Annotated in this window: 48 protein-coding genes and 1 pseudogene (1 of these 49 only partly in view); 20 read left to right on the top strand and 29 right to left on the bottom strand. The window is 64.8% G+C overall.

The annotated features are described in order from the left end of the window. The 3 genes from ada to ACCQ08_RS17020 all read left to right on the top strand — a co-directional run. A protein-coding gene (ada, locus tag ACCQ08_RS17030) for a bifunctional DNA-binding transcriptional regulator/O6-methylguanine-DNA methyltransferase Ada (RefSeq protein ID WP_373450470.1) crosses the window boundary here: on the top strand, positions 1-663 show its 3' portion. It extends 504 nt beyond the left edge of the window; 663 of the gene's 1167 nt are visible here — the last part of the coding sequence; its start codon lies beyond the left edge, outside the window; the stop codon is at positions 661-663. Beyond that, positions 656-1477: a 2OG-Fe(II) oxygenase gene (locus ACCQ08_RS17025; protein WP_373450469.1), complete on the top strand. Its 822-nt coding sequence runs from the start codon at positions 656-658 to the stop codon at positions 1475-1477. The genes ada and ACCQ08_RS17025 overlap by 8 nt, the downstream gene beginning before the upstream one ends. Positions 1478-1571: 94 nt before the next feature. Next, the gene (locus ACCQ08_RS17020; RefSeq protein ID WP_239809053.1) at positions 1572-2501 is read left to right on the top strand and encodes a 3-methyladenine DNA glycosylase 2; all 930 of its coding nucleotides are present in this window, start codon (positions 1572-1574) and stop codon (positions 2499-2501) included. Here ACCQ08_RS17020 and ACCQ08_RS17015 read toward each other — a convergent pair. Further along, on the bottom strand, positions 2495-4033 hold the full coding sequence (locus ACCQ08_RS17015; protein ID WP_373450468.1) for an MFS transporter: 1539 nt from the start codon (positions 4031-4033) through the stop codon (positions 2495-2497). The genes ACCQ08_RS17020 and ACCQ08_RS17015 overlap by 7 nt on opposite strands. Before the next feature lie 106 nt (positions 4034-4139). Between ACCQ08_RS17015 and ACCQ08_RS17010 the strand changes: the two genes are divergently transcribed. Then, complete coding sequence (locus ACCQ08_RS17010; protein ID WP_373450467.1) at positions 4140-5045, top strand: LysR substrate-binding domain-containing protein; 906 nt, start codon at positions 4140-4142, stop codon at positions 5043-5045. A gap of 21 nt (positions 5046-5066) precedes the next feature. On the opposite strand, the gene ACCQ08_RS17005 is transcribed toward ACCQ08_RS17010, so the two are convergent. Next, entirely contained in the window at positions 5067-5648 is a 582-nt protein-coding gene (locus ACCQ08_RS17005; protein ID WP_373450466.1) for a helix-turn-helix domain-containing protein, read from the bottom strand. Between the two features lie 78 nt (positions 5649-5726). Here ACCQ08_RS17005 and ACCQ08_RS17000 point away from each other — a divergent pair, with 78 nt between their 5' ends. Beyond that, a complete protein-coding gene (locus ACCQ08_RS17000; RefSeq protein WP_373450465.1) occupies positions 5727-7148 on the top strand; it encodes an L-lactate permease in 1422 nt (473 codons plus the stop codon). Here the strand turns inward: ACCQ08_RS17000 and ACCQ08_RS16995 are convergent. The 5 genes from ACCQ08_RS16995 to rtcR all read right to left on the bottom strand — a co-directional run bounded on the left by ACCQ08_RS16995 (position 7123) and on the right by rtcR (position 14101). Next, the gene (locus tag ACCQ08_RS16995; RefSeq protein ID WP_373450464.1) at positions 7123-7824 is read right to left on the bottom strand and encodes a PolC-type DNA polymerase III; all 702 of its coding nucleotides are present in this window, start codon (positions 7822-7824) and stop codon (positions 7123-7125) included. The genes ACCQ08_RS17000 and ACCQ08_RS16995 overlap by 26 nt on opposite strands. A gap of 30 nt (positions 7825-7854) precedes the next feature. Then, positions 7855-9171: a kynureninase gene (gene kynU / locus ACCQ08_RS16990; protein WP_373450463.1), complete on the bottom strand. Its 1317-nt coding sequence runs from the start codon at positions 9169-9171 to the stop codon at positions 7855-7857. A 73-nt stretch (positions 9172-9244) separates the two neighbouring features. Then, entirely contained in the window at positions 9245-9922 is a 678-nt protein-coding gene (gene kynB, locus ACCQ08_RS16985) for an arylformamidase (RefSeq protein ID WP_239809046.1), read from the bottom strand. Positions 9923-9936: 14 nt separating this feature from the next. Beyond that, entirely contained in the window at positions 9937-11304 is a 1368-nt protein-coding gene (locus ACCQ08_RS16980) for an amino acid permease (RefSeq protein WP_312835437.1), read from the bottom strand. Between the two features lie 1180 nt (positions 11305-12484). Next, positions 12485-14101 (bottom strand): RNA repair transcriptional activator RtcR, encoded by a 1617-nt coding sequence (gene rtcR, locus ACCQ08_RS16975; protein ID WP_373450462.1) that lies wholly within the window; start codon positions 14099-14101, stop codon positions 12485-12487. 297 nt (positions 14102-14398) lie between these two features. Between rtcR and ACCQ08_RS16970 the strand changes: the two genes are divergently transcribed. Further along, complete coding sequence (locus tag ACCQ08_RS16970; protein ID WP_313332322.1) at positions 14399-15616, top strand: RtcB family protein; 1218 nt, start codon at positions 14399-14401, stop codon at positions 15614-15616. 91 nt (positions 15617-15707) lie between these two features. Continuing rightward, positions 15708-16778, top strand: coding sequence for an RNA 3'-terminal phosphate cyclase (gene rtcA / locus ACCQ08_RS16965; protein ID WP_373450461.1), 1071 nt, complete (start codon positions 15708-15710; stop codon positions 16776-16778). 29 nt (positions 16779-16807) lie between these two features. On the opposite strand, the gene ACCQ08_RS16960 is transcribed toward rtcA, so the two are convergent. The 6 genes from ACCQ08_RS16960 to ACCQ08_RS16935 form a co-directional block, all read right to left on the bottom strand. Beyond that, on the bottom strand, positions 16808-17128 hold the full coding sequence (locus ACCQ08_RS16960) for a YkgJ family cysteine cluster protein (protein ID WP_373450460.1): 321 nt from the start codon (positions 17126-17128) through the stop codon (positions 16808-16810). Between the two features lie 110 nt (positions 17129-17238). Continuing rightward, entirely contained in the window at positions 17239-18252 is a 1014-nt protein-coding gene (gene proX / locus ACCQ08_RS16955; RefSeq protein WP_239809039.1) for a glycine betaine/L-proline ABC transporter substrate-binding protein ProX, read from the bottom strand. Between the two features lie 233 nt (positions 18253-18485). After that, positions 18486-19508, bottom strand: a complete 1023-nt coding sequence (gene proX, locus ACCQ08_RS16950) for a glycine betaine/L-proline ABC transporter substrate-binding protein ProX (protein ID WP_373450507.1) — start codon at positions 19506-19508, stop codon at positions 18486-18488. Positions 19509-19670: 162 nt separating this feature from the next. Continuing rightward, positions 19671-20945 (bottom strand): glycine betaine/L-proline ABC transporter permease ProW, encoded by a 1275-nt coding sequence (gene proW, locus ACCQ08_RS16945; RefSeq protein WP_373450459.1) that lies wholly within the window; start codon positions 20943-20945, stop codon positions 19671-19673. After that, positions 20942-22246 (bottom strand): glycine betaine/L-proline ABC transporter ATP-binding protein ProV, encoded by a 1305-nt coding sequence (proV, locus tag ACCQ08_RS16940; RefSeq protein ID WP_312413482.1) that lies wholly within the window; start codon positions 22244-22246, stop codon positions 20942-20944. The genes proW and proV overlap by 4 nt, the downstream gene beginning before the upstream one ends. Positions 22247-23091: 845 nt before the next feature. Further along, positions 23092-23694: a TIGR00645 family protein gene (locus ACCQ08_RS16935; protein WP_312413485.1), complete on the bottom strand. Its 603-nt coding sequence runs from the start codon at positions 23692-23694 to the stop codon at positions 23092-23094. Between the two features lie 339 nt (positions 23695-24033). On the opposite strand from ACCQ08_RS16935, the gene acs reads away from it, so the two are divergent. Both acs and ACCQ08_RS16925 read left to right on the top strand, forming a co-directional pair. Further along, positions 24034-26034, top strand: a complete 2001-nt coding sequence (gene acs / locus ACCQ08_RS16930; protein WP_373450458.1) for an acetate--CoA ligase — start codon at positions 24034-24036, stop codon at positions 26032-26034. 141 nt (positions 26035-26175) lie between these two features. Next, on the top strand, positions 26176-26658 hold the full coding sequence (locus tag ACCQ08_RS16925) for a LapA family protein (RefSeq protein WP_312835447.1): 483 nt from the start codon (positions 26176-26178) through the stop codon (positions 26656-26658). 88 nt (positions 26659-26746) lie between these two features. On the opposite strand, the gene ACCQ08_RS16920 is transcribed toward ACCQ08_RS16925, so the two are convergent. Beyond that, positions 26747-27052 (bottom strand): c-type cytochrome, encoded by a 306-nt coding sequence (locus ACCQ08_RS16920; protein ID WP_373450457.1) that lies wholly within the window; start codon positions 27050-27052, stop codon positions 26747-26749. Between the two features lie 144 nt (positions 27053-27196). Here ACCQ08_RS16920 and ACCQ08_RS16915 point away from each other — a divergent pair, with 144 nt between their 5' ends. Continuing rightward, on the top strand, positions 27197-27439 hold the full coding sequence (locus tag ACCQ08_RS16915) for a TIGR04438 family Trp-rich protein (RefSeq protein ID WP_239809032.1): 243 nt from the start codon (positions 27197-27199) through the stop codon (positions 27437-27439). A gap of 245 nt (positions 27440-27684) precedes the next feature. Continuing rightward, the gene (ilvD, locus tag ACCQ08_RS16910; RefSeq protein ID WP_373450456.1) at positions 27685-29550 is read left to right on the top strand and encodes a dihydroxy-acid dehydratase; all 1866 of its coding nucleotides are present in this window, start codon (positions 27685-27687) and stop codon (positions 29548-29550) included. A gap of 100 nt (positions 29551-29650) precedes the next feature. Here ilvD and ACCQ08_RS16905 read toward each other — a convergent pair whose 3' ends face one another. Then, on the bottom strand, positions 29651-30658 hold the full coding sequence (locus tag ACCQ08_RS16905) for an NAD(P)-dependent alcohol dehydrogenase (RefSeq protein WP_373450455.1): 1008 nt from the start codon (positions 30656-30658) through the stop codon (positions 29651-29653). Positions 30659-30846: 188 nt separating this feature from the next. Between ACCQ08_RS16905 and ACCQ08_RS16900 the strand changes: the two genes are divergently transcribed. The 4 genes from ACCQ08_RS16900 to ACCQ08_RS16885 all read left to right on the top strand — a co-directional run bounded on the left by ACCQ08_RS16900 (position 30847) and on the right by ACCQ08_RS16885 (position 36453). Next, complete coding sequence (locus ACCQ08_RS16900) at positions 30847-31215, top strand: helix-turn-helix domain-containing protein (RefSeq protein ID WP_239809029.1); 369 nt, start codon at positions 30847-30849, stop codon at positions 31213-31215. Between the two features lie 58 nt (positions 31216-31273). Continuing rightward, positions 31274-32287, top strand: a complete 1014-nt coding sequence (locus ACCQ08_RS16895; protein ID WP_373450454.1) for a Bug family tripartite tricarboxylate transporter substrate binding protein — start codon at positions 31274-31276, stop codon at positions 32285-32287. 661 nt (positions 32288-32948) lie between these two features. Beyond that, positions 32949-35696, top strand: a complete 2748-nt coding sequence (gene mgtA, locus ACCQ08_RS16890; RefSeq protein ID WP_373450453.1) for a magnesium-translocating P-type ATPase — start codon at positions 32949-32951, stop codon at positions 35694-35696. 37 nt (positions 35697-35733) lie between these two features. Next, on the top strand, positions 35734-36453 hold the full coding sequence (locus ACCQ08_RS16885) for an MgtC/SapB family protein (RefSeq protein WP_239809026.1): 720 nt from the start codon (positions 35734-35736) through the stop codon (positions 36451-36453). 9 nt (positions 36454-36462) lie between these two features. On the opposite strand, the gene ACCQ08_RS16880 is transcribed toward ACCQ08_RS16885, so the two are convergent. The 6 genes from ACCQ08_RS16880 to ACCQ08_RS16855 all read right to left on the bottom strand — a co-directional run bounded on the left by ACCQ08_RS16880 (position 36463) and on the right by ACCQ08_RS16855 (position 41376). Continuing rightward, the gene (locus ACCQ08_RS16880) at positions 36463-37158 is read right to left on the bottom strand and encodes a response regulator (protein WP_312461838.1); all 696 of its coding nucleotides are present in this window, start codon (positions 37156-37158) and stop codon (positions 36463-36465) included. Then, positions 37155-38693 carry an ATP-binding protein gene (locus tag ACCQ08_RS16875; protein ID WP_373450452.1) on the bottom strand — a complete coding sequence of 513 codons (1539 nt, stop codon included), beginning with the start codon at positions 38691-38693 and terminating at the stop codon, positions 37155-37157. Before ACCQ08_RS16875 ends, ACCQ08_RS16880 begins: the two co-directional genes overlap by 4 nt. A 134-nt stretch (positions 38694-38827) precedes the next feature. Then, complete coding sequence (locus ACCQ08_RS16870; protein WP_239809023.1) at positions 38828-39085, bottom strand: hypothetical protein; 258 nt, start codon at positions 39083-39085, stop codon at positions 38828-38830. Positions 39086-39343: 258 nt separating this feature from the next. Further along, the gene (locus ACCQ08_RS16865; protein WP_373450506.1) at positions 39344-39907 is read right to left on the bottom strand and encodes a class I SAM-dependent methyltransferase; all 564 of its coding nucleotides are present in this window, start codon (positions 39905-39907) and stop codon (positions 39344-39346) included. A 58-nt stretch (positions 39908-39965) separates the two neighbouring features. Continuing rightward, the gene (locus ACCQ08_RS16860; protein WP_373450451.1) at positions 39966-40139 is read right to left on the bottom strand and encodes a hypothetical protein; all 174 of its coding nucleotides are present in this window, start codon (positions 40137-40139) and stop codon (positions 39966-39968) included. Positions 40140-40152: 13 nt separating this feature from the next. Further along, positions 40153-41376, bottom strand: coding sequence for an MFS transporter (locus tag ACCQ08_RS16855; RefSeq protein WP_373450450.1), 1224 nt, complete (start codon positions 41374-41376; stop codon positions 40153-40155). A 187-nt stretch (positions 41377-41563) separates the two neighbouring features. Here ACCQ08_RS16855 and ACCQ08_RS16850 point away from each other — a divergent pair, with 187 nt between their 5' ends. Next, positions 41564-43540: a DNA topoisomerase IV subunit B gene (locus ACCQ08_RS16850; protein ID WP_312413521.1), complete on the top strand. Its 1977-nt coding sequence runs from the start codon at positions 41564-41566 to the stop codon at positions 43538-43540. Between the two features lie 183 nt (positions 43541-43723). Further along, complete coding sequence (gene parC / locus ACCQ08_RS16845) at positions 43724-46084, top strand: DNA topoisomerase IV subunit A (RefSeq protein ID WP_373450449.1); 2361 nt, start codon at positions 43724-43726, stop codon at positions 46082-46084. A gap of 89 nt (positions 46085-46173) precedes the next feature. Here the strand turns inward: parC and ACCQ08_RS16840 are convergent, their stop codons facing one another. Continuing rightward, the gene (locus ACCQ08_RS16840) at positions 46174-47088 is read right to left on the bottom strand and encodes a LysR family transcriptional regulator (RefSeq protein ID WP_373450448.1); all 915 of its coding nucleotides are present in this window, start codon (positions 47086-47088) and stop codon (positions 46174-46176) included. Positions 47089-47195: 107 nt separating this feature from the next. Between ACCQ08_RS16840 and ACCQ08_RS16835 the strand changes: the two genes are divergently transcribed. Further along, positions 47196-48656, top strand: a complete 1461-nt coding sequence (locus tag ACCQ08_RS16835) for an amidase (protein ID WP_373450447.1) — start codon at positions 47196-47198, stop codon at positions 48654-48656. Positions 48657-48790: 134 nt separating this feature from the next. Then, on the top strand, positions 48791-49771 hold the full coding sequence (locus tag ACCQ08_RS16830) for a Bug family tripartite tricarboxylate transporter substrate binding protein (protein ID WP_373450446.1): 981 nt from the start codon (positions 48791-48793) through the stop codon (positions 49769-49771). A 37-nt stretch (positions 49772-49808) separates the two neighbouring features. On the opposite strand, the gene ACCQ08_RS16825 is transcribed toward ACCQ08_RS16830, so the two are convergent. From ACCQ08_RS16825 to ACCQ08_RS16815, 3 genes are all read right to left on the bottom strand, one after another. After that, positions 49809-50957 (bottom strand): MBL fold metallo-hydrolase, encoded by a 1149-nt coding sequence (locus ACCQ08_RS16825; protein ID WP_312413531.1) that lies wholly within the window; start codon positions 50955-50957, stop codon positions 49809-49811. Positions 50958-51081: 124 nt separating this feature from the next. Further along, complete coding sequence (locus ACCQ08_RS16820; protein ID WP_312461828.1) at positions 51082-51543, bottom strand: RidA family protein; 462 nt, start codon at positions 51541-51543, stop codon at positions 51082-51084. Between the two features lie 127 nt (positions 51544-51670). Further along, positions 51671-52132: a RidA family protein gene (locus tag ACCQ08_RS16815; RefSeq protein WP_313332279.1), complete on the bottom strand. Its 462-nt coding sequence runs from the start codon at positions 52130-52132 to the stop codon at positions 51671-51673. A gap of 156 nt (positions 52133-52288) precedes the next feature. Here ACCQ08_RS16815 and ACCQ08_RS16810 point away from each other — a divergent pair, with 156 nt between their 5' ends. Further along, positions 52289-54661 carry a DNA internalization-related competence protein ComEC/Rec2 gene (locus tag ACCQ08_RS16810; RefSeq protein ID WP_373450445.1) on the top strand — a complete coding sequence of 791 codons (2373 nt, stop codon included), beginning with the start codon at positions 52289-52291 and terminating at the stop codon, positions 54659-54661. On the opposite strand, the gene ACCQ08_RS16805 is transcribed toward ACCQ08_RS16810, so the two are convergent. The 4 genes and pseudogenes from ACCQ08_RS16805 to ACCQ08_RS16790 all read right to left on the bottom strand — a co-directional run. Further along, positions 54656-54865, bottom strand: coding sequence for a hypothetical protein (locus ACCQ08_RS16805; protein WP_373450444.1), 210 nt, complete (start codon positions 54863-54865; stop codon positions 54656-54658). The two genes, ACCQ08_RS16810 and ACCQ08_RS16805, sit on opposite strands and share 6 nt — an antisense overlap. A 109-nt stretch (positions 54866-54974) precedes the next feature. Further along, complete coding sequence (locus tag ACCQ08_RS16800) at positions 54975-55499, bottom strand: HD domain-containing protein (RefSeq protein ID WP_373450443.1); 525 nt, start codon at positions 55497-55499, stop codon at positions 54975-54977. Next, positions 55496-55834: a hypothetical protein gene (locus ACCQ08_RS16795; protein ID WP_373450442.1), complete on the bottom strand. Its 339-nt coding sequence runs from the start codon at positions 55832-55834 to the stop codon at positions 55496-55498. Before ACCQ08_RS16795 ends, ACCQ08_RS16800 begins: the two co-directional genes overlap by 4 nt. Next, positions 55821-56448, bottom strand: a pseudogene (locus ACCQ08_RS16790) (hypothetical protein); the annotation flags it as partial. The pseudogene ACCQ08_RS16790 and the gene ACCQ08_RS16795, both read right to left, overlap by 14 nt.

Here is a 56448-nt window from a genome sequence, read left to right as displayed (position 1 = left end):
GATGCGCAGGAGGCGCCCCGCGTCATCGATGCAATCTTTGATGCCGGCTTTGCCAGCACCGCGCAGCTGTACCGCGACAGCCAGGCGGTGCTGGGCATGACGCCGCGCCAGTACCGCACCGGCGGCGTGGCGCAGCAGATTCGTTTTGGCGTCGCCGAATGCAGCCTGGGCCCGATTCTGGTGGCTGCCACCGCACAGGGCATTTGCGCCATCTTGCTGGGCGACGATGCCGATGCGCTGGTGCAGGACCTGCAGCAGCGTTTTCCCAAGGCCCAGCTGGCTGGTGGCGATGCCGACTTTGAGCGCTGGATGGCGCAGGTCATCGGCTTTGTCGATGAGCCCACGCGCGGCCTGGCACTGCCGCTGGATGTGCGCGGCACTGCCTTCCAGCAGCAGGTCTGGCAGGCGCTGCGGCTGATTCCGGTGGGCAGCACCGTCAGCTACAGCGAGCTGGCGCGCAAGCTGGGCATGCCCCAGGCCAGCCGCGCCGTCGCTGGCGCCTGCGCGGCCAATGCGCTGGCCGTTGCCATCCCCTGCCACCGGGTGGTGCGCAACGATGGCGGCATCTCCGGCTACCGCTGGGGCGTGGAGCGCAAGCGCGCGCTGCTGCAGCACGAGGCCGAGCTGGCGCCCCAGGCCCCCCGGGTGTCCCGCCATGGTTAAGCGCCTGGCTTGTGCCGCGCAGGCCGCGTTGCCGCTGGAGGAAGCGGAGCCTGCGCCGCTGTTGCAGGCCGGCTCGGCACCAGCCGGTGCCGGTGGCGCAGATGTGCAGGCCGAGGCAGCCCTGCAGCGCTATGACTGGACTGCGGTGGGCCGCCAGCTGGACCGCCAAGGCTGGGGCCTGCTGCCGGGTTTGCTGGATGCGGCGCAGTGCCAGCAGATGGCCGCGATGTACGACGAGGCGGCGCATTTTCGCAGCCGCATCCAGATGCAGCGCCATGCCTTTGGCAGAGGTGAGTACCAGTACTTTGCCTACCCGCTGCCAGCGCTGCTGCAGGCCTTGCGCACGGCGCTCTACGCGCGGCTGCAGCCCGTGGCGGAGCACTGGCGCCAGCAGCTCGCATCGGCCACACCGCCCTGGCCTGCGCAGCATGCGGCCTTGCTCGCCCAGTGCCATGCAGCAGGCCAATGTCGGCCCACACCGCTGCTGCTGCGTTATGGCGCCGAGGATTACAACTGCCTGCACCAGGACCTGTATGGCGCGCTGGTGTTTCCGCTGCAGGTGATCGTGCTGCTGTCGCAGCCGGGCGAGGATTTTGACGGGGGCGAGCTGGTGCTGACCGAGCAACGCCCGCGCATGCAGTCGCGCGCGCAGGTGCTGCCGCTGCAGCGTGGCGATGCGGCCATCATCGCGGTGCGCGAGCGGCCGGTGCAGGGCACGCGCGGCAGCTACCGGGTGCAGCACCGGCACGGGGTGTCCACAGTGCTGCGCGGGCAGCGCCACACGCTGGGCATCGTGTTCCACGACGCGGAATAGCCGTAGCGCATGGAAACAGCTGTGACTGCATCGCCCGCCCTCCATCCCCTATAGTGGGGAACCGCGCCCGCCGCCGCCTTCCGCACGCCCTCCCATGCCCCTGGTCCTGAGCACCCAAGTCGCCCTGCCTGCCAACTACCGCCCGCAGGACATGCTGGCCCTGCATGCCCGGGATGCCCTGCAAGCTTCCGAGAAGGTCGAGGGGCTGCGGGTCAGCAAGGGCTTGACCTGGCAAGGCCGGCCTGCGCTGCTGGAGCTGGAGCTGGTGGAGGGCGCCACCCAGGCCGTTGCCAGCTTGGCGGTCGATGGGCCGGCCGACACCGGCGCTACCGGAGACGGCCCAGCCGCACTGGATGCGATGGTGGCGCGCATGCTGGGCCTGGGCGAGGGGGCGGACCAGCTGGCGCTGCAGCATGGCAAGCACCCGGTGCTGGGCCCGTTGCTGCTGAGCCAGATGGGTCTGCGTGTGCCCGCCAGCAGCAGCCCGTTCGAGGCCCTGGTATGGGCGATCACCGGCCAGCAGATCAGCGTGGCGGCGGCCATTGCACTGCGCCGGCGGCTGATTGCGGCTACGGCGCTGCAGCACAGCAGCGGCATGCTCTGCCACCCTGATGCCGCTGCGTTGGCGGCATTGACGCCCGAGCAACTGCGCGCCGCAGGCTTTTCGGTCAGCAAGATCGCCACGCTGGAGCGCGTTTGCGCTGCCGTGCTCGACGGCAGCCTGCCGCTCGATGCCTGGGCCACGCAGCCCTTGCAGGCGCAAGACGCCCAGGCGATTGAGGATGCGCTGCTGGCCATCAAGGGCATTGGCCCCTGGACGGTGCACTACGCACTGCTGCGCGGCTTTGGCTGGCTGGACGGCAGCCTGCATGGCGATGTGGCGGTGCGCAATGCGCTGGCCCGCTTGCTGGATGTGCCCAGCGTCTCGCAGCGCGAGGCCGAGCAGTGGCTGGGTGCGTTCGCGCCCTGGCGGGCGCTGGTGGCGGCCCACCTCTGGGCCAGCCTGTCGGCCAAAAGCTATTGAGGGCTAGCCGCAGGGGCCTGCAGCGCATCGCCACTGGCCGGGCGCAGCAGGCCCAGCACCACAAGCGCAGAGACGGTCGCAATCGCCGCCAGTACATACAGCAGCTGTGCAAAGGCCTGGCCATAGGCTTTTTGCAAATCAAGGGCAGCTGCCGCATCGGGCTGGGCAGGCAGCAAGGCCAGCGCCTGGCGCAGCTCGCCCATCGCCAGTTGCTGGGCCGCAGTCTGCAGGCTGGCCACCTCCAGGGATGCCGGCAGGTGCGGGGTGATAAAGCCGGCCAGCAGCGCGGTCACCATTGCCAGCGCAATGCCTTCACCGGCCACCCGCACGGTGCTGAAAATACCGGTGGCCATGCCCGCGCGTTCCTTGGGCACCATGCTGACCGACAGCCCATCCATCAGGCCCCAGGGCAGGCCCGCGCCGCTGCCGATCAGCAACAGCGGCAGCACACGCGCCATGCCACCGGCCTCCACGGGGATCTGCGCCAGCCACAGCAGGCCGGCGGCCGCGAGCAGCAGGCCCGCTGCCGAAATGGGACCGGGGCCGAACCAGCGCGTCAGCCAGGCTGCGGCCAGTGGTACCACCAGCATCGGGGCGGACAGCGCCAGCATCCACCAGCCGGCCGCCACCTCGCTGTAGCCGCCAATGCCGATCAGCTGCAGCGGCAGCAGCACCAGCAGCACCACGTAGCAGTAGCAGGTGGCGATCGGCAGCACCTGTACGCCGACGAAGCGCGGGTAGCGGAACAGACTCAGGTCCAGCATCGGGCGGGCCACCCGCCGCTCCACGGCGACGAAGAGCAGCAGCGCGGCAGCGGATGCCAGCAGCAATGCGATGACAAGCGGGCTGTGCCAGCCCCGTGCAGCCGCCTCCACCATCGTCAAGGTCAGCAAGGCCAGCGCGCAGGTGAACAGCAGCGCACCGGGCCAGTCCAGGCCCTGGGCCTGCGGATCGCGCGACTCGCGCATCGCGGCGATGCCCACCAGCAAGGCCAGCAGCCCCAGGCCGGTGCAGAGTGCAAAACCGGCCTGCCAGCCGGCGCGCTCCATCAACCAGCCGGTCAGCAGCGGGCCAAAGGCCAGGCCGGTGCCAAAGGTGGTGCCCAGCAGGCTGAAGGCCTGGGCGCGCTGCGCCGCTACAAACTCCTGCGCCAGCGCGGCTGTGCCGCCTGCCAACGTGGCCGCAGCCGCCACGCCTTGCAGCGCGCGCAGCAGGTCAATCTGCCACACGCTGCGCGCCAGCACCAGCCCCAGGCCCGCGAGGCAGAAGCTGGACAGACCCAGCAAAAACAGCCGCTTGCGCCCCCACTGGTCGGCCAGCGCGCCAGCGGCCATCAGGCAGCTGCCAAAGCCCAGCATGAAGGCATTGGTGATCCAGCCCAAGCTGGTGGCGCTGCCGCCCAGTGCGCGGCCAATCGCAGGCGTGGCCACGGCCCCGCCAGAAAAACTCAGCGGCAGCACCAGCGCTGCCAGACAAACGGATGCCAGAACCATCCAGGGCCCGCGCCAGGCGGCGGGTAAAACTTGACGCATAGCCAACTCCTGCAAAAACACGCTGTGGAGCTTAATGAGGAATGGATGGCTAATAAACGGGCAAGTCGTTGTTTGATTAACAACCAAATTTCCGTAATATGCGCGCATGGACAACCTGAACCACATCGCCGCCTTTGTGCAGGCGGCCGAGCGCCGCAGTTTTGTGGCCGCTGCCCGCGCCTTGGGCATCTCGGCATCGGCCGTCGGCAAAAGCGTGGCCAAGCTGGAGGCACAACTGGGCACGCAGCTGCTGGTGCGCACCACGCGGCGGGTGTCGCTGTCGCACGAGGGCGAGCTGATGTACACGCACTGGCGCCGCATTCTGGATGACCTGCAGGATGCGCAGGCGCTGCTGTCAAGCACGCAGAGCAGTCCCCGGGGCTTGCTGCGCATTGGCCTGCCCACCATTGGCTACCGCTTCTTGCTGCCGGTGATTCCGGCCTTCCGCGCGCGCTACCCGGATATTGAGCTGGACCTGGACTTCAACGACCGGCTGGTCGATGTGGTCGAGGCGCGCCTGGATGCAGTGATCCGCAGCGGCGTGCTGGCCGACTCCAGCCTCAGCGCCCGGCGCCTGGGCCTGTTCCGCTTTGTGCTCTGCGCATCCCCGGCCTATCTGGCGCAGCGCGGCCGGCCCCTGCGGCCCGGGGATCTGGCGGCGCATGACTGCCTGCGTTTTCGCTTTCCCACTTCGGGCAAGCTGCAGCCCTGGCAGATGGGCGGCGATAGCGCCGACGCCGCGCAGGATGCCGCCGCCCACCCGCCAGCGCTGACCTGCAACAACATGGAGGCCTTGCGCGGTGCGGCGATCGGGGGCCTGGGCATTGCCTATATGCCCGATTTTCTGGCCCGCGACGCGCTGGCCGATGGCAGCTTGCAGACGGTGCTGGACGACTGTCTGACCTATGCCGGCCAGTTCAGCATCCTCTGGCCCTCGGGCCGGCTGATGTCGCCGCGCCTGCGTGTGTTTGTGGACTTTGTGGCCGAGCGGCTGTTCCAGCCATCTTCGTGATGACGGCACTGCAAGGGGCCATCAGCCCCGATGCGTGGGCGCGGCCACCAGCAGGATGAAATGCGCCACGCCACGGCCCTCGTTGGCAAAGTGGTGCTCGGTGTCCATCGCCAGCTGGGCGCTATCGCCGGCTTGCAGCAGCACGGAATCGGCCCCGGTGAAGACGCGCAGACTGCCGCTTTCGACATAGAACACCTCGCGCGTGCCCGGCCGGTGCGGCGCGAAGTGGCTGGAGGCCTGGCCCGGCGGCACGGTGTAGTGCAGCAACTCCAGCCCCGGCAGCGGGCGGGCCAAGGCGAGGCGCACGATGCCGGTGTCCTCATGGACAAAGCGCGCATGCGCGCCGGCCCGCGTGATCTGTGCGGGCGCAGGGCTTTGCACCAGGTCGCTCAGCTCGCAGCCCAGGCCGCGGGCAATCGCCATGGCATTGCGCAGACTCACGCTGAGCAGGCCCCGTTCCACCCTGGACAGCGCCCCGGACGTGACGCCGCTGGCCTGGGCCAATTGGTCCAGGGTGATGGCCAGCTGCGCGCGGCGGGCGCGCACGGCCAGGCCGAACTGCAGGTCGGAATCGGTGCTGGGTGGGGAATTTTCAGTCGACATGGATTGACTATATTTCGTGTAGGAAATATTATTTGCCTATATGCAATTTCAACAAGCGCTCTCCCAATGTACCTGTTCTTGAGTGCGTCCCCGGTCCTGGCCGTCATCGCGGGGCTGTTGCTGGGGCTGCGTTCGCTGTATGCGGCGCTGACCGGTGTGGTGCTGGCACTGGCCGGCTGCCTGCTGGCTTTTCCGCTCAGCGCAGCTGCGGCGCAGCAGGCGCTGGCCAGCTGGATGCCGGTCCTCGTGGAGGTGCTGCTGATCGTGGGCGGCGGCCTGCTGCTGTCCGAAGTGCTGCGCGCTGCCGGAGCGCAAAAGGCGCTGGCGCAGTGGGTAATGGGCCGCACCGGCGAAGGCGTGGGCGCTGTGCTGCTGGTGGTGCACGGGGTCACGCCCTTTGCCGAATCACTGACCGGCTTTGGCATTGGCATCACCATCGGCATTCCGCTGCTGGCGCACAGCGGTTTGCCGGCGCGCAAGATGGCGCTGATTGGCTTGCTGGGCCTCTGCGCCGTGCCCTGGGGCTCCATGGGCCCGGGCACCTTGATTGCGGCCACGATGGCCGGGATCGGCTTTGATGCGCTGGGTGTGGCGTCAGCAGCGGTGAGTGTGATTCCGATGGTGGTGGCCGGTGTGGCCGCAGCGGGGCTGGCCAGTGCGCCGGGCCGGCGTGCAGTAGCCATGCTGCAGGGTGCGTTGTCGGGCCTGATGCTGGCGCTGGCCATTGGGCTGAGCAATGCGGTGGCCGGCACCTCGGCCGCCGGCGCGCTGGGCGCCTTGCTGATGACGGTGCTCTGGCTGTGGCTGGGCCGGCGGGGCACAGGCGCTGTAGCGGGCCAGGCCGCTGCGCCACTGGGCCTTTTGGGCTGGCGCGCGCTGGCCGCCTATGGCTTGCTGCTGCTGGGTGTGCTGGTGGCGGGCGCCGTGCTGCGCGCCTTGCAGGGCGCGGGTGCCTGGCATTTGCTGGCATCACCTGCGCTGTGGCTGTTTGTGGCGGCGGCCTGGTTTGCGCGCGGCCTGCCCGCAGCCAGCAGCCTGCAGCGGGTGTGGCAGTCCTGGCGCCAGGTGGCGCCGGTCACGGGGCTGTTCATCGTGCTGGGCGTGGTGATGGCCGTGTCGGGCATGGCTGCGCAGCTGGCCCATGCGTTGGCACAGGGCGGCAGCGCCTATGTGTTTGCTGCGCCTTTTGTCGGCGCGCTGGGAGGTTTTGTGACCGGCTCCAACACGGGCGCCAATGCGATGTTTGCGGCCACCCAGGCCGAGATTGCGCAGGCCCTGGGCGTGGCGGTGCTGCCGTTTATGGCAGTCCACAATGTCAGCGCGGCACTGCTGCTGATGGCCTCCCCCGGCAAGGTGGAGATGGCCTGCCAGCTGGTGCCCGGTGCTGCGCAGGCCGAGCGCGCCTGGGTACAGTCCAGGGTGCTGCTGGTGACCGGGCTGGCCGTGCTGCTGATGGCGGCGCTGAATGTGCTGCTCAGCGTGTTGCTGGCCCAGCCGTAGGCATCACCGTGTTGGCCAGCTCAGGCAGCTGCGGCTGGGTCTGGCGCGCGGAGGTGCTGCTGAGCCAGCGGCCCAGGTGCTTGCGCTGGCAGACCTGCAATTCGCTCAGCAGCGCATGGCTGGGCTCGGGAATGTGCCAGCGGCTGCGCAGATCGGCCTGCATGCGCAGCAGCAGGTGGGCGGTCATCTCGGCATCGGCCAGTGCCCGGTGGGCCTTGTCGGCCGGCGGCAGTTGCAGGTGGCGCACGATCTTGCCCAGCGAGTGGCTGGGTGCCTCGGGGTAGAGGCGGCGCGACAGCAACACGGTGCAGGCAAACAGCTTGCCGGCAGGCGCTGCGGCCGGGCTGGCCGCACAGCCTGCGCGTTCCAGCTCATCCAGCCAGAACTTGCTGTCAAACGATGCGTTGTGTGCCACCAGCGGCGCCGTGCCGACAAATGCTGCCGCCTCGCGCATCACCTGCTCTGCAGGCGCCGCCGCCTGCAGCATCGCGGTGGTGATGCCGGTGAGCTGGGTGATGAAGCCGGGCATGCGCTGGCCGGCATTCATCAGGTTCTGGTAGCGGTCCACGATGCGGCCGTTCTCGACCATGACGATGCCCACCTCCGCCGCGCGCGCGCCATGCGCCGGGCTCATGCCGGTGGTTTCAAAGTCGAGAATGGCGATGCGTTCGGACATGGCGTAGCGGGTGCTGGACGGGCTGTGCAATCAGGTCACCGCGTTGATGCGGTTGAACTCGGGCTTCTGCCATTCGCCCGATTCCAGTACCTGGCGCAGGTGCTCGACCGCGTTCCACACGTCTTCAAAACGGGTGTAGAGGGGGGTGAAGCCAAAACGCAGAATATCCTTGTGCGGGCCCTTGCCGCCATCGCCCTTGCGGAAGTCGCCAATCACGCCCCGGGCGATCAGCGCCTGCACGATGGCATAGGCGCCGCTGCCCTGGCCATCCACGCCCGCGCCGTCGTCGCGGGTCAGGCAGACCTGGGAGCCGCGCGCAAAGATATCGCGCGGCGTGGCCAGGCCCAGGCCGTAGCCGGCGCAGCGGGTCTCGACCAGCTCGATGAACAGGTCGGTCAGTGCGATGGACTTGCGGCGCAGTGCCGCCATGCCGCCGTACTTTTCGGCTTCGCTGAAGATGTCCAGCCCGCACTGCAGCGCCGACAGCGCAATCATCGGCTGGGTGCCGCACATGTAGCGGCGGATGCCGGGCGCAGGCTGGTAGTCGCTGTTGAAGGCAAACTGCTCGGCATGGCCGAACCAGCCCGACAGCGGCTGCCAGAACTTGTCGGTATGGCGCGCATGCACCCAGACAAAGGCCGGGGCGCCAGGGCCGCCGTTGAGGTACTTGTAGCTGCAGCCCACGGCGTAGTCGGCGTTGGCTGCATTCAGGTCCACCGGCACGGCGCCGGCGGCATGGGCCAGGTCCCACACGGTCAGCACGCCCTGTGCATGCGCGTCGCGCGTGACCTGGGTCATGTCGTGCATATGGCCGGTGCGGTAGTTCACGTGGCTGAGCAGCAGCACGGCCACATCGGTGGTCAGGCAGGCGGGCAGTTCTTCGGGCTCGATCAGCACCAGCTCCAGGTTGTGCTGCTTGCACAGCGATTCGGCGATGTACAGATCGGTAGGGAAATTGCTGCGCTCGCTGATGACCTTGGTGCGCGGTGCCGGGTTGGAGAACTCTTGCTGCGACAGGCGGATGGCTGCGCTCAGCACCTTGTAGAGGTTGACCGAGGTGGTGTCGGTGAACACGACCTCGCCGGGCTTGGCGCCGATCCAGGGCGCAAACTGGTCGCCCAGGCGCTGGGGCAGGTCGATCCAGCCGGCATCGTTCCAGCTGCGGATGAGGCCCTGGCCCCATTCACGCTGCACCACATCGGCGACGCGCGCCGCCGTGGCCTTGGGCAGCGGGCCCAGCGAGTTGCCGTCCAGGTAGATCACGCCTTCGGGCAGGTCGAACAGGTGGCGCAGCGGTGCCAGCGGCTCATGCTGGTCAACGTCGCGGCAGGCTTCCAAGGTGGTCATGGCTAGGTCTCTTTGTCAATGGTGGCGGGCAGGCGCTGGTGGGCCAGGCGCCTGCCGCAAGGGAGGTGGGGGTTCAGGCCGTGGCCTGATTGTAGGTGCCGGGCAGCGCGCGCAGCACGGCACGCACCGGCGATGCATCGGCCTGCACAAGCTTGAGCGGCAGCGCGATCAGCTCGTAGTCGCCCTCGGGCACGGCGTCCAGCACCAGGTTCTCCAGCACGCGCATGTCGTGGCGGCGAATGGTCTGGTGGCTGGGCAGGGCCTTGCTGTCAGCCGGGTCGATGCTGGCGGTATCGATGCCTATCAGGCGCACGCCCAGCGCGGCCAGGCGCTCGACGGTCTCGGCCGCGTAGCCGGTCAGGCCGGCATCCCACTGGGTCTGCGGCATCTGCTGGTAGGTGCGCACCAGCACGCGCTCGGGCAGGTCGTCGCTGATCGCATGTTCGATGTGCTGCCATTCGATCAGCGGGCCGCAGCCGATGGCATGGACCACGCGGCAGCGGCCCAGGTAGGGCGCCAGATCCACCTGGCCGATGGTAGCGCCATCGGGCGCATAGTGCAGCGGCGCATCGGCATGGGCGCCGGCATGCGGTGTGCTGGTGATGCTGGCCACATTGACCGGGCAACCCGGCCCGATGCTGGCCACCCATTGCTGCTGGTAGGGCGTGTCGCCGGGGAACACCGGCATGCCCACATAGACGGGCGGCGAGATGTCCCAGAGGCTTGGCGCAGAGTGAGGCGTGTTTGGCATAGCTGTGCAATGTATCAGCGCTTGCGGTACCAGATCAGGTAGACGGCGGTCATCACCAGCAGCATGGGCACGCCAATCAAGGTGGTCATGTGGAACACGTCGGTGAAATAGGTGGTGATGATGACGGCCAGCATCAGCACGGCGCCCAGCAGGGTCAGCACCGGAAAACCCCACATGCGGAACTGCAGGCGTTCGCCCGGATGCTCGCGCTGCCAGCGGCGGCGGAAGAACAAATGGGTGACAAACACCATGAACCAGGCAAACATGGCGCCGAACATCGAGATCGACATCATCAGTGTGAGCGATTCCTCGGGCTTGAGCACGTTGAGCACCATGGCCACGGCCATGCCCAGGCAGGAGATGGCAATCGCACCCATCGGCACGCCCCGGCTGTTGACCTTGCCCAGCGCTGCCGGCGCATAGCCGCCACGCGAGAGGCTGAACATCATGCGCGAGGTGACATAGAGCTGCGCATTCATCGCCGAGAGGCTGGCGACCAGCACCACAAAATTGAGCACACTGGCCGCGCCGGGAATGCCGACGATCTCCATCACCTTGACGAAGGGGCTCTTGTCGGTGCTGGCATGGCTCCAGGGCACGATGGCCAGCATCAAGGCCAGCGACAGCAGGTAGAACAGCACCAGGCGCAACACCGTGGTCTTGAACGCCGAGGTGACCGCCTGGCGCGGGTTCTGCGCCTCACCGGCGGCAATCGCGATCGACTCCAGGCTGAGGTAGCTGAAGATGGCCACGATCACCCCCACCCAGGTGCCCCACCAGCCGTTGGGGAAAAAGCCCCGGTCGGCGGTGTAGTTGGAAAAACCCACCCCCTCGGGCCGCGAGCCGAACACCACATAGGCGCCAATCAGGATAAAGGCGACGATGGCCACGACCTTGACCATGGAGAACACATACTCCATCTGCCCAAAGGCCTTGACGCTGGTGGCATTGACGGCAGCCAGCACGACCGAGAACAGCGCCACCCAGACCCACTGCTCCACCTCGGGGAACCAGTACTTCATGTACTTGCCCACCGCGGTGACTTCCATCCCCACCGCCAGCACCACGGCCGCCCAGTAGGCGTAGCGCACCACAAAGCCGGCGAGCGGGCTGAGGTAGTGCTCGGCATAGGCGCCAAACGATCCGCTGGTAGGGTGCGCGACCGTCATCTCGGCCAGGCAGCCCATCAGCAGCAAACCAATGAGCGCGCCGATGGCGTAGCTGATGAGCACGCTGGGCCCGGCAAAGCCGATGGCAAATGCGCTGCCCATGAAGAGGCCGGTGCCGATGGCGCCGCCAATGGCGATCATCGTCATTTGGGCTGCAGTGAGTTGCTGCAGCAGCCCGCGTTCGCGGCGGGCAATCGATTCAAAAGGGGACACGGGTTTTTTGCCTGTTATGCCTGGGGTGGCGCTGGGGTGGCTTTGGTTGCTGCCTCTGCGCGCTGGAAGGTGGGGATTTTAGGATTTGTGGGAAATCCATGTTGTTTGTTTTTTCTTGTTTTGCTTTTATCTTCTTGCTTGTTTGCTTGGCTAGCAGCTGCTGGCCGGGTCTCGCCCCGGCGGGCGAGGTACTTTTCTTGGCGATCAAGAAAAGTACCCAAAAGAAGGTCGTCCCTGTTGCTTGCGACCCTTCGCTTTGCGAAGGGCAACCTGTGTCGTGGCATTTGCGGGGTGTGCCGCGAAACTCACTACGCGCCAGAGGCGCTCCGTTCGAACAGACGCGGTAAGCTAGTGGACGATGCACTGGCACTCTGCGGTGGGGCTAGGCCTTTGGGAGGCTGGTTGGCTGCACGTTGTGCCTATTTTTTTGGTTTTGTTTACTACTGCGTAGGGCAGTTGGCCGGGTCTCGCCCCGGCGGGCGAGGTACTTTTCTTGCGCGGCCAAGAAAAGTACCCAAAAGAAGGCCGCCCCTGCTGCTTGCGACCCTTCGCGTTGCGAAGGGCAACCTGTGTCGTGGAGTTTGCGGGGTGTGCCGCGAAACTCACTACGCGCCAGAGGCGCTCCGTTCGGACAGACGCGGCAAGCTCGTTGACGAAGCGCTGGCACTCTGCGGTGCCAGCGCCACCCCACAAACGCCACGCCCCAGGCGCATGCAAAAGGGGGGATGCAAACAACCCCCAAACAGCCAAATACCAATAGGCCATCGCTGCGCTCGGCCTGCAGGGTGGCCGAGCGCAGCGATGGCCCATGTCTGTTCAACCCCCTTCTGAATGCGCCGAGGAGCACAGGGTATGGGCTGGGCAGTTGCACCGCAGAGTGCAACTGCATCGTGAACTGACTCACCGCGTCTGTTTGAACGGAGCGCCTCTGGCGCGTAGTGAGTTTCGCGGTGCAGCCCATGCCCGAGCACCACAGGTTGCCCGCAGCGAAGCGGAGGGACGCAGTCAGCAGGGCGACCTTCTTTTGGGTACTTTTCTTGGTCGCCAAGAAAAGTACCTCGCCCGCCGGGCGAACTCCGGCCAGCAAAAGACAAAAGCGCCGCAGGCATACGAATAAGCAAGAGGCGAGCAGCATACAACGAGCAGCAGAAACTAAAAACAGCATCAGACCTTAGCGGGCTCAACGAGCAGAACAAACCACATCCCAACTCAATCCAAACTTCTGCAAATACTTGCGCAACCGATCCGCATCATTCACCACCGCCCGCTGTGCCCGCGAAGCCTGAAACAACTGCCTCCCCGCCTCCGACAAACTGCTAGACGCACGACACACCCGCACCACCGACGCCAACTGCATCCGGTCAAACAAATCCATCCCCTCAATGGCATCACCAGGCAACAAGGCCTCCAACGCCACGTCAGCAGAACCATCGACACACGAAGCCACAGCCTCCGGCCGCTGCCACAGCCATTGCAGCCGACCAATCTCCGCCTCCACCTGGTCCTCGGTGATGCGGCCACTGGTAGACAAGGTAGCCAGCCGCGTCACGCTCGCATGCAGATCGCGGAAGTTGCCGCTCCACAGCGCCTGTGGGCTCTGGGCGAACTGCAGGTAGCGCTTGCGCGCCTCGGCGTTGAAGCGCTCGGTGCGGTGGGTTTGCTGGGCGTGCTGCACCAGCAGGTGGTCGATGTTGGGCTCGATGTCTTCGCTGCGCTGGGCCAGGCCGGGGAGGTTGTAGGTCCAGAGGTTGATGCGGGCGAACAGGTCTTCGCGAAAGCGGCCGGCTGCTACCTCCAGGCGCAGGTCGCGGTTGGTGCCGGCTATCAGCTGGAAGTCGCTGCTCACCTCCTTGTCCGAGCCCATCGGGTAGAAGCGCTTTTCCTCGATCGCCATCAGCAGCATGGCCTGCTCGTCGGCCCCCAGTTCGCCGATTTCGTCGAGGAAGAGCAGGCCCTGGTCTGCGGTGCGCAGCAGGCCGGCGCGCTCGGTGGCGGCGCCGGTGAACGCCCCTTTCTTGTGGCCGAACAAGGTGCTGGCGGCGCTGTCGCCGCGCAGGGTGGCGCAGTTGACTTCGACAAAGGCACCGCTGATCTGGTGGCGGGCCTTTTTCAGCTCGTACATGCGGCGCGCCAGAAAGGACTTGCCCGCGCCCGTCGGGCCCACCAGCAGCATGGGGGCCTGCGAGCGGCCTGCCACCTGCTCGATCTCCGCAATCAGCTGGTTGAAGCGCGGGTTGCGGGTGGGAATATGGCTTTTGAGAAAGGCGACCGCATCCTGCTGTGCCTGGGCATGGCGCGTGGCCAGCGCGTCGTAGCGCGACAGGTCCAGATCGATCAGCGCATAGTTGCCCGCCGCGCCATCGATCTGCCGCTTGGGTGGTGAGGCCTGCAGGATCACGCCGGGTATCGCGCGCGATTCCGCCAGCAGGAACAGGCAGATCTGCGCCACATGGGTGCCCGTGGTGATGTTGAGCCAGTACTGGGCCTGGTCGCTGTCGAAGGGGTAGCTGCTGGTCCAGTCGTAGAGCGCGCCGTAGACCTCTTCAAAGTCCCAGGGGTCGCGGATCGGCAGCTCCACCAGGTTCACTACGGTCTCGGGGCTGACGGCTGCAATGTCCTTTTGCACCAGCCGGGCCAGGTCGACATGCGAGCGCGTGTAGAGCAGCTCCATGCGGGCCACCACCATGTCTTCATGCTGGGTAATCGCGACCGAGGGCCGCCATTTGCTCCAGCGGCCTGCGCCGCGCCCGCTGTCGAGCTGGGTGCCGAGAAAACCGATGACGGTGATGGGTTTCATAGGATCGAATGGAATGAATTAGCTTTAATTCTAATGTCGCTAGCTATATGGATATTTTTTCTACTAAGGTTGCTGTGGATTGAGAACGCATATTTTAAAAAATTTCATTTAATTCAATGGCTTGATAAAAAGTTCTAGAGATGACGCAGAGTTGGCACGCTTCTGGCAAATAAGATGGCAAGCGCCACGTGGCGTGAGTCGGGGAAAGCAGGGCGAGGATCCTGCTTTCCCACCGGACGGGGCCAGGACGCAACTGCGCAAGCCCACACAGACACAGAAGAAAGAACAGGGAACAACATGACCTACGAACAACGACAAGTACCCAATGGCGTGCCGATCAAGATGTGGACCAATGGCGTGCCGGTCGAGGCCGAAGCGCAGAACCAGCTGGCCAATATCTCGCGCCTGCCGGTGGTGTTCAAGCATGTGGCGGTGATGCCTGATGTGCACTTGGGGATTGGTGCCACCATCGGCTCGGTGGTGCCTACGCTCAAGGCCATCATCCCGGCCGCGGTGGGGGTGGACCTGGGTTGCGGAATGATGGCCTGCAAGACCACATTGACGGCCAGCGATCTGCCCGACAACCTGGCGCCGATCCGCGCTGCGATCGAGCGGGCTGTGCCGGTGGGCATGACGCCCAAGCGCTATGGCCGCGACAAGGGAAGCTGGGAGACCCCGCCTGAGGAAACCGATGCCGCCTGGTCAGGGCTGGTGAAGGAGTTCGAGGAGATCTGCGAAGCGCACCCACGCATCAAGAACACCAACAACTACAAGCACCTGGGAACCCTGGGAACCGGTAACCACTTCATCGAAGTCTGCCTGGACGAAAACCAGGCGGTGTGGATCATGCTGCACTCGGGCTCGCGCGGGGTGGGGAACGCCATTGGCACCCACTTCATCGAGCTGGCCAAGAAGGATGCCGAGTTGCACCAACGCAACCTGCCCGATAAGGACCTGGCCTATTTTGAAGAAGGCGCTGCCTACTTCGGGGACTATGTCAAAGCGGTGGGTTGGGCGCAGAAGTTTGCGCGTGCCAACCGCGAGGTGATGATGGTCCGCGTGATCCATGCGCTGAAAAAGGTGATCACCAAACCGTTCGAGACGCACCTGGAGGCGGTCAACTGCCACCACAACTATGTGCAACGCGAAACGCACTTTGGCCAGGAGGTGTTTGTGACCCGCAAGGGCGCGGTGAGCGCACGCCAGGGCGAGCTGGGGATCATCCCGGGAAGCATGGGGGCCAAGAGCTTTATCGTGCGCGGTAAGGGCAACCCCGAGAGCTTCAACAGCTGCAGCCACGGTGCCGGTCGCACGATGAGCCGCACCAAGGCCAAGAAGCTGTTCACCGTCGAGGACCAAATGCGCGCCACCGAAGGGGTGGAATGCCGAAAGGACGCCGAGGTGATTGATGAGATCCCCATGGCCTACAAGGACATCGACGCGGTGATGGCGGCGCAGAGCGACCTGGTGGAGGTGGTGTACACGCTCAAGCAGGTGGTGTGTGTGAAGGGGTAGAGTGCGACCCGGGAGCCGCAGCATTGGTTGGATGCTGGGCTTCCCGGGCCTTGAGCCGCGCTATAAGAACAAGAGAGAGGGACTTATTCCAATGCAATTTTCAACCCATTTAATAGAAAAGGGCCTGGTCGAGATCGACGGCTCGCAAGGCGAGGGGGGCGGCCAGATTCTGCGCACGGCGCTGGCGCTGTCGGTCATCACGCAAAGGCCGCTGGCGATGCACAGTATCCGGGCCAAGCGCTCCAAGCCAGGGCTGATGCGCCAGCATCTGGCCTGTGTGCAGGCGGCGCAGACCATCAGCGATGCCCAGCTGTCGCCCATCGGCGCAGGCGTGACGGCGCTGCAGTTCGCGCCGGCGGCGCTCAAGGCTGGGGACTACCGCTTCCCGATCTCGGGCGCGGGCAGTGCGATGCTGGTGTTGCAGACGGTGCTGCCAGCGTTGCTGATGGCCGATGCTGCCAGCACAGTGCAGTTGTCGGGTGGCACGCACAACCCGCTGGCGCCCAACTTCCACTTCATCGATCGCGCCTATGCGCCCTTGGTGGCACGGATGGGTGCGGGGCTGGACCTGCGGCTGCGCCGCTATGGCTTTTACCCGGCGGGCGGTGGCGAGGCGCTCGCCTGCATCAGCCCGGCAGCGCAAGGGCTGCAGCCTTTTGATCTGCTGGCGCGCGGCATGCTGCAGCATGTGTCGGTGGAAGCGGTCTGCGCGGCCGTCCCCCGGGGTGTTGCCATGCGCGAGTTCGACGAGCTGGCGCGGCTGACGGGCTGGGACCGGCGTGCGATGGAACTGCTGCCGGTGAGCCAGGAAGAGGGCCCGGGCAATCTGCTGCAGGCCACGTTGCGCTATGACCATGTCACCGAGCTGTTCTGGGGCCTGGGCGCGCACGGGGTGTCGTCCGAAGCGGTGGCGCGCAAGCTCTGCCAGGACCTGCGCGATTACCAGAAGAAGCCCGATGCCGCTGTCTGCGCCTACCTGGCCGACCAGCTGTTGCTGCTGCAGGCGCTGGCCGTATGGCAAAGCGGCCAGCCGGCATCCTTCAGCTGCAGCGAGGCCACCGAGCACCTGCACAGCAATATGGCGGTGATTGCGCAGTTCTTGCCGCTGCGCATGTCGATCGAAACGGCCAGTGCGCCGGTGGTGCGCATCGCGCCGCTGTAGCGCCGTGCATGGGGGCGTTGGCGGGTGGGCTAGTACAGCCCGCCTTCCAGCGCCTGCATGCCATGGCGTGCGCGCGCCTTGTTGCAGGCCTCGCTGCCTGCTGCAAACTCCCGGCAGGGGGAGGGGCGCCATTCATAAATGCCGCAGGCGGCTTGCTGGCCAATGGTGCCGGTCAAGGCCGCACAGCGCGGGCGCGCATAGTCGGTGCCGCGCATGCGGCAGGTGCTGTCGTTCACCTCTTCAGCCAGCCCCGATGGCACGCGGCCGCCGTTGCTGTCGCATTCATGGACTGAAAAATCAACGCGAAAGCTGGCGCAGCAGGCGCCGCAACTGAGGCAGGGGTGGGTCATCGGGCGTGGGCGCTGGGCGTTGTTTGGACGGTATTGTAGTTTTGCGCCGCCGAGCGCCACAAAAAAGCCCGCTGGTCAGCGGGCTCGGGGCGGTGCGGCAGGCGCCAGGCTTACTTGGCGGCCAGCGCTTCCTTGATCCAGCCGTCAAACTTGGCCTGGTGGTTCTTGATCCAGGCGTCGGCATGGCGCTGGATGTCGGCAGTCTTGTTTTCGCCGTTGCGCATCAGCAGGTTCTGCGCGGTGATGTCCTCAATGGGCACCTGCATCAGCGCAAACAGCTTGGCGGCGGCCGGGTTGGCATCCGTCCATTTCTTGTTGGCCAGGATGTACTGGTTGTTCACCTTGAAGCCATAGTTCTTGCCATTGGGCAGGCGGGTGTCTTCATCGCCCTTGGCATTGGGAACATTGGGCACCTGCAGCCAGACAACATCCTGGCCGGGCTTGAGCACGCCGTTGACCCAGTAGGGGGTCCAGACATAGTAGAGCACCGGCTTGCCGGATTGGTAGCGCGCGATGGTGTCGGCAATCAGCGCCGCATAGTTGCCCTGGCGGTGGGTCACGCTGCCTTCCAGACCCAGGCCCTTGAGGTGCTTGTTGATCGCCAGCTCGCAGCCCCAGCCAGGGTTGCAACCGGTCAGATCCGCCTTGCCGTCGCCATCGGTGTCAAACAGCTTGGCGATCTTGGGATCCTTGAGCTGCATGATGTCGGTGATCTTGTACTTCTCGGCCGTTTTCTTGTCGATCAGGTAGCCCTGGGCGGCATTGGTCGAGAACATGCCTTCGCGGTAGAAAACCTTGGCGCCGCCATTGCGCTCATAAAACTCCTGGTGCAGCGGAATCCAGTGGTTGGCCATGAAGGTGGCATCGCCCTGGCCGACGACAACGTGCTCGGTGCCATTCTCCAGTCCCTTGGGGTCCTTCACGGTGTAGCCGAGCTTTTCCAGCGCGCGCGACACGATCAGGGTCTGGAACAGCTCTTCATCGACGGTGCCCAGCAGGGGCAGCACATCCTTGCCCTTGCCGGGCAGGTCTTGCGCCTGGGCTGCGGGGCCCCAGGCCATCAACGCGATGGCGGCGGCGCAGGCCAGGTGGATCGGGCGATTGAGGCGGTTTTTATCAGTCATGGTCTTCTCCTTGGATTGAAACGCGATGCGCAGGGCGCGCACCGAGAGGGAACATGGGCAGCCCTGGGGCAAGACGGCGCCAGGCCCGGCCGGTGGTGGCGGGTGGTCCAGATGCAGCTTGCGGGGGGCTTGGAGGCTGGGCAGCGCTGGCGCTGCACCGGTGGGCATGGCGACATGCCCCGGGGGGAGGCACCGGCCCGGCCAGAAGCTGCCGGGCGATCGGTGCTGCAGACTTACTGGGCCTTGGCGGCGTCCAGCGCCGTCTTGATCCAGCCGTCAAATTCGGCCTGGTGGGCCTTGATCCAGCCATCGGCATGGCGCTCGATGTCGGCAGGCTTGTTCTGGCCTTCCTTCATCGCCAGGTTCTGGGCGTTGATGTCGGAGACCGGCAGTTTCATGATCGCAAACAGCTTGGCAGCCGCAGGATTGGCTTCGGCAAATTGCTTGTTGGCGACGATCTTCTGGGTGTTGAGCGGGAAGCCGTAGTTCTTGCCGTTGGGCAGCGCGGTCTTCAGATCGGCCTGGTTGCCCGGCAGTGCGGTAAACGGTACCTGCAGCCAGACGACATCGCGGCCGGGGCGCAGCTCGGCGCTGACCCAGTAGGGTGTCCAGGTGTAGTACAGGATGGGCTTGCCGGACTTGTAGCGGGCGATGGTGTCGGCCATCAGTGCGGCATAGGTGCCTTGCACATGGGTGACGGTATCGCGCAGCTGGTAGGCGGTCAGCTGGTGCTCGATCGCGCCTTCGCAGCCCCAGCCGGGGGTACAGCCAGTCAGGTCGGCCTTGTCGTCGCCGTCGGTGTCAAACAGCTTGGCGATCTTCGGGTCCTTGAGCTGCTCGATATTGGTGATCTTGTGCTCGTCGGCCGTCTTCTTGTCGATCAGATAGCCTTGCACGGCACTGGTCGAGTACTCGCCCTCGCGGTAGAGCTTGCCGGCGCCGCCAGCGTTCTTGTAGAAGTCGGCCTGCAGCGGATCCCAGTGGTCGGCCATGTAGGTGGCGTCGCCGTTGCCGATGGCGACGTGGGCGGTGGCGTATTCCACCTCGCGGATGGGCAGCACCTCATAGCCGAGCTTTTCCATGGCCTTGTTGACCAGCAGCGTCTGGAAGGTTTCTTCGGCGATCGAGCTTTGCAGTGGCTGGACCTTGATGCCCTTGCCGGGCAGATCCTGGGCCATCGCATGGCCGGCGGCAGCCAGGCCAGCGGCCAGCAGGCTGGTGGCCAGCAGGCTTTTGACCAGCAGGCTTTTGACCATGCGGGTCGGGGCTGCGAAGGCCTGCCAGGAATGGGTGGTGAATGTCATGGATGCTCCTTGTTAGGGGTTCGGCGCTGGCGCAGTGCGCGCCGCCGATCAATGTGCAAATGGGGCCAAGCGGGCGGGCAGGGCAGCCAGCGGTGGCGGCTGCCCTGGCTGGGCTTAGGCGGCAGGCACGGCGTCCTGGCCGGGCTGTGTCTGCGCCTGCTTTTGGGCCGCTGGCTGAGGCAGGGGCTTGGGTGCAGGGCTGGCTTCTGGCTTGTGCAGGGCGCGGGCGATGATGCCGGCCGGGCCGGTTTGCCACCAGTGGCGCACGCCACGGCGGGGTTGGCCCATCGCCTGGGTGATGCGGTCCAGCAGAATGGCCAGCAGCACAATGCCCAGGCCGCCGACGGTGGCCAGGCCCATGTCCAGGCGGCCGATACCGCGCAGCACCATCTGGCCCAGACCGCCCACGGCGATCATCGAGGCAATCACCACCATCGACAGCGACAGCATCAGCGACTGGTTGATGCCGGCCATGATCGAGGGCATCGACAGCGGCAGCTGCACCTTCCACAGCAGTTGCAGCGGCGAGGCGCCATAGGCACGGCTGGCTTCGATCAGGTCAGGGCGCACCTGGCGGATTCCCAGGTTGGTCAGGCGCACCAGCGGTGGCAGCGCAAACACAATGGTCACCACCACGCCAGGCACATTGCCAATGCCGAACAGCATCACCACCGGCACCAGGTAGACGAAGGCCGGGGTGGTCTGCATGGCATCGAGCACCGGGCGGAAGAACTTCTGCGCACGGTCGCTGCTGGCCAGCAAAATGCCCAGCGGCAGGCCGATGATGATGCAGAAGGCCAGCGAGGTCAGCACCAGCGACAGGGTGACCATGGCCTCGTGCCAGATACCCAGCATGCCGATGACCAACAGCGACACCACGGCCCCAATGGCCAGGGCGCCACCGGCAAATTGCCAAGCGATCAGTGCCAGAATGGCCACCATCGCGAGCATGGGGATGGCGGTCAGAAAATGCTCCACGCCCGTGAGCGTGCCGTCAATCGGCGCGCGCACGGTCTGGAAGAAGGGGCGGAAATTGGCCACGACCCAGGTCAGGCCGGTGTTGATCCAGTCCTGAACCGGCAGGCTGCCGTCCCAGAGCTGGCTCAGATGAAAACCGCTGTCGTGTGCGACTCGCGCATGCTGCGCGGCAGCCTGGGCGGCATCGGCGGTTTGGCCCACGGCGTCAGGGCCGCCCAGCCAGTCGGTATTGCCCGAGACATTGCCAACCGCCTGCCAGGGGTCATCGCTCACGGCAGCGGGTGCCGGGGTGCTGGCGGCGTCGCTGCCCGTCCAGGCGGTGGCCGCGCTCGAGCTGGCCGATGCGGTATCGGCCCAAGGGTCGGCTGCGGCAGTGTTCTGGGCGATGGTCATCGTGTTGTCGGTACTCATGCGGCACTCCTGTTGTCGTTGTTGTCGGTATTGGCGGCTTCAGCGGCAGCGGCCTCGGTGGCCGCCTGCATGGCGATCACGGCGGGGTCCGTGGGCGGCACGGGGGGCGTGTCGCGGTCCAGGAAGCGCAGCAGCGTGTTCTTGCTGATCGCGCCGACAAAGCGGCCATCGGCGCGCAGCACCGGCAGCGGGCAGGGCGCCTGTGCCACCTGGCCAAACAGATCGGCCACCAGCGCGTCTTCGGCAATCGGCTCGACCTTGTCCAGGTAGGCATGCTGCAGACCCAATGGGCCCACATGGCCCTTCAAGGCATTGCGCAAGGACTCGGTCGAGACCGTGCCCAGGTACTGTTTGCGGGGCGAGACGATATAGGCAAAATCCCGGTCCTCGTCCTGCAGCAGCTGCATCGCGGCACGGGCGCCGCGCTGGTCGCTTTCCTTGACGATGGTGATCCCGCGCCGGGCGATATCGGCGGCCTTGAACACCGCTGCGGCATCCACGCCCTGGATAAAGGCGCGCACATACTCGTTGGCCGGGTTGCGCAGAATGTCATCGGGGGTGCCGACCTGCTGGACCATGCCGTCCTTCATGATGGCGATGCGGTCACCAATGCGCATGGCCTCGTCCAGATCGTGCGAGATGAAGACGATGGTGCGGCGCTTGATTTCCTGCAGGCGCATCAGCTCGGACTGCATTTCGGTGCGGATGATGGGGTCGAGTGCCGAGAAGGCCTCGTCCATCAGCAGGATCGAAGGATCGGATGCCAGCGCACGGGCCAGGCCCACACGCTGCTGCATGCCGCCAGACAGCTCGTCGGGGTAGCTTGCGCCCCAGCCGGCCAGGCCTACCTGCTCGAGCGCTTGCTCGGCGGCGCTCAGGCGCTCGTCGCGGCCCACACCGGCCAGCTCCAGGCCAAACGCGGTGTTCTCGACCACTGTCAGGTGGGGCATCAGCGCAAAGGACTGGAACACCATCGAGATGTCCTTGCGGCGCAGCGCGCGCAGCTTGCTGTCCGACAACTGGTTGATGTCCTGGCCATCGACGACGATGGCGCCGCTGGTGGGCTCGATCAGGCGGTTGAGCATGCGCACCAGGGTGGATTTGCCCGAGCCCGACAGGCCCATGACGACAAAGATCTCACCGGCTTCAATGGTGAAGTTGGCGTCAAACACGCCGATGGAGTTGCCGGTCTTCTCCATGACTTCTTGCTTGGTGGCGCCTTTGCGCACCAGCTCCAGTGCGGCTTTTGGGGAATCTCCGAACACCTTGAAGACGTGCTCGATACGGATTTGTTTGGCCATCGCTGGCTCCTCCCTAAGTTGTAGTGGCTACAACGCTGAAGACGCCCTCTAGGGGCGTCGTCCAGCACGGGACCGTCCATCTCTCAACCCTGATGCCGATAGCTGCGCCTGGCGGTCAAAGCGACCGCCATGGCAAGCCCTCGTGGGCAGGACACACAATGTGACCAACAATTTCTGCCTGTACCGGGCATGCATGCCAGCAGCGAAGGGCTCCAGGGTCGAGCCAGGTACAGGGTCTCTCGTGCGCATTGAAACCCGATCGTTTCAATCACGCGAGCGCGGCGGACACTGTAAAAAGGCCACCGCGCCGGGGCATCAGGGCCGGGTAGATGCCGGCCTGTTGACGGACTCTGGCATGGCGCCAAAGACCCGACGGAGACGATCCGCGCCTGTCAGAAAGGCACGGATTACCTGCGTTGCAGGTTGTAAAACATCCCTTAAGTATACGTATTGGAAATATAGAAGTCAAAAAAAGCAGGTTTCATCCGGGCGAATCTAGCGTTTTCTACCGGCAATGGGCAGCCTCCGATTTCTTGGTTGCTACTTTTTTCATAGCGTCAAAAAACCAAATATGGTCAGATCCGGGCGGGTCGAACGCAGCAGGCTGAAAACACATTTAGTTTCAATTTCATGCCCGGATTTCGCTCAACCATCCCCCATTTTTGCAATTGCGCCCTGATCACGTTCCTTGTAGCAAGGTTGCTGTCTTTTGCTGAAGAATGGCGACTTTTATTCGAAAAAAACCGCCTGCTGTGTAGGATTTTTTCGCCAATGCCGGGCGCCCTCTGGCCCATGAAAAAGCCCCGCACTGGGGCGGGGCTGGATCGGGCGCAGCGGCGGCTGGATCAGTGGTTGTCCTTGTGCGATGGGCCAGCAGGATGCAGGATGCGGTCGGTCCAGGCAATGGCCAGGGCGGACAGCAGGAACACCACGTGGATGATGGTCTGCCACATCAGCACCTTCTCGCTGTAATTGGGCGCATTGATAAAGGTTTTGAGCAGGTGAATGGAGCTGATGCCGATGATGGACAGGCCCAGCTTGACCTTGAGCACCGAGGCATTCACATGGCCCAGCCATTCGGGCTGGTCCGGATGGCGGTTGAGGTGCATGCGGCTGACAAAGGTCTCGTAGCCGCCGACGATCACCATGATCAGCAGGTTGGAGATCATCACCACATCGATGAGGCCGAGCACCACCAGCATGATGATGGTCTCGTTGAGGGCGGTGATCTGGACATCGGGCGAATAGCCCACCGAGGTGACGAGGATGCGCAGCGCGGTATCGCTGCCAAAGGCAGCTTCAACCAGGTGCAGCAGCTCGACCAGGAAATGCCAGACATACACCAGCTGGGCAACGATCAGTCCCAGGTAAAGCGGCAGCTGCAGCCAGCGGCTGGCAAAAATCAGCGCCGGCAAGGGGCGCAAAGGAGCATTTTGAGGCAGAGACATGATGGAGGAGGAAGTGGAGATGGTGCTGCTGGACTGCGGTGCGTTGGAATGCGTTGTTGGATCTTCCATCGGTGAAACGGATACCAGCCTGTCTACCTGCGTGCTGGCTCACCGATGGCGCGGATGCAGCCAAAAGAGCGACGCGGATTGTAGCGAGCCGCCTGGGTCTTGCGCAGCGCGATTGCCAAAATTCGTCGCTTCGATAGGTTGATTGATTTTGACTATGAATTGCTCTGCGACGACGCCGGCCGCGCAGGCTGCTGTCAGACGTATGTAAGTGCGCCGGTCCACAGTAGCAACGATTTTCATACCTACAATGTTTGCAAAGGAGACCCACCCATGACAGCCCCAGCCCAAGGAACGATTGAATCCGTTCTGGTCGAGAACCGTGTTTTCCCCCCACCTGCCAGCCTGTCTGCCACGGCCCGCGTCGGCAGCATGGAGGCCTACCAGGCGCTGTGCGCCGAGGCCGAGGCCGACTTCGAAGGCTTCTGGGCCCAACGCGCCCGCGCGCATGTGCAGTGGACCCGGCCTTTCACCGAAGTGCTGGACCAGAGCACGCCGCCATTCTTCAAGTGGTTCCAGGATGGCGAGCTGAACGTCAGCGCCAACTGCCTGGACAAGCACATCGGCACGCCGGTGGAGAACAAGACGGCCATCATCTTTGAAGCCGACGATGGCCAGGTGACCAAGATCACCTACCGCGAACTGCTGGACAAGGTCAGCACCTTTGCCAATGCGCTCAAGGCCCAGGGCGTGCAAAAGGGCGACCGGGTACTGATCTACATGCCGATGACCGTCGAGGGCATTGTGGCGATGCAGGCCTGCGCGCGCATTGGTGCCACCCATTCGGTGGTGTTCGGCGGTTTCTCGGCCAAGGCGGTCAATGAGCGCGTCATTGATGCCGGTGCAGTGCTGATCATTACGGCCAACTACCAGATGCGCGGCGGCAAGGAGCTGCCGCTGAAGGCGATTGTCGACGATGCGCTGGCCATGGGTGGCTGCGATACCGTCAGGAAAGTGCTGGTGTTTGAGCGCACCGCCACGGCCTGGAACAAGGTCGAAGGCCGGGATGTGAGCTTTGGCGAGGCGCTGGCCGGCCAGAGCAAGGAATGCGCGCCGGTGCCGGTGCATGCCGAGCACCCGCTGTTCATTCTGTACACCAGCGGCTCCACCGGAAAACCCAAGGGCGTGCAGCATGCCAGCGGCGGCTACATCCTCTGGGCCAAGATGACGATGGAGTGGACCTTCGACCTGCAGCCCAGCGACGTGTTCTGGTGCACGGCCGATATCGGCTGGATCACCGGCCACACCTATATTGCCTACGGCCCGCTGGCCGCTGGCGCGACCCAGGTGGTGTTCGAAGGCGTGCCCACCTTCCCCAATGCTGGCCGCTTCTGGCAGATGATCGAGCGCCATGGCGTCTCCATCTTCTACACCGCGCCTACAGCCATCCGCTCGCTGATCAAGGCAGCAGATTCGGACGACAAGGTGCACCCACGCAACTGGAATCTGGGCAGTTTGCGCATTCTGGGTTCGGTGGGCGAGCCGATCAACCCCGAAGCCTGGATGTGGTACTACCGGAACATCGGCGGCGAGCGCTGCCCGATTGTCGATACCTTCTGGCAAACGGAGAACGGTGGCCATGTGATCACGCCGCTGCCTGGCGCCACGCCGCTGGTGCCTGGCTCCTGCACCCTGCCGCTGCCGGGCATCATGGCCCAGATCGTGGATGAGACCGGCAAGGAACTGCCCAACGGCACCGGCGGTATTCTCGTGATCAGCAAGCCCTGGCCGTCGATGATCCGCACGATCTGGAACGACCCCGAGCGCTTCAAGAAAGCCTATTTCCCCGAAGAAATGGGCGGCAGCATCTACCTGGCCGGTGACGGCGCGGTGCGCGATGCCAAGACCGGCTATTTCCGCATCACCGGCCGCATTGACGATGTGCTGAACGTTTCGGGCCACCGCATGGGCACGATGGAAATCGAATCGGCACTGGTCGCCAAGACCGACCTCGTGGCCGAGGCCGCCGTGGTAGGCCGGCCCGACGACATGACCGGCGAGGCGATCTGCGCCTTTGTCGTGCTCAAGCGCTCGCGTCCCACCGGCGACGAAGCCAAGCAGATTGCCAAGGAGCTGCGCGACTGGGTGGCCAAGGAGATCGGCCCGATCGCCAAGCCCAAGGACATCCGGTTTGGCGACAACCTGCCCAAGACCCGTTCGGGCAAGATCATGCGCCGCCTGCTGCGCTCGATCGCGAAGGGCGAGGCGATCACGCAGGACACCTCCACCCTGGAGAACCCGGCGATCCTCGACCAGCTGTCCGATACGCACTGATCGGCAAATGTCAACAAATGGCGCGCTGGCGCATGCCAGCACGCCAAGTTGTTGTTAAAGCTGAAAAACCGGTGAGAAAGTGCCAGCATTGGCTGACAAGCCATGGCGCATGGACCGTGCTATGGTCTATGCGTTCTATCCATGCCATCAAATTCCACTATGCGCAGCATTCTTCTTCTCATCATCGCCGTGCTCATCGGCGGTCTGGCAGCCCTCAACTGGGAGGTGCTGTCCACCCCGTCGGAAGTCAACCTGGGCCTGACCACCATCCATGCACCGCTGGGTGTGTTGATGTTGGCGCTCACCGTCCTGCTTTGCGTGATCTTCATCGCCTATGTGCTGTCCCTGCAGGGCTCCGTCATGCTGGAGGCACGCCGCCACAACAAGGAGATGACGGCCCAGCGGGAGCTGGCCGACAAGGCCGAGGCCTCCCGCTTTACCGAACTGCGCCAGGTGCTGGAGAGCCAGCATGTGGCCGGGCAGTCCGCACTGATGGCGCGGTTGGCAGAGCTGGAGTCGCACCTGGTGGCCCGCGCCCAGGAGTCGGACAACAGCAACGCCGCCTACCTGGGCCAGATCGAGGACCGCATGCGCCAGGTCGAGCCGCCACGCAACAGCTTCTAAACCGCTGCCGCACGCCACAAAAAAACCACCTTGCAAGGTGGTTTTTTTGCTTGGGCCGGTAGCGCCCAACCTGCATGCGATGGGTTGTTTACTTGAGCGTCAGTACCCAGTCGGCCAATTTCTTGGCGTCGGCTTCACTGACCTGGGTGTTGGCGGGCATGGGCACAGGGCCCCAGACGCCTGCACTGCCCTTGATGATCTTCTGGGCCAGCATGTTGGATGCACCGGGCTGGCCTGCAAACTTGGCGCCAATGTCTTTGAATGCGGGGCCCACCACTTTCTTGTCGACCGAATGGCAAGCCATGCAGTTCTTGGATTGGGCCAATGCCTGATCAGCCCACGCAGGTGCGCTGGCCGAAAAGGCCAGTGCCGTGGCAATCAGAATACGGTTCATCGTGTCTTCTCCTTAGCGCATGAGGTACATTAATTCTAATGGCTCGCTGCTTAGGACTGCGCCAACGCCAGGATGTTCCGCAAGTCAGAACACTTTACGAGCCCGATACCCAAGCGGCCCAGCGAGCAACAAGAGGGAGAAACCATGTATTTTCTGATCCTGGGGATCATTCTGCTGTTGTTGAAGTACCTGGAAATCGGCCCGGTCGCGGCCTGGTCCTGGGTCACCGTGCTGGCGCCGTTTGGCCTGGCAGCGCTGTGGTGGGCCTGGGCCGACTGGTCAGGCTACACCAAGCGCAAGGCGATGGAAAAGGAAGGGCTGAAAAAGGAGCGCCGACTGCAAAAATCCAGGGACGCGCTGGGCCAGACCGCCCGCCGGCGCCGCTGACGCAGCCGCTGCAGCGCAGAAACCGCCGGCAGGCGGTTTTTTTCCGCCTTTCTGCTGTCCCTACCGCTGTCGCTGGCTGGAACCCGAGTGTCTCCGTCATTTGCCCAGCTGCGCCATAATCAGCGCTCACATCGGCGTGCACTCAAGAGGTTCTCGCCAACTTGCCCGCTGGCCCTGGCGTATATCCAGGCCCGCACTATGCAAGACAGGCCGCATTCTTATTGTTTACTGATTCGTACACCACGATGCCCGCATACCGTTCCAAAACCTCAACCGCCGGTCGCAACATGGCTGGTGCCCGCTCCTTGTGGCGCGCCACCGGCATGAAAGACGACGATTTCTCCAAGCCCATCATTGCGGTGGTGAACTCCTTTACCCAGTTCGTTCCAGGCCATGTGCACCTGAAGGACCTGGGCCAGCTCGTCGCCCGCGAGATCGAGGCTGCAGGCGGTGTTGCCAAGGAGTTCAACACCATTGCGGTCGACGACGGCATTGCGATGGGCCACGACGGCATGCTGTACTCGCTGCCCAGCCGGGAAGTGATTGCCGATTCGGTGGAATACATGGTCAACGCGCACTGCGCCGATGCCATGGTCTGCATCTCCAACTGCGACAAGATCACCCCCGGCATGCTGATGGCCGCGATGCGCCTCAACATCCCCGTGGTGTTTGTCTCGGGCGGCCCGATGGAAGCGGGCAAGGTGCGCTTGGCCGTGCCTGCCGCTGATGGCAGCAAGACGATCCAGATCAAGAAGCTCGACCTGGTCGATGCGATGGTGATGGCCGCGGACAGCAATGTCAGCGATGCCGATGTGGCCGAAGTCGAGCGCTCGGCCTGCCCGACCTGTGGCTCCTGCTCGGGTATGTTCACCGCCAACTCGATGAACTGCCTGGCCGAGGCGCTGGGCCTGGCCCTGCCAGGCAATGGCACCGTGGTGGCCACCCATTCGGACCGCGAGCAGCTGTTCAAGCGCGCAGGCCGCCTGATCGTGGAGCTGGCCAAGCGCTACTACGAGCAGGACGAAGCCACGCTGCTGCCACGCGCCGTCGGCCTCAAGGCCTTCGAGAACGCGATGACCCTGGACATCGCGATGGGCGGATCGACCAACACCATCCTGCACTTGCTGGCGATCGCGCAAGAGGCGGACATCGATTTCACGATGACCGACATCGACCGCATGTCGCGCACCGTGCCCCAGCTGTGCAAGGTGGCCCCCAATACCAACAAGTACCACATCGAAGATGTGCACCGCGCAGGCGGCATCATGGCCATCCTCGGTGAGCTGGACCGTGCCGGCAAGCTGCACACCGATGTGCCCACCGTGCATGCCAAGACCATGAAGGACGCGCTGGACCAGTGGGACATCGTGCGCACGCAGGACGAGGCGGTGCGCACCTTCTACATGGCAGGCCCTGCCGGCATCCCGACCCAGGTGGCCTTCAGCCAAAGCACGCGCTGGCCTAGCCTGGACCTGGACCGCGCCGAAGGCTGCATCCGCTCGTACGACCATGCCTTCTCCAAAGAAGGGGGGCTGGCGGTGCTGCGCGGCAACATCGCGCTGGACGGCTGCGTGGTCAAGACCGCCGGTGTCGATGACTCGATCCTGGTGTTCGAAGGCTCGGCCCATGTGGTGGAGTCGCAGGACGAGGCCGTGGAAAACATCCTGAGCGACAAGGTCAAGGCCGGTGATGTCGTGATCGTGCGTTATGAAGGCCCCAAGGGCGGCCCCGGCATGCAGGAAATGCTCTACCCGACCAGCTACATCAAGTCCAAGGGCCTGGGCAAGTCCTGCGCACTGCTGACCGATGGCCGCTTCTCGGGCGGTACCTCGGGCCTGTCCATCGGCCACTGCTCGCCAGAGGCGGCCGCTGGCGGCGCAATTGGCCTGGTGCAGAACGGCGACCGCATCCTGATCGACATCCCCAACCGCACCATCAATGCGCTGGTCAGCGACGAGGAATTTGCCAAGCGCCGCGAAGCACAGAATGCGCTGGGCTGGAAGCCTGCCAAGCCCCGTCCGCGCAAGGTGTCCACCGCGCTGAAGGCCTATGCCAAGCTGGTGACCTCGGCCGACAAGGGTGCGGTGCGCGATATCTCGCTGCTGGACTGACCGTCTCTCGCCCAATGCACAACCGCCCCAGGCGTAAGCCCGGGGCGGTTTTTTCATCGCGGTAGCGCAGACGGCAGAGCGTTTGCCCTGCCATGGCCACTTACCAGCTCAGGCAGATCTTGCCAAAGTGCTGCGCGCTGATCTGGTGCGCAAAGGCATCGGCGATTTTCTCCAGCGGGTAGCTGCTGTCGATCACCGGACGCAGTGGCAGCTGGTCGAGCGCGCGCACCAGGTCTTGCTGCTGCTCGCGGCTGCCAACGATCAGGCCCTTGAGCGTTTGCTGCTTGCGCATCAGCTCCACCGTCGGTACATCGCCGGCAAAGCCGGTCAGCACACCGATCAGGGAGATATGGCCCCCAGGCGCACAGGCGCGGATGGACTGCGGCAGGGTGCCGGGGCCGCCGACTTCCACGACGATGTCGGCACCACGGCCGCCGGTGGCTTGCAGCACGGCATCGCCCCATTCGGGCTGGTCGCGGTAGTTGATCACCGTGTCGGCACCCAGGGCGCGCAGGCGCTCGGCCTTGGCAGCGCTGGAGGTCGTCGCAATCACCTTGGCGCCCATCGCATGGGCCAGCTGCAACGCAAAGATGGAGACGCCGCCGGTGCCCAGCACCAGCACGGTTTGCCCCGCTTCGATGCGGCCATCGACGACCAGGGCGCGCCAGGCGGTCAGGCCCGCCGTGGTCAAAGTGGCAGCTTCTTCATGCGTATAGCCCTTGGGCGCATGGGTAAAGGCCGTGGCGGCCATCGTGACTTGCTCGCGCGCAAAACCATCGATGCCGTCGCCGGGCACGGTGGTGAAGGTCGAGGGCACTTGCTTGCCCGATAGCCACAGCGGGAAAAAGCAGGAAACCACGGCGTCACCCACGGCGTATTCGGTCACGCCTTCCCCCACCGCCGTCACCAGGCCGGCGCCATCGGCCATCGGGATGCGGCCATCGGCCGTGGCCGAGCGCCCGGCAGCAATGGCCAGGTCGTGGTAGTTGAGCGAGCTGGCATGCAGGCGCACCTGGATCTCTCCGGCGCCTGGTGCTGCGGGCGCTGGCAAGTCCACCAGTTGCAGGCGGTCCAGGCCACCGGGAGCGGCAAGTTGAATGGCTTTCATGGCGTATGTCTTTCCTTGGTTGGCATCACAGAGGCTGCAGGCTGCAGCCACCCGGCCATCATGCAAGCGCTGGGTGTGGAACGCTAGAACCGACATATTTGTGGTCTAGTATTAAAAATGTAAGCAATGCATGGATATTGGCTTGGCACTAGGATGGGGCGTTTGTCGTTTTCCGGGGAGCAAGGGGTATGAAGCGTTTGAACAGCAAAAGCGGCTGCGCAGTGGAGGTCACCTTGTCCGTCATGGGCGGCACCTGGAAGCCCATTGTGCTTTTCCATTTGCTCCATGGCACCAAGCGTTTCAGTGCGTTGGCGCGCGCCATTCCGAACGTCACCCAGCGCATGCTGACCTTGCAGCTGCGCGAGCTCGAAGAGGCCGGCATTGTTGCGCGCACGGTCTATGCCGAGGTCCCCCCGCGCGTGGACTATGCATTGACCGACCTGGGCCGCAGCCTGCAGCCGGTGCTGACGGCCATGCGCGACTGGGGCATGGACTATGCCCAGAGCCAGGGTCTGCAGCAAGAGGGCCAGGACGTACAGGCCAGCTGCGCTGCCTAGTGCCAGTTTCCCGCTCGGGAGGATAATTCCCGTCTCTGGTTTTCAGTGCCCGCCTGCCATGATCTCCCGCTTTCCCCTCCTGCGCCCGCTGGCGCTGCTGCCTGCATTGGTCTGCCTGGGCCTGGCATGGGCCGGACATGCACACGCGCAAGCACAAGAGCGGCGCGCCTACCCCAGCCAGTCCATCAAGCTGGTGGTGCCCTTTGCACCGGGGGGCTCGACCGATATCGTGGCCCGCCTGGTTGCCGATGCCATGCGCGAGCCGCTGGGCCAGCCGGTGGTGGTGGAGAACAAGGCTGGCGCCGCAGGTCTCATCGGGGCCGAGGCGGTGGCCCGTGCGCGGCCCGATGGCTACACCATCGGCGTGGGAACGATCAGCACCTTGGCCGTCAATGCGGTGATGCTGAAATCGCTGCGCGGCAACCCGCCCGAAGCGCTGGCACCGGTCATCGCGTTGGCGCAGATTCCATCGGTATTCTCCACCCACCCCAGCCTGGGGGCAGCCGATCTGCAGAGCCTGGTCGCCATCTTGCGCGCCCAGCCCGACCACTACACGATCGGATCGGCCGGCGTGGGCTCCATCGGCCACCTGATTGCCGAGGCGATGAACGAAGCGCTGGGCGTGCGCCTGCGCCATATTCCGTACAAAGGCCAGGGCCCGGTGGTCAACAGTGCGCTGTCGGGCGAGACCCAGGTGCTGAGTGACCAGTACCCGTCGTCCAGCAGCCTGGTGCAGTCGGGGCGCCTGGTGCCCTTTGCGGTGGCCGCGCCCCAGCGGCTGCCAGCGCTGCCGCAGGTGCCTACGTTGGCAGAGGCGGGCTACCCGGCGCTCAACCGCCTGGCCATCACCTGGTTTGGGCTGGTGGCGCCGGCCGGCACGCCGCCAGCGGTCATCGACACCCTCCACCACGCAGCCCGCCAAGCGCTGCAGCAACCTGCGGTGCAGGCGCGTCTGGAGCAGCTCGGTGTGGTGCCGATGGGCGGCAGCCCGCAGCAGTTTGCAGCGCTGATCAGCGATACCCGCGCCCAGATCGAGCAGCTGGTGCAGCAGCGCCGGCTGGTGCTGGACTGAGCTTTCTGAAAAGCGCAGGTAAAGAGCGCGTTGTGCCTTCGAAACCACTGGTGGTTTTGAGGGCCTTGATCTACAATCCGGCCAGCTTTTTTATCAGGAGTAACCCTGTGGACTTACCGAGTTGTTGGCCAGCGGCCAACCGACCACAGGCAAGGTAATCGCAAACGCCCCAGCTTTGCGCGCTGCCTTGCCGAACCAGGCGGGCAGCTGTGAGGTGCCGTAGTTTCTGTCATACAGACCTGCGCCCCTACTGCATCCCATTTTGATCTTCCAGTCTTGCCCAGTGGCGAGCGCCTTTGCTGCGCGCCATTACACCGGGTGTGGGAGCCTTTCATGCCACTGCGTATGTCTTCGCTGGCCTCTTTGCGCGCACCGCGACGCAGGGCTGTGCCATGGGCCATCACGCCATGCTGCGGCTTGGGCGCGCCCCGCTGCATGCAGCGCCAGCTCGCGACCATGCTGCGCCGCCGCGCCCCCATGGGCAAAGGTGCCGTGCAGTCCTGCTCGGCTTCGGCGGCATTGGACCCTTTCAGTCGCTGACCTCTCTTGTGTTTGAGGTGCATCTTTGCGGCCGCCTGGCAGCGGCGCGCATGGGCACGCCTGTATGGATTGAAGATGCCATGCGGCGCGGCGGGCCGTGCCCATGGCGGGGAGATGGGTCATGTTGAACCTGCTGAAAAATGGATTCGTTAACTTTCTGCGCTCGCGCCACTGGGGCGTGCATTTCCGCCGCTTGCCGATGTTTGAGCAATGGGCCAGCACGCCGGTGGATGCCAGCATTTCCACGGCCATGGGCGAGCGGCTGCGCGACGCCGCCCATGCGCCGGAACAAGCATTGCTGCAAAGCCTGAACACCAGCCGCCAGGGCCTGGACGACGCACAGGTGCAGGAGGCGCGTGCACAGGCCGGATGGAACACCATCTCGCAGGACCGGCCCATGTCTCGTGCCGAGCACCTGTGGCTGTGCTTTCGCACGCCTTTCAACCTGCTGCTGACGGTGCTGGCCGCCGTGTCGTGGCTGACGGGCGACACCAAGGCCACGGTGGTGATTGGCAGCATGGTGGCGCTGGCGACCGGCCTGCGCTTTTGGCAGGAAGGCCGCGCCAACCAGGCTGCGGCTGGCCTGCAGGCCCTGGTATCGAACACCGCAGCTGTGCTGCGCCGCAGCGCTCAGGATGAGCAGGGGCAAGCGCTGGATGCGCTGCCATCGCGCCTGTCTGCGCTGCAGGCCGTGCGCGAGCTGCCGGTGCGCGAGCTGGTGCCAGGCGACATCATCCAGCTGGCGGCCGGCGATATGGTGCCGGCCGACTGCCGCCTGCTGGCCGCCAAGGACTTGTTTTTGGCGCAATCGGCGATGACCGGTGAATCCATGCCGGTGGAGAAATTTGCCCAGGAGCCCGATGGCGCCCAATCCAACCCGGTGGAATTGCGCAACCTGGTGTTCATGGGCACCAACGTGGTTTCGGGTGCGGGTCTGGCGGTGGTGCTGAGCACCGGCAACCAGAGCTACCTCGGCGCGCTGGCCGGCAAGGTCTCGGCCATGGAGCGTGGCCCCACCGCGTTCCAGATGGGGGTCAACAAGGTCAGCTGGGTGCTGATCCGGTTCATGCTGGTGATGGTGCCGCTGGTGCTGCTGATCAATGGCCTGACCAAGGGCGACTGGACCGAGGCGCTGCTGTTTGCGCTGTCGGTGGCCGTGGGCCTGACCCCCGAGATGCTGCCGATGATCGTGACCGCCACGCTGGCCAAGGGGGCGGTGTTCCTGTCGCGCAAGCAAGTGATCGTCAAGCACCTGGATGCCATCCAGAACTTTGGCGCGATGGATGTGCTGTGCACCGACAAGACGGGCACCCTGACCGAGGACCGGATCTCGGTCGAGCGCCACCTCGATGCCTGGGGCGATGTATCGCAGCATGTGCTGGACATGGCCTACCTGAACAGCTACTACCAGACGGGTCTCAAGAGCCTGCTCGATGTGGCCGTGCTGGCCCATGGCGAGCGCGCGCCGCTGGTCGACAGCCATACCAAGGTCGATGAAGTGCCGTTTGACTTTGTGCGCCGGCGCATGTCGGTGGTGGTGAGTGACGCTGCTGGCGCCGGCAAGATCATCACCAAGGGCGCGGTCGAGGAAATCCTGCAGGTGAGCAGCACGGTGCAGGCCGCCGGTGGTGTGCTGGCGCTCGACGTGGGCTTGCGCCAGCGCATCGTGGCGACGGCCGAGGCACTCAACGCCCAGGGGCTGCGCGTGGTGGCGGTGGCGACTCGGGATACCGAGCCTGGCCAGAGCAACTTCGGGGTGGCCGATGAGGCCGGCATGGTGCTCTGCGGCTTTCTGGCCTTTGTCGACCCACCCAAGGAAAGTGCCGCACCCGCGCTGCAGGCGCTTGCTCGCCATGGCGTAAAGACCAAGGTGCTGACCGGCGACAATGCCGCCGTCACCGCCAAAGTCTGCCAGCAGGTGGGCATCACCGAGCAGCATATCGTGCTGGGTGGCGATATCGAGCAGATGGACGACCAGCGCCTGGCCCAGGTGGTCGAGGAAGGCAACATCTTTGCCAAGCTGAGCCCTGCGCACAAGGAGCGCATCGTGCGCATGCTCAAGGCCAATGGCCATGTGGTGGGCTTCATGGGCGACGGCATCAACGATGCGGCAGCGCTGCGCACGGCCGATATCGGCATCTCGGTGGACACGGCCGTCGATGTGGCCAAGGAAGCGGCCGACATCATCTTGCTGGACAAGAGCCTGATGGTGCTGGACCAGGGCGTGCAGGAAGGGCGCCGCACCTTTGCCAACATGCTCAAGTACATCAAGATGACGGCGAGTTCGAACTTCGGCAATGTGTTCTCGGTGTTGATTGCCAGTGCCTTCATCCCCTTTCTGCCCATGCTGCCGATGCAGCTGCTGGTGCAGAACCTGGTGTATGACTTCTCGCAGTCGGCGATTCCGTTTGACCATGTGGACCCCGAACTGCTGACCCAGCCCCAGCGCTGGAACCCTGCCGATGTGGGCCGCTTCATGCTGTTCTTCGGCCCCATCAGCTCGGTCTTCGACATCACCACCTTTGTCGTGATGTGGAAGGTGTTTGGCGCCAACACGCCGGAGCGCCAGGCGCTGTTCCAGTCCGGCTGGTTTGTTGTGGGCCTGCTCACCCAGTCGCTGATCGTGCACATGATCCGCACGATGCGCATTCCGTTCCTCCAGAGCCGCGCTGCCTGGCCGGTGGCCCTGATGACCCTGGTGGTCGTGGCCATCGGCATTTACCTGCCTATGGGCGCGTTGGCACCTTATTTCAAGCTGGTGCCGTTGCCCGGCACGTACTTTGTATTCCTTGTGGCGGTCTTGCTGGCCTATATGGGTCTTACGCAGGTCATGAAAAAGTGGTACATCCGTCGCTACGGCTGGCAATAAGCGCCATGAAGAATAACCGTTTGCCAAGGAGGGCGGCATGCTCGAAGCGCTGAACTACACACAACTGAACTCACTGATCAACACGGCCATCAGCCTGGTGACCGCCTTTGTTCTGGGCGCCGTCATCGGCCTGGAGCGCCAATACCGCCAGCGCACCGCCGGCTTGCGCACCAATGTGCTGGTGGCCGTGGGCGCGGCCATCTTTGTCGACAGTGCCAACACCATTGCAGGCCCTGACGGGGCCGTGCGCGTGATGGCCTATGTGGTCTCGGGGATCGGCTTTCTGGGCGCTGGCGTCATCATGCGCGAGGAAGGCAATGTGCGTGGCCTGAACACCGCCGCCACCCTGTGGGGCTCTGCCGCCGTGGGCGCCGCAGCGGGGGCTGACCTGATCGTGCAGGCGGCCCTGGGCACCGTGCTGGTGCTGGCGGCCAATACCTTGCTGCGCCCGCTCGTCAATGCCATCAACCGCAAGCCGCTGGATGTGGCTTCCACCGAAATGACCAATGCCGTGTTTGTCGTGGCCGAGCGCCTGCACCAGCGGCTGGCGCTGGCGATGCTGCAGGATGTGCTGGAGCGTGGCGGCTACCCGCCCGGCGATATCGACATCCAGCCGTTTGGCGATGCCGAGGTGGTTATTGAAGCGACCTTGGCCGCCCAGTCGGTGGAGGGAGAGGAGCTCGATGCGATGGTGCAGCAGCTGGCGGCCAAGCCCGGGGTGCGCCAGGCGTTCTGGAGCCCCAGCACGCGGGACTGAACTGCAGCGCTAGCCTTCAAATGCGAAGCCGACGCCATAGATCGAGCGAATGCAATCGGCGTCGTCTCCCATCACCGTGCGCAGTTTCTTGCGCAGGTTCTTGATATGGCTGTCGATCGCGCGGTCGCTCACTTCCAGCGCATCGGCATAGGCCAGGTCCAGCAACTGGCTGCGGGGGTAGATCTTCCCGGGGTGGCGCTGCAGGATGTGCAGCAACGCAAACTCACGCCGCGTCAGCCCCAGATCCTGGCCGCGCCAGCTGGCCTGGCTGGTGGTCTCGTCCAGCTGCCAGTCGCTGGCGGCCTGGCTGGCTGCCGCACCGGGAGCAGGTGGTGCATGGCGGCGCAGGATCACCTTGACGCGGGCAATCAGCTCGCGCGGCGAAAAGGGCTTGCAGATATAGTCGTCGGCGCCCATCTCCAGGCCGACCAGCCGGTCCACTTCCTCGACCTTGGCGGTCAGGCAGATGACGGGGCAGATCTGGCGCGCGCGGCACTCGCGCAGAATGCTCAGGCCGTCGGTGCCGGGCAGCATCAGATCGAGAATGGCCAGCTGCGGCGCGCGGGCGCGCAGCGCCGCCATGGCCTGGCTGCCATCGGCAAAATGCTCGACCTCATAGCCGGCGTGGTGCAGGTAGTCAATGACAACCGAGGCGATATCGGCCTCGTCTTCGGCATACAGAATGCGGGGTTTGGCGGTGTTCATGCAACAGGGTCTATCAAGGGCAGGATCAAGGTAAGGCGCAGACCGCCCAAGGACGAGATGGAGGCCTGCAATTGTCCTCCATGGGCTTGCACAATGCTTTTGCAGATCGCAAGCCCCAGGCCCGAGCCGCCGCTGGCGCGGCTGCGCGAGGTCTCTACGCGGTAGAAGCGTTCAAAAATACGGGGCAGTTCGGCTGGCGGCACCGAGGGGCTGCTGTCATCGAGGTGCAGCTCCAGCCAGCGCTGGCCCGAATCAGGTGCTGGCCCATGCAGGCTGGCGCTGATGCTGACACGGCCCGGCGCATCGGTGTAGCGCAGGCTGTTTTCCAGGATATTGCTCAGCACCTGGTGCAACTGCTGCGCATTGCCCTGCACCCAGGCAGGCGGCAGTGCGGCCAGCAGCTCCTGGGCCGTGGGCAGGCTGATGCCCGCTTGGCTGAAACGAATCTGCACGGCTTCCACCGCCTCGATGGTCTGGGCCCGCATGTCCAGCGGGCGCGCAGCCGCGGGCAGGTGGGCGGTCAGCTGCAGCGCAGGGGCGGCCTCGGGTGCGTGCACCACCAGTGCGGTCGGGATGGTGGCACGCATGTCGCTGACCAGCTGGGTCAGGCGCAGGATCTGGCGGTGCAGGCGCGCGGCCGTCTGCGCATCAAAGCTGCGGATGCCATCCTGCACGGCTTCAATCTCGGCCCGCACGGCTGCCAGCGGGGTGCGCAACTCATGGGCCACCTGCGTGAGCCATTCATGCTGCTGTGCCTGGGCTTGCGAGAGCTGCTCGGCCATGTGGTTGTAGCGGTCGGCCAGCTGCACCAGCTCATCATGGCCGGCCACGGCAATGCGGTAGTCCAGCTGTCCGCTGGCAAATGCCTTCGCCCCTTCGCTCAGCGCCTCGATGGGCCGAATCCAGCGGCGGCTCAGCCACCAGGACAGGGCACCGGCCAACAGCAGCCCCAGCAGCCCGGTAATCGCCAGAAACACCAGATGCTCCTTCAAAAAGGCATTGTCGATCTGGTTTTTCAGGTCTTCGGGCTGGTTCAAGGTCAGGGTGCCAATCAGCATGTGCTGGCCATCGAACAGCGGGTTTTTGGCGCTGCCGGGCGTGGGCGGCACACCGGCAATCAGCTTGCCCTGGTTGTCGAGCAGACCCAGGCGCTGGGACAGCGGGTGGCGCTCGATGGGGCGCAATTGCTGGGTCAGTGCAGGCCCGAGTGTGGCCCGGCGCGGTGCCACTGTCTCGGCAGGGGGCGAGACGGGCACGGCCGCCTGGCTGCCAAAGCGGGTCAGTGCATTCCAGCGCTCCGGGGTCAGCGAAGCCCAATGCGGGTCCTTCGCATATTCGCGCCGCAGCTGGCTTTCGAGATACTCCAGCCGCCCCAGCTCGATCTGTGCCACGTAGCCGCCCAGCCCGCGCTGCAGACTCCAGTACGAAAAGCCAAAAAACCCCAGCAGCAGCCCCAGCAGCAGCAGCACCATGGCCAGCAGCACCCGTGTCTGCAAGCGGGTGAAACGCAACTGTTGGAAGCGGGAAGTGGTCACAGAAAGCAGCTGGGGCGTTGGATGGAGGAGCGCAAACGGCAAAAACGGGCAGGCGCAATGCCTGCCCGGCTATTCTCTTACACAGTGCGTGGGTGTGTAAAAGTGTTGCTTGATCGGGGCGTTACCAGCGGACTTCAGGGTCCGATGGATGCGCCACGCTTGGCGACCAGTTGCTTGCCCACCTGGCGGCAGGTGGCCTTGGCGGTGGTGCCATTGTCCAGTGTCAGTTGGACGGCGTCGCCGGCCTTCTTGCCCTGGCAAGCCTCAATGGCTTGCTTGGACGGGGCGGGTTGGGCGGGGCTGGCGGCCTGGGCCTGTGCGGCGGCGATCCAGAGGGCTGCAGTCACGGCGGTGCTGCACAGCAGACGATGGCGAAGTGGTTGAGAACTCATGGCATTCCTTGTATAAAAAGAGGCTCTGCGGCCAGGCCGCGATCTGGTGTGGAACAGAAAGAAGCGGTGAAACAGAGAAACTGGAGTGTGTTTACGCCTCTCCGCAGAGCCTATGGTTGAACTATAGAAGCCAAATGTGGAGGAAGTTGGGCCGGCTTTGTGCAAGGTGTGACAAAGCGAAAACCGCATGCCTATTGGGTTTCGGCGGTATCGGGCCGCGCGCGCAAGGCCGCAAAGTTATGCAAAGCGGAGGCCGCTTCAGGGCAGCGGCGTGGCTGGCAGGGGGCTTGCGCCGTGCGGGCGGCGCGCCGCAATGCGCTGTACCACCCGCTCCGGGCTGCGCAGCAGCCCTGCCTCATAGGCGATGACCGACCAGCCGGCGCAGACTTGCAACAGCTCGCCCGGTTGCAGCAAAAAATCGGGCCGGGAGGGCTTGCCGTAGGCTTCGTTGCCCTGCGCAAAGGTCTCGTACAACAACAGCCCGCCAGGGGCCACACTGGCCAGAATGCGCGGCCACAGCGGGCGCCACAGATAGTTCGTCACGACCACTGCATCGAAGAGCCGGCCTTTCAGCGGCCAGGCACCGTTTTCGATATCGGCCTGCAGCCATTCGCCTCCCGTGCCCGACTGCAGCGATTGCAGGGCCGCACCGTCGCGGTCCACGCCCGTCACCTGCAAACCCTGGGCCTGCAGGTAGCGCGCATGGCGGCCCTGGCCGCAGGCCAGATCCAGCACCTGGCGGCCAGCCGGGATCAGCGCAGAAAAGCGGGTGATCCAGGGCGAGGGGGCGGGGGTGTGGGTGTGGGTGTGGGTGTGGGTCATCGGCTGGATCGTGTCTGCGATCGCTACATCGCGGCGCGGGGAGAACGTAGACACGTTCTCAGAAGCAGGCCCAGACATGGTCGGCCATGCGCACCATGAATTCCGGTTGCGTATAGAGCATGAACACCAGTGCCAGCAGCACCGCCACCAGCAGCCAGATGGCAGCGCGCTGCCAGCCGCGCAGCGGCGTGGCGTCAGCGTTGGAGGGTGTTGGGGGTGCAGGCTGTTGCATGAGAGTTCGGTGGTCAGGCCGCCAGTGGCTGGCGCCGCACGGGCTCTTCCTTGACGGGCAGATTGACCAGGCCGGCGAACACGCCCAGCCCAATGGCCACGTACCAGACGACATCATAGCTGCCGGTGTGGTCATACAGGTAGCCGCCCAGCCAGATGCCCAGGAAGCTGCCGATCTGGTGGCTGAAGAACACAAAGCCGCTGAGCATGGACAAATGCTGCACGCCAAAGATCTGTGCAATGGCGCCATTGGTCAGCGGCACGGTGGACAGCCACAAAAAGCCCATCACGGCGGCAAACACATAGACCGACCAGGGCGACAGCGGGACCAGCAGAAACACCACGATCGCGATCGCGCGGATGAAATAGATGCCCGAGAGCAGGTAGCGCTTGGCCATGCGCTGGCCCAGTGAGCCTGCCAGGTAGGTGCCAAAGATGTTGAACAGGCCGATGAGCGCGAGCGAATAGCTGGCCACATGCGGCGGCAGCCCGAAGTCCTTCAGGTAGCTGGGCATGTGCACGCCAATGAACATCACCTGGAAGCCGCAAACGAAGTAACCCGCCGTCAGCAGCAAGAAGCTGGGATTGCGGAAGGCTTCGCCCACGGCCTGGGCGATGGTTTGCTGCTGGCCTGCGGCCGCGTGGCGCTTGAGTGCGTGGAAATTGGGCTCGCGCAGCGCGATGGCCAGCGGCACGATGGTCAGCACCAATACCGCACAGACCAGCAGCGCGTTCTGCCAGCCCAGGTGGGCGATCAGCTGGCCCTCGACCGGCACCATGAAGAACTGGCCAAAGGAGCCGGCCGCTGCAGCCACCCCCATGGCCCAGGATCGTTTCTCGGTAGGCAGTTGGCGCCCGATGACGCCATAGATCACCGCATAGGTGGTGCCTGTCTGCGCCATGCCGATCAGAAGCCCGGCCGTGAGCGCGAACACCAGCGTATTGGGCGCCCAGGCCATGCCGGCCAGGCCCAGCGCATAGAGCAGCGCGCCGCAGACCAGCACCTTGCTGGCGCCAAAACGGTCGGCCAGCATGCCGGTGAAGATGCCAATCAGGCCCCAGCTGAGGTTTTGCACCGCCAGCGCCAGCGCAAAGGATTCGCGCGTCCAGCCCATCTCCTGCGTGATCGGCTGCAGCCACAGGCCAAATCCGTGGCGGATGCCCATCGACAGCGTCACCACGGCGCCGCCGCACAGCAGCACGCGGGCCATCGTCAATTGTTGTGCGTTGTTTTGCATAGTCCTAGCTTGTCTCGTTATGCACGGATTGTTACTCCAACCCCCAAAACCGGCTGTCTCTCGCATATTGCCCAGTGGCCAGCCAAGCCCATTGCAGGCTGTTGCGACCAAGCGTCGTGAATCGTCAACAAATCCACCTGTTTATCTATACAGCTATTTACAATGGCAGCCGCTAGAATGGAAAGTTATGGCAAGCAAAAACACGTCTACCAGTGAATACGCAGAAGGCTCGATCCGGGTCCTCAAGGGGCTCGAACCGGTCAAGCAGCGCCCGGGTATGTATACCCGTACTGACAACCCGCTGCACATCATCCAGGAGGTGATCGACAACGCCGCTGACGAGGCACTCGCCGGCTTTGGCAAGAAGATCCGCGTCTATCTGCACACCGATGCGTCGATCAGTGTGGAGGACGACGGCCGGGGCATTCCCTTTGGCATGCACCCCGAAGAACATGCGCCGGTGGTGGAGCTGGTGTTTACCCGCCTGCATGCGGGCGGCAAGTTCGACAAGGGCCAGGGCGGCGCCTACAGCTTCTCCGGCGGTCTGCATGGCGTGGGGGTGTCGGTGACCAATGCGTTGGCCACCCGCATGGAAGTGACCGTGCACCGCGACGGCTCCGTCGCCACGATGGCCTTTGCCGGTGGCGATGTGGTCGAGCCGCTGAAGGTGCGGCCGATGGTCAGCGGTGACCGCAAGCAGGGCACGACGGTGCGTGTGTGGCCCGATGCCAAGTATTTCGAATCCAGCCATCTGCCAATGGGCGAGCTGGTGCACCTGCTGCGCAGCAAGGCGGTGCTGATGCCCGGCGTCAGCGTGCAGCTGACGCAGGACAAGAGCCGCGAGACGCAGACCTGGCAGTACAAGGGTGGCCTCAAGGACTACCTGCTGCAGACCCTGCCGGTGGACCCGCTCATTCCGGTGTTCGAAGGCGAGGGCTTCGCCGGCCGCAGCGACGACCATTTTGCCGAGGGCGAAGGGGCGTCCTGGTGCGTGGCCTTCACCGACGAAGGCCAGCCGGTGCGCGAGAGCTATGTCAACCTGATCCCCACCACCGCCGGCGGCACGCATGAAAGTGGCCTGCGCGACGGCCTGTTCCAGGCGGTCAAGAGCTTTATCGAACTGCACTCGCTGCTGCCCAAGGGCGTCAAGCTGATGCCCGAGGACGTGTTTGCCCGCGCCAGCTATGTGCTGTCTGCCAAGGTGCTCGATCCCCAGTTCCAGGGTCAGATCAAGGAGCGCCTGAACTCGCGCGACGCCGTGCGCCTGGTCTCGGGCATGGTGCGGCCTGCGCTGGAGCTGTGGCTGAACCAGAACGTCGAATATGGCAAGAAGCTCGCAGAGATTGCGATCAAGGCAGCACAGACGCGCCAGCGCGCCGGCCAGAAGGTGGAAAAGCGCAAGGGCAGCGGCGTGGCCGTGTTGCCCGGCAAGCTGACCGATTGCGAAAGCCGCGACCTGGCCTACAACGAGGTGTTTCTGGTCGAGGGTGATTCGGCCGGCGGCAGCGCCAAGATGGGCCGCGACAAGGAAACCCAGGCCATCCTGCCGCTGCGCGGCAAGGTGCTCAACACCTGGGAGGTGGACCGCGACCGCCTGTTTGCCAATACCGAAATCCATGACATCTCGGTGGCCATCGGCGTCGATCCCCATGGCCCCGATGACGAGGTGGACCTGAGCGGTCTGCGCTACGGCAAGATCTGCATCCTCAGCGATGCGGACGTGGACGGCTCGCACATCCAGGTGCTGCTGCTGACCCTGTTCTTCAAGCACTTCCCGCAGCTGATCGAGAAAGGCCATGTCTGCGTGGCGCGGCCGCCGCTGTTCCGCGTCGATATTCCTGCCCGGGGCAAAAAGCCCGCGGCCAAGGTCTATGCGCTGGACGAGGCGGAGATGCATGCCATCTTCGACAAGGCCGCCAAGGATGGCGTACCCCGGGAGAAATGCCAGGTCAGCCGCTTCAAGGGCCTGGGCGAGATGAATGCCGAGCAGCTCTGGGAAACCACGTTGAACCCGGACACCCGCCGCCTGCTGCCGGTGCGCCTGAGCCGCACCGACCTGCTGGCCACCCGTGAGGTCATGACCCAGCTGATGGGCAAGGGCGAGGCTGCGGCCCGCCGCGACCTGATGGAACTCCATGGCCACGAAGTAGAAATCGATATCTGATTGCATGTCTCCAGCATCGATGGCTTTGCCGCTTTTGCCTTGCCTGGCCGCAGCCCTGTCTGCGTCTGGGCTTCGCATCCTGTCTGACGGAGCCATCGAATGTCCCGCTGCCCATGCCGCTGAATGACAACACCAACCACAGCCGCGTGCAGCCGTGCCACAAGCAAAGAAAGCTGAACAACCATGAGTGAACAAACCGGTCTGGATTTGCTATCCAACCCCGAGCCCGACGACGGCGACAGCCTGGACCTGGGCAATTACGCGCAGCGCGCCTATCTGGAATATGCGCTGTCGGTGGTCAAGGGCCGTGCGCTGCCCGATGTCTGCGATGGCCTGAAGCCGGTGCAGCGCCGCATCCTGTTTGCGATGGACCGCATGGGCCTGGGCTACAGCGGCCCCAACCGCGCCACGGCGGCCAAGCCCGTCAAAAGCGCCCGTGTCGTCGGCGATGTGCTGGGCCGCTTCCACCCGCATGGCGACCAATCTGCCTATGACGCGCTGGTGCGCATGGCCCAGGACTTTGCCCAGCGCTACCCGCTGATCGACGGCCAGGGCAACTTTGGCAGCCGTGATGGCGATGGCGCTGCGGCGATGCGCTACACCGAGGCGCGCCTGTCCAAGATCACCAGCCTGCTGCTCGACGAGATCGACATGGGCACGGTGGACTTTGTGCCCAACTACGACGGCTCCACCGAGGAGCCCAGCCAGCTGCCGGCGCGTCTGCCGTTCTCGCTGCTCAACGGCGCCAGCGGCATTGCGGTCGGCCTGGCCACCGAAATCCCCAGCCACAACCTGCGCGAAGTGGCCGATGCCTGTGTGGCGCTGATCAAGAAGCCGGCGATGACGGACTTCGACCTGCAGCAGATCATTCCCGGCCCGGACTACCCGGGTGGCGGCCAGATCATCAGCAGCGACAAGGACATTGCCGATGCCTACCGCACGGGTCGCGGCTCGATCAAGGTGCGTGCGCGCTGGACCATCGAAGAGCTCGCGCGCGGCCAGTGGCAACTGGTCGTCAACGAACTGCCGCCCGGCGTGTCCTCGCAAAAGGTGCTCGAGGAGATCGAGGACCTGACCAACCCCAAGATCAAGACCGGCAAGAAAACCCTGACGCAGGAGCAAAGCCAGCTCAAGGCCACCGTGCTGTCCCTGCTCGATGGCGTGCGCGACGAGTCGAGCAAGGACGCAGCGGTACGCCTGGTGTTCGAGCCCAAGACCGGCAAGATTGCGCAGTCCGAGCTGATCACCTGCCTGCTGGCGCATACCAGCCTGGAGAGCTCCTCGTCGGTCAACCTGACGATGATCGGCATCGACGGCAAGCCCACGCAGAAGTCGCTGCGCCTGATGCTGGAAGAGTGGATCCAGTTCCGCCAGAAGACGATCACGCGCCGCTCCGAGCACCGTCTGGCCAAGGTGACGGACCGCATCCATATCCTGGAAGGCCGGCAGACCATTCTGCTCAATATCGACGAGGTGATCGCGATCATCCGCGCCAGCGACGAGCCCAAGGCCGCGCTGATGGCGCGCTTTGACCTGAGCGAGCGCCAGGCCGACGACATCCTGGAAATCCGCCTGCGCCAGCTGGCCCGCCTCGAAGCGATCAAGATCGAGCAGGAGCTGACCGAGCTGCGCGCAGAGCAGGGCAAACTCGAAGACATTCTGGCCAACCCTGCGTCGCTCAAGCGCCTGATGGTCAAGGAGATCGAAGCCGACGCCAAGCAGTTTGCCGATGCCCGCCGCACCCTGATCCAGGAAGAGAAAAAGGCCGTCGCCGAAGTCAAGGTGGTCGATGAGCCGGTCACCGTGGTGGTGTCGGAAAAAGGCTGGGTGCGGGCCCGCACCGGTCATGGCCACGCGGCCGACAGCTTCAGCTTCAAGTCGGGCGACAGCCTGTATGGCACCTTTGAATGCCGCACGGTGGACCAGTTGCTGGTCTTTGGCAGCAACGGCCGGGTCTACTCGGTCGCGGTCGCCAACCTGCCGGGCGGCCGGAGTGATGGCCAGCCGGTCACCACCTTGATGGAGCTCGAAGCGGGCACCCAGATCCAGTACTACTTTGCCGGGCCGCTGTCCGCCCGCCTGCTGCTGGCCAGCAGCGCCGGCTATGGCTTCACCGCGCTGGTGGAGAACATGGTTTCGCGCCAGAAGGGTGGCAAGGCCTTTGTCAGCCTGGACGATGGCGATACGCTGTGCGCCCCCTCGCATATCTCGGGCAGCAGCGGCAGCCTGCCACTGGCCGATGCCAGCCATGTGGCCTGCGCCTCGGTCGGCGGCCGCATCCTGACCTTCGAGGTCGCCGAGCTCAACCACATGGCCAAGGGTGGCAAGGGGCTCAAGCTCATCGACCTGGAGGACAAGGACCGCCTCGCCGGTGTCGCCGTCTACACGCGCAGCATCCGTATCGAAGGGATCGGGCGCGGCGGCAAGGCCCGTGAGGAAACCCTGGAGATCCGCAGCCTCAACAATGCCAAGGCCGGTCGCGCCAAAAAAGGCAAGCTCGCCGATCTGGGCTTCAAGCCCAACGCCGTGTTCCGCGTTGAATAAAACGCACTGCCCACGACCATCCACCGCTCCCAAGCCCTGCCCGGTATCGCCCGGCAGGGCTTTTTCATGTCCCGTCGTTGCAGCGCCGATCAACGCTGCGCTGGCAACAGCGCTCGCAAATGGTCGACAAAGGCGCGCACGCCCCGGGGCAGGTTGCGGCCCGTCAGCGTTTGCAGTTCGATCAAGCGCGCATGCATGCCGCGCTCGCGGATAGGCACGGTGTGCAGCAGGCCCTGGCGCACATACTCGCGCACGGTGACCTCGCCCCCCAGGGTGAGCCCGCCGCCATGCAGCACAAAGCGCACCAGCGCATCGAACTGCCCGCTCTCCAGCACGGGCTCAAACACCAGGCCACGCTGGCCGCTGGCAATGTCAAACAGCTGGCGCGCGGTATTGCCATCGTCCAGCAAGGCCAGCGGGTAGGGCTGCATTTGCGCCAGGCTTACGCTGGCAAAGCGGGCCAGCGGATGGCCGGGCGGCATGATCAGGATGACCGGTGAGTTCTGGCGGTGCTGCACATCAATATCGCGCACGGCAACACGGCTGTAGGTCAGACCGATGTCGGCCTCGCCGTTGCGGACGGCCTGGGTGACCTGGGCGGGCGAGGCGGACACCAGCTGGAACTGCATGCCCGGGTGCTGCTCCCGGAACGTGGCCATGGCCAACGGCAGAAACTCAAACGCAAAGCCGGCCGATGCGCAGACCCGCACCTGGCCTCGGCGCAGGCCTTGCAGCGCCTCGATATCGGCGACGACGCGCTCGGCCTCCAGCGCATGGCGCTTGGCATGGGTGGCGAGCAACTCACCGGCCGCGCTGGCCACCATGCCGCGCGGGCGGCGCTCGAACAGCGGCACCTGCAGCACTTCCTCCAGCGATGCGATCTGGCGGCTGACGGCGGACGCCGAGACATTCAGGCGCAGCGCGGCCTCGCTGACCGAGCCGCTGCGCACGACTTCCAGAAAATAGCGGATGGCGGTGTCCTGGAGGTGTTGCGAGGGGGTCATGGTCTGCTTTGCAAAAAACGCAACGATAACCGCAAAAAATTGTGATTGTCGAAATGGGCAGCATTGCCTATGCTGGATTTTTACGACATCCAAGAGACATACCTCCCATGCCATCCCAGCCTGTTCCTGCCGACCACAGCATCGTCGAGTTGAGCGCCGTGGCGCTGTCGGCGGCCATCCAGCGGCGCGCGCTGTCCTGCACCGAGGTGCTGCAGGCCTTCTGGGGCCAGATCGACCGGCTCAACCCTGCGGTGAACGCGCTGGTCGCGCCGATGCCGCGCGAGCCGCTGCTGGCCCAGGCCGCGCAGCTCGATGCCGAACTGGCCCAGGGCAAAAGCCGGGGGCCGCTGCACGGCTTTCCGCAGGCACCCAAGGATATTTCACCCGCCGCGGGCATGGTGACAACGAAGGGCTCGCCGATCTTCCAGGGCCAGGTCAGCAGCAGCGATGCGGTGATTTTCGAGCGCATGCGCGCAGGCGGTGCGCTCTTTGTGGCGCGCAGCAATTCGCCCGAGTTTGGCCTGGGCGGCCATACCTATAACCCGGTCTACGGCACCACGCGCAATGCCTTTGACCAGAGCCGCTCGGCTGGCGGCAGCAGCGGCGGAGCTGCGGTGGCCGTGGCGCTGCGCATGCTACCCGTGGCCGATGGCTCGGACATGATGGGCTCGCTGCGCACGCCAGCTGCCTTCAACAATGTGTACGGCCTGCGCACCTCGGTGGGCTGCGTGCCGCATGGCCCGGGCGATGAAGTGTTTTTCCAGCAGTTCAGCGTGGCCGGGCCGATGGCGCGCGATATTCCCGATCTGGCCTTGCTGCTGTCGGTGCAGGCAGGTTTTGATGCGCGCCTGCCCTTGACCCACCGCAGCGATGGCGCGCAGGACTGGGGCCAGGGACTGGAGCGCGACTTCCGGGGCCGCAAGATCGCCTGGCTGGGTGACCTGGGCGGCCACCTGCCCACCGAGCCGGGCCTGCTCGACACCTGCCGCGCGGCGCTGGGCGCTTTTGCCGACATCGGTTGCACAGTGGATGAGGTGCTGCCCGACTTTGACCTGGAGCAGCTCTGGCGCGCCTGGATCGATCTGCGCAGCTTCAGCGTGGCGGGCGCCAACGCGGCGCTGTACGACGACCCGCAAAAGCGCGCGCTGCTCAAGCCTGAGGCCTTGTGGGAAATGGAGCGGGGCCGCGCGCTGTCAGCCATGGACATCTATGCCGCCGCCAAGGTGCGCAGCAGCTGGTACGAAGTGCTGCGCCGCCTGTTCGAGCGCTATGACTTCGTCGTGCTGCCCGCTGCACAGGTGTTCCCGTTCGAGGCCGAACTGGACTGGCCCCATGCCGTGGGCGGCCGCAGCATGGACACCTACCACCGCTGGATGCAGACGGTGGTCGGTGCCACGATGGCCGGCTTGCCGGCCCTGTCCGTCCCCGCCGGATTTGGCCCCAGCGGGCTGCCCGCTGGCCTGCAGATCATCGGGCCCACGCATGCTGACCGGGCGCTGCTGCAAATCGGCCATGCCTACGACCAGGCCAGCGGCCACGCGCGCCGGCGCAGCCCTTTGCTGGGCTAGGTGAACCGCGCGCTCCGCCCCTGCTGGTCCACCGCATTTCCTCTGCGCAGACCGCCACAGAGCCAGCGCTGCTGCAGCGCTGGCCTGCGAGGGTCCTGCACCCGTTTGTCGACAAAAAGGTAGATCCCATGTCCATGCCGATATCCCGTCACCGCTTTTTGACCTGCCTGGCCGCAGGCGCTGCCAGCCTGGCCTTGCGCCCTGCGTGGGCCCAAGGCTACCCTGACCGTGCGATCAAGCTGGTGGTGCCCTTTGCGCCCGGTGGCGCCACGGACATTCTGGGCCGGCTGCTGGCATCGCAGCTCAGCGAGAAGCTGGGCCAGTCGGTGTTTGTGGAGAATCGCCCGGGGGCAGGCACGGCCGTGGCGGGCGGGCAGGTCGCCAAATCGGCGCCCGATGGCTATACCTTGTTCTTGGGCGCTAGCTCCACCCTGGCGATGAACCCGGTGGTGCGCAAGGCGCTGCCCTATGACCCAGTGCGCAGCTTCAGCATGCTGGGCCTGGTCGCAGACATGGGCCTGGTGCTGGTGGCGAACCCGGCCGTCAAGGCCACGTCGCTGCAGGAGCTGGTGGCGCAATCGAAGGCGGCGCCGGACCGCTTTTCCTACGGCTCCTTTGGCCCGGCCTCATCGGTGCATTTTGGCGGCGAGATGCTCAAGAGCGCGACCGGCATCCGCATGCTGCATGTGCCTTTCAACGGCAGCACACCGAGCCTGACGGCGCTGATGGGTGGCCAGGTGCAACTGGCGGTGGACACCGTGGTGGCGACCACGCCGCTGATCAAGGCCGGCAAGATCAAGCCGATTGCCGCACTGGGCGCCCAGCGCCTGGCCTTGCTGCCCGACGTACCCACGGTTGCGGAAAGCGGCTTTCCCGGTTTTGACATGAGCACCTGGTTTGCCTTTTTGGCGCCTGCCGGCCTGCCCGAGCCGGTGCGTGCCAAGCTCGAGGCCGCCTTGGCCGATGTGATGGCCCAGCCCGCCACGCAGCAGAAGCTGGAGAGCATTGGCCTGACCCCTGCCTGGGGCAATGGCAGTGCGCTGAAGGCGCGCGTGGAGCGCGAGCTGCCGCTGATGCGCGATGTGGCGCAGCGCGCCCAGATCGAGGTGGAGTAAGTCCGGGGGCGGGCGGTGCTGAAGTCGAAGAAAGCGCTTAGCGCAGTGCTTCCCACCACCGCTTGTTGCTGCGCGGCTGGCCCACGGTCAGCACCTCGCCGATCTCGGGCGTGGCCAGTTGGATGCCTTGCTGCTGGGCCAGTGCTGCGAGCCGGTCCATGGGTTCACGCCAGCCGTGCATGGCCAGCGCAAAGGTGCTGTTGTGCACGCTGTACAGCACCTGGCCGCGTACATCGGTAAAGGCCTGGATGGTTTCTTCCGGCGTCATGTGGACGGAGGGCCAGTAGGCGTCATAGGCGCCGTTTTCCATCAGCGCGAGGTCCATGGGGCCGAACTTCTCGCCAATCGCCTTGAAGCCGGGGAAGTAGCCGGTATCGCCACTGTAGTAGATACGCTGGCCACCCGTTTGCAGCACCCAGGACGCCCAGAGCGTGCTGTTGCGGTCGCTCAACGTGCGGCCTGAGAAATGCTGGCTGGGCGTGGCGGTCACTTCCACGCCGGCGTGCTGCTGTTGCTGCCACCAGTCCAGCTCGACAATGCGATCAGGCTCAACCCCCATACCGCGCAGGCGTGCGCCCACGGCCAGCGGCACAAAGTAGCGCTCCACCTTGCCCAGCAGGAACTTGATCGTCGGCTCGTCCAGGTGGTCGTAGTGGTCGTGCGACAGGATCAGGCCGGCAATGGGCGGCAGGTCTTGCAACGGCAGCGGTGTGGGGTGGAAACGCTTGGGGCCAATAAAGCTGAACGGCGATACCCGCTCGCCAAACACCGGGTCGATCAGCCAGTAGTTGCCCTGGAGCTTGAGCAGGTGCGACGAGTGGCCCAGCCGGATCACATGGTTGGCATCCGCGGGCAGCGCCTGCAGCTGCGCCGGGGTGACGGTGTTGACGGGAATGCTGTCCAGCGGTGTGGTGCCGCTCTTGTCACCGAACAGAAAGCGCGACCAGATCTGGAAGCCGCCGGCATGGGGCTTGGCGGCAGGATTGGGCGGGTTTTGAAAGCGCTTTTCAGCGGACGAATACTGGGGCGATGCCTGGTAGCGGCGTTGGCTGTCCTCGTCCGGGGTCGAGGCACAGGCCACCAGAGAGCAGGCCGTTGCCACGAGCCAGCCGCTGCGCAGCCGTTGAAAGCCGCCGTTGCCACGGGTGGTGTTGTTGGAGGAGGAGGCGGGGCGGGGCTCTTGCATGGCTAATATCAATCGGGCAGGGTGGGGCGTTAAGCGACTGCCATGATACGGCGCCCACAAGAAAGCCGCATGGCTGCGGCTGTTGTAGGGATTTAGCGAAAAATCTATTGATTAATCTACAGATTTATTCCACTTCTGCGATGAGTTCAATCTCCACACAGGCGCCCCGGGGCACCTGGGCCACGCCAAACGCGCTGCGGGCATGGGCTCCCTTGTCCGGCCCAAACACCTGGGCCAGCAGTTCGCTGGCGCCGTTGGTGACCAGATGTTGCTCGGTGAAGTCTTCTGTGCTGTTGACCAGGCTCATCAGCTTGACAATGCGCTTGACCTTGTTCAAGTCACCGCCCACCGCTGCCTGCAAAGTACCCATCAGGTCGATGGCGACCGCGCGTGCTGCCTGCTGGCCTTCAGCGGTGTCCATGGTCTTGCCGAGCTTGCCGGTCCAGGGCTGGCCGTTCTTGCTGGCCGTGTGACCGCTGATAAACACGAGCTGGCCTGTCTGCGCATAGGGTGCGTAAGCTGCGGCGGGCGTGCGCACCGGTGGCAGTTCAATGTTCAGGGCTTGGAGTTGTTCGTAGATGCACATGCCGGTCTGGTCCTTGCTGGGGTGAGGAAGAGAGGCATCTTAGAGCTAGCGCCGGCCCAGCACGCATGCAAAAACAATGCGGCGCCATACCCGCAGGGCATGGGCGCCGCATGGCGTGGTGTGCGGCTCAGGCCAGTTCGGCGATCAGCTCGATCTCGACGCAGGCACCCATCGGAATCTGGGCGACGCCAAAGGCGCTGCGGGCATGGGCGCCTTTGTCAGCGCCAAACACCTCCGCGATCAACTCGCTGGCGCCGTTGGTGACCAGGTGCTGCTCGGTGAAGTCGCCGGTGCTGTTGACCAGGCTCATCAGCTTGACCACGCGTTTGACCCGGTTCAGATCGCCGCCGGCGGCATGCTGCAAGGTGCCCAGCAGATCGATGGCCACGGCGCGCGCTGCCAGCTTGCCTTCTTCGGTGTTGATGTTGCGGCCAAACTGCGCCACCCAGGGCTTGCCATCCTTGCGGGCAATGTGACCACTCAAAAACACCATGTTGCCAGTCTGCACATAGGGCAGGTAGGCGGCAGCGGGCACCGCCAGCGGTGGCAGGCTGATGCCGAGGGCCTGGAGTTTGTCGTAAACGCTCATGGAATCCTTTCAACAATGGAGGCGGGGCAAAGCGCCAGTGTGGCACAAATGCCCTGCTTGAGCGTCGTTGCCCGTGTCGCCTGAGAGGGGCAACGACCCACTTTAGGGCAAGTCCGGATCGGGCTGATGGGCAGCGCTGCCTAGCATGTGGGGATGATGGAGACTTCTTCCGCCCAGCCGGCGGACCCGCGCAGGGGAGGGCCGGGCAGGCGCTGCTACTGGCGGCCGGCCGCCTGGCTGTGGGGCATCCTGGCCGGTACGGCGGTGCAACTGCAGCAGGCCAGCCTGGGGTTGGGCTGGCACTACGCCGCATCGGCACTGCTGGGGGCCGTGGCCAGTCTGCTGCTGAGCCGCTGGCGCAGGCCGCTGCCGTGGCCGGATCGCGCTCTATGCTGCCTGGCAGCCGCCGCGCTGGCGTTTGGCCTGGCGGGCATGCGTGCCGTCCACCAAGCACACTCGCAGTTGCAGCCGCTATTTGAGGGTGTGGACCTGCAGCTGGAGGGTGTCATCGTGGCGATGCCTTTGCCGGTCAGCGGCGGCCAGCGCTTTCGGCTGAAGACCGAGCAGGCCTGGTTGGAGGGGGCGGCGGTAGCCGTGCCGCCGCTGGTCGACCTGTCCTGGTACCGCGCAGACCACCGCGCCTTTGCGCGCGTGCCGATGGAGCAGCCTGCATCGGCAGAGGGCGCCTTGCCGCTGCTGCAGGCGGGGCAGCGCTGGCGGTTGCCGGTGCGTCTGCGCGCTCCCCATGGCAGCCTGAACCCGCATGGCTTTGACTACGAGATGTGGATGTGGGAGCAAGGGGTGCAGGCAACGGGCTATGTGCGGCACGGGCAGGCGCTGGAGCCACAGCTGCTGGCATCGCGGCAAGGCCATGCGGTGGAGCGCTTGCGGCAGGCGGTGCGCGATGGCATGGTGCAGCAGCTGGCGCCGCCGGGCGAGCCGCAGGCGGCAGAGCGGGCACGCATTGCCGGTGTGCTGGTGGCGCTGGTGACAGGCGAGCAGCGCGCCATTGACCGCGAGGACTGGCGTGTGTTCCGCATCACCGGGGTGGCCCATCTGATGGCGATCTCGGGCCTGCACATCACCTTGTTTGCCTGGGTATCGGCGGCGATGATCCGCATCGTCTGGCGGCGCAGCCCGGCGCTGTGCCTGTGGCTGCCGGCACCCCATGTCGCGCTGTGGGGTGGCGTGCTGTGCGCTGGGCTGTATGCGGTGTTCAGCGGCTGGGGCATCCCTGCGCAGCGCACGGTGCTGATGCTGGTCGTCGTGGCTGCGCTGGCATCGAGCGGCCGGCAGTGGCCCTGGTACATGCGCTGGTTGCTGGCCTGCGTCTGCGTGGTGCTGGCCCAGCCGATGGCCTTGTTGCAGGCGGGGTTCTGGCTCAGCTTTCTGGCAGTCGGTATCTTGTTTGCATCCGACCGAGGGCCCGGCAACCGCGCGGCCGCAGCGCCCGCCCTGGGCGCGGCACAGCGCGGCCTGCGCGGCGCGTTGGCCGCCACGGCCCAGCTGCTGCGCGAGCAGTGGGTGGTGACCTTGGCGATCACGCCCTTGTCCCTGCTGCTGTTTGGCCAGGTGTCGGTGGTGGGTTTTGTGGCCAACCTGCTGGCCATTCCGTGGGTGACCTGGGTGGTCACGCCGTTGGCCTTGCTGGGCGCGGTGCTGCCAGCCTTGTGGACGGCGGCGGCCTGGGCGCTGCAGCCCTTGATGCTGGTCCTGCAATGGCTGGCGAGCTGGCCCCATGCGGCGCTGTGGCTGGCGGCGGCACCTGGCTGGGCGGCGCTGGCTGCGGTGCTGGGCGGTGTGTGGCTGGTGCTGCCCTGGCCCTGGCGGCTGCGGCTGCTGGGCCTGCCTTGTCTGCTGCCAGCCCTGTTCTGGCAACCGCTGCGGCCGGTGCATGGCCAGTTTGAACTGTGGGCGCTCGATGTGGGCCAGGGGCAGGCGGTGGTGGTGCAGACGGCCAGGCATAGCCTGCTGTACGACGCCGGCCCGCTGTATGGCCCGGGCAGCAACGCCGGTGACCGGGTGGTGGTGCCGGCCATGCGGGCGATGGACGTGCGCGGGCTGGACAGCGGCAGGCTCGATCTGCTGGTGCTGAGCCATGGGCATGTGGACCATACCGGCGGCGCCGAGGCGGTGGTCGAGCAACTCCGGCCTGCCGGCGTGCTGGGCTCGCTGCTGCCCCATGAGCGCCAGCGCCTGGGCATAGCCGCCGCGCCCTGGCAGGACTGTGCTGCGGGCCAGACATGGACCTGGGATGGCGTGCAGTTCAGCGTGCTGTTTCCAGGCGAGCAGGAGCTGGGTGCTGCCGACAGCCCCATCCCCAGGCAAAGCTCGGGCAATCCCATGAGCTGTGTGTTGCGTATCGAGGCCGCAGCGCTTGGTGGCCATGCAGCGGCCGCCTTGTTGCCCGGCGACATCGAGCGTGCCCAGGAATGGGCGCTGGTACAGCGCCATGCCGATGCGCCAGCCGCTTTGCGTGCCGACCTGATGCTGGCACCGCACCATGGCAGCAATACCATTGCGCTATAAGGCTTTCTGAGGTTTGTGCGGGATTTGTGCGGGTTTTCTGAATAAATATGCACGAACTTCGCTTCTGAGCCACAGTCTTTTTCTTGGCGTGCTGGTTGGTGCGGGTGGCGGAAATCCGGGAAGTTTGACCAGAACATCGCGTGCATGGCGGTCTCCGCAGTGGTGAAGTTTGGCGATGTCGGAGAGGGTTAGTAGATCGTTCATATCAATCTCCAAAATGAAGAACCCCGCAGTTGCGGGGCTCGGGTTCGTCTTGTTCGGGGAGGGGTGCTCGTTTGTCACCCCATTTGCGGGAGCGTTTGGTGGTCATGGCTCACTCCCAGCTTGGTAGCGCCGAGAATTGTCGATACGCCATCTCGCGCAGCCGAGGGTCAGCCTTGTCCATCACATCCAGCAGTAGGCGCTTTTCTTCAAGGTAGACCTTTGCGAACTTCGGGTCGTGCTTGACGATGCTCGATGTGTTGCTGATGAGATCGGCGCATTTGATGGTTTGAATCCATCCCGAGCAGGCTGCGAGCCGTTCTCGGGCCTTTGCTTTCCTCTCGGCTCTGTTCGCACCTGTCTCGATATCTGTCAGGCCGGAAACCCCAAGAGCAACTCGATAGGAGAACAGGTTTTCTATCTCGTTAAGGGTTACCTCGCAATCCTCTACCGTATCGTGCAGCCATGCCGTAGCCACGGCATCCTCAAAGCCGAACTCATCTACGGCCAGGGTAGACGCGACAATAGCCGCGACCTCAGCCAGGTGGATAAAGTAAGGCTCTCCCGTGTATTTGCGTTCTTGCTGGGCATGCACCTTTCGTGCAAAAGTCATAGCCCGGAAAATCAGATTGTTCATGTGCTTCCTTCCTGCTTTGGGGCGACGGGGAGAGGCGCCCAATGGGAGGGTTTGAAGTCGAAGCCGTTCTGCCAGATCATCCCTGTTGGCACGTAGCGCGGCTCCTCTGGCGGTAGGTGCTGCTCGCGCAGCTCTCTGCCGCCTTGATGATGGATTTTCCAAACCGCGCCCGGCGCAATATTGGTGTGGATGAATCGAATGAAGCGGCCCTGTTCGTCAAACCGCGCCTCATAGGGCAGGCCTCCGATCAAAGCAAGGAAGTGCGTGCCATCCCTCGGCGCAGTCTCGATTGGCTGCCAGCGGTCTGCCTCACGGCTTGGGTCAGGGGTTGTCATTGGTGGCTCCTATTCCTGGTGGCATTGGCATCGGGTGCCACTTTTCGATCACTTCCATCATGGCCGCGTGGAACTCAGCGCATATGCGGTCTGCATCGTCTATGCCGGGGTGAACATCACCTGCGCGATCGACGAAGCGCATGGCAGTCTCAGCCAGCTCGCGATTCTCTTCATGCTTCTGCGGCTCCCGCTCAGGTGGGGGAGGGGCAGCTGAGAGAGCGGAATCCGCTGCATCGCGCTCATCACGCAACTGCATGAGGTTCCACGGCGATCCACAGCCCTTGCTGACCACCTTTGCCTGGGATTCAAACCAATCTCTGGCACGCACCAGCGCGTCCCGTAGTGCTTCATCCGGCGCAGCCTGCCGCGCTGATAGCTGGGCCAGCTCACGCCCCTTGGCGCGAATGATTTCCGTCAAATCATCGTCGGTGCGGCCTGGATGCCAGCCAGCATCTTTCATCGCATAGTGAAACTGGTACACAGTTGCAGTGGCATTGTCGGCTTTCGTGCGCTGGAACTCATAGTTCTCGAAATGCAGTCTTGCCATTTCGGCCTTCTCGGCCTTGAGCTGCTGTATCTCGGCGTGCAGGCGGCGCAGTTCGGCGGCTGATTTC

The organism is Comamonas sp. SY3 (assembly GCF_041730275.1).
Lineage (GTDB): Bacteria > Pseudomonadota > Gammaproteobacteria > Burkholderiales > Burkholderiaceae_C > Comamonas > Comamonas sediminis.
The sequence above is the reverse complement of the archived record's forward strand: the minus strand, read 5'-3'. Positions and strand labels throughout refer to the sequence as shown.

Excerpts from the sequence above, each read along its gene's own strand:
- ACCQ08_RS17025 (WP_373450469.1), top strand. The coding sequence starts at position 656 with ATGGTTAAGCGCCTGGCTTGTGCCGCGCAGGCCGCGTTGCCGCTGGAG.
- ACCQ08_RS17020 (WP_239809053.1), top strand. The coding sequence starts at position 1,572 with ATGCCCCTGGTCCTGAGCACCCAAGTCGCCCTGCCTGCCAACTACCGC.
- ACCQ08_RS17015 (WP_373450468.1), bottom strand. The coding sequence starts at position 4,033 with ATGCGTCAAGTTTTACCCGCCGCCTGGCGCGGGCCCTGGATGGTTCTG.
- ACCQ08_RS17010 (WP_373450467.1), top strand. The coding sequence starts at position 4,140 with ATGGACAACCTGAACCACATCGCCGCCTTTGTGCAGGCGGCCGAGCGC.
- ACCQ08_RS17005 (WP_373450466.1), bottom strand. The coding sequence starts at position 5,648 with ATGTCGACTGAAAATTCCCCACCCAGCACCGATTCCGACCTGCAGTTC.
- ACCQ08_RS16995 (WP_373450464.1), bottom strand. The coding sequence starts at position 7,824 with ATGTCCGAACGCATCGCCATTCTCGACTTTGAAACCACCGGCATGAGC.
- kynU (WP_373450463.1), bottom strand. The coding sequence starts at position 9,171 with ATGACCACCTTGGAAGCCTGCCGCGACGTTGACCAGCATGAGCCGCTG.
- kynB (WP_239809046.1), bottom strand. The coding sequence starts at position 9,922 with ATGCCAAACACGCCTCACTCTGCGCCAAGCCTCTGGGACATCTCGCCG.
- rtcR (WP_373450462.1), bottom strand. The coding sequence starts at position 14,101 with ATGAAACCCATCACCGTCATCGGTTTTCTCGGCACCCAGCTCGACAGC.
- ACCQ08_RS16970 (WP_313332322.1), top strand. The coding sequence starts at position 14,399 with ATGACCTACGAACAACGACAAGTACCCAATGGCGTGCCGATCAAGATG.
- rtcA (WP_373450461.1), top strand. The coding sequence starts at position 15,708 with ATGCAATTTTCAACCCATTTAATAGAAAAGGGCCTGGTCGAGATCGAC.
- ACCQ08_RS16960 (WP_373450460.1), bottom strand. The coding sequence starts at position 17,128 with ATGACCCACCCCTGCCTCAGTTGCGGCGCCTGCTGCGCCAGCTTTCGC.
- proX (WP_239809039.1), bottom strand. The coding sequence starts at position 18,252 with ATGACTGATAAAAACCGCCTCAATCGCCCGATCCACCTGGCCTGCGCC.
- proX (WP_373450507.1), bottom strand. The coding sequence starts at position 19,508 with ATGGTCAAAAGCCTGCTGGTCAAAAGCCTGCTGGCCACCAGCCTGCTG.
- proW (WP_373450459.1), bottom strand. The coding sequence starts at position 20,945 with ATGAGTACCGACAACACGATGACCATCGCCCAGAACACTGCCGCAGCC.
- proV (WP_312413482.1), bottom strand. The coding sequence starts at position 22,246 with ATGGCCAAACAAATCCGTATCGAGCACGTCTTCAAGGTGTTCGGAGAT.
- ACCQ08_RS16935 (WP_312413485.1), bottom strand. The coding sequence starts at position 23,694 with ATGTCTCTGCCTCAAAATGCTCCTTTGCGCCCCTTGCCGGCGCTGATT.
- acs (WP_373450458.1), top strand. The coding sequence starts at position 24,034 with ATGACAGCCCCAGCCCAAGGAACGATTGAATCCGTTCTGGTCGAGAAC.
- ACCQ08_RS16925 (WP_312835447.1), top strand. The coding sequence starts at position 26,176 with ATGCCATCAAATTCCACTATGCGCAGCATTCTTCTTCTCATCATCGCC.
- ACCQ08_RS16920 (WP_373450457.1), bottom strand. The coding sequence starts at position 27,052 with ATGAACCGTATTCTGATTGCCACGGCACTGGCCTTTTCGGCCAGCGCA.
- ACCQ08_RS16915 (WP_239809032.1), top strand. The coding sequence starts at position 27,197 with ATGTATTTTCTGATCCTGGGGATCATTCTGCTGTTGTTGAAGTACCTG.
- ilvD (WP_373450456.1), top strand. The coding sequence starts at position 27,685 with ATGCCCGCATACCGTTCCAAAACCTCAACCGCCGGTCGCAACATGGCT.
- ACCQ08_RS16905 (WP_373450455.1), bottom strand. The coding sequence starts at position 30,658 with ATGAAAGCCATTCAACTTGCCGCTCCCGGTGGCCTGGACCGCCTGCAA.
- ACCQ08_RS16900 (WP_239809029.1), top strand. The coding sequence starts at position 30,847 with ATGAAGCGTTTGAACAGCAAAAGCGGCTGCGCAGTGGAGGTCACCTTG.
- ACCQ08_RS16895 (WP_373450454.1), top strand. The coding sequence starts at position 31,274 with ATGATCTCCCGCTTTCCCCTCCTGCGCCCGCTGGCGCTGCTGCCTGCA.
- mgtA (WP_373450453.1), top strand. The coding sequence starts at position 32,949 with ATGTTGAACCTGCTGAAAAATGGATTCGTTAACTTTCTGCGCTCGCGC.
- ACCQ08_RS16885 (WP_239809026.1), top strand. The coding sequence starts at position 35,734 with ATGCTCGAAGCGCTGAACTACACACAACTGAACTCACTGATCAACACG.
- ACCQ08_RS16880 (WP_312461838.1), bottom strand. The coding sequence starts at position 37,158 with ATGAACACCGCCAAACCCCGCATTCTGTATGCCGAAGACGAGGCCGAT.
- ACCQ08_RS16870 (WP_239809023.1), bottom strand. The coding sequence starts at position 39,085 with ATGAGTTCTCAACCACTTCGCCATCGTCTGCTGTGCAGCACCGCCGTG.
- ACCQ08_RS16865 (WP_373450506.1), bottom strand. The coding sequence starts at position 39,907 with ATGACCCACACCCACACCCACACCCACACCCCCGCCCCCTCGCCCTGG.
- ACCQ08_RS16860 (WP_373450451.1), bottom strand. The coding sequence starts at position 40,139 with ATGCAACAGCCTGCACCCCCAACACCCTCCAACGCTGACGCCACGCCG.
- ACCQ08_RS16855 (WP_373450450.1), bottom strand. The coding sequence starts at position 41,376 with ATGCAAAACAACGCACAACAATTGACGATGGCCCGCGTGCTGCTGTGC.
- ACCQ08_RS16850 (WP_312413521.1), top strand. The coding sequence starts at position 41,564 with ATGGCAAGCAAAAACACGTCTACCAGTGAATACGCAGAAGGCTCGATC.
- parC (WP_373450449.1), top strand. The coding sequence starts at position 43,724 with ATGAGTGAACAAACCGGTCTGGATTTGCTATCCAACCCCGAGCCCGAC.
- ACCQ08_RS16840 (WP_373450448.1), bottom strand. The coding sequence starts at position 47,088 with ATGACCCCCTCGCAACACCTCCAGGACACCGCCATCCGCTATTTTCTG.
- ACCQ08_RS16835 (WP_373450447.1), top strand. The coding sequence starts at position 47,196 with ATGCCATCCCAGCCTGTTCCTGCCGACCACAGCATCGTCGAGTTGAGC.
- ACCQ08_RS16830 (WP_373450446.1), top strand. The coding sequence starts at position 48,791 with ATGCCGATATCCCGTCACCGCTTTTTGACCTGCCTGGCCGCAGGCGCT.
- ACCQ08_RS16825 (WP_312413531.1), bottom strand. The coding sequence starts at position 50,957 with ATGCAAGAGCCCCGCCCCGCCTCCTCCTCCAACAACACCACCCGTGGC.
- ACCQ08_RS16820 (WP_312461828.1), bottom strand. The coding sequence starts at position 51,543 with ATGTGCATCTACGAACAACTCCAAGCCCTGAACATTGAACTGCCACCG.
- ACCQ08_RS16815 (WP_313332279.1), bottom strand. The coding sequence starts at position 52,132 with ATGAGCGTTTACGACAAACTCCAGGCCCTCGGCATCAGCCTGCCACCG.
- ACCQ08_RS16810 (WP_373450445.1), top strand. The coding sequence starts at position 52,289 with ATGGAGACTTCTTCCGCCCAGCCGGCGGACCCGCGCAGGGGAGGGCCG.
- ACCQ08_RS16805 (WP_373450444.1), bottom strand. The coding sequence starts at position 54,865 with ATGAACGATCTACTAACCCTCTCCGACATCGCCAAACTTCACCACTGC.
- ACCQ08_RS16800 (WP_373450443.1), bottom strand. The coding sequence starts at position 55,499 with ATGAACAATCTGATTTTCCGGGCTATGACTTTTGCACGAAAGGTGCAT.
- ACCQ08_RS16795 (WP_373450442.1), bottom strand. The coding sequence starts at position 55,834 with ATGACAACCCCTGACCCAAGCCGTGAGGCAGACCGCTGGCAGCCAATC.